The organism is Streptomyces sp. NPDC002935, from assembly GCF_040611295.1.
Classification (GTDB): Bacteria; Actinomycetota; Actinomycetes; order Streptomycetales; family Streptomycetaceae; genus Streptomyces.
Genome location: NZ_JBEXNW010000002.1, coordinates 400,701 through 443,773, shown reverse-complemented (window position 1 = coordinate 443,773; position 43,073 = coordinate 400,701). Strand labels below are relative to the sequence as shown.

The following is a 43,073-nucleotide window of genomic DNA, read 5'->3' as shown; positions in this document are numbered from 1 at the left end:
GGCGGGCGGTGTCGACCATCGTCCGTACCTGGAGACCGGTCTGGGCAGAGACGGGGACCCGGCGGGGGGCGTACGACTTCTCCAGTTCACGGCACCACTCGCGCACCAGGTCCGTGAGGCGGTCCGAGATCTCGGGACGGGTGTGCGCGAGGGCGCGGCGCATCATGGCGGCGGCGCGCAGCGGGATACGGCGCGCGGCGATACCGAGCGTCGCGAAGTGGCCCTGGTACGGGCTCTGTTCCTCCGTGGCCCAGGTGTCGGCGATCGACCGCGCCACCTCGATGAGTTCACGCGCGGCGTCGCGCAGCGGCGTCAGGTCCTCGGGGACGGCCGCGTCCCCGCCCACGCCGAGGGCGGCCGTCAGCTCCTCCGTGTGGCCCAGCAGCACCTCGCGCACCCGTGCCATCTCGCCCGCCGGGGCGGCCGCGGGCCGGGCGTCGCTCACCGCCGGCACGCACCAGGCGGGTGTCTCGATCAGCGCGGTGAGGGTGCCGTAGCGGCGGGGGTACAGCCAGGTGCTCTCGGCGACGAAGCCGCTCGGGTCGCGTTCGCCCGCGCCGTGGTCGCCGGGCAGCAGCAGGACGCCGGGCGGTACGAGTTGCCAGTCGGGGCCGTCGCAGGGGTGACGGTCCAGCGGGATGCGCGGCCGCGCGTGGTGCTCGTCGTCGGCACCACGCTGTGTCTCGCGTTCCTCGCGACCGTCACGCTGCCCGCCGACATCACCCTCTTCGCCCGTGCGCTGACCCGGCTGGCCCCGGCCACTCCGCCGCGCGGCGCCTGGACTCCGCGGCGGTCGTGATCGCCCTCGGCGGGGTCCACCTGCTGTGGGCGCGCACCTGGTGGCGGGGGCGCCGGCTCACCGGGGGACCATCCCGCCGGTGACGTCGACGAACGTGCCGGTGCTCATCGGACTGCCGTACGCGGAGGCGCTGTCGAGCGTCGCTCGCCGCCCCCGTCCCCGCCCCGGGTCCCGGCCCGTCGTTCACCGGTTCGCGGGGAGCCGTAGCGGCAGTCCGAACGCCGGGAACAGGTGCGGTTCGAAGGAGGTGATCTCCACGATGCGGTCGCCCTCGATGCGGAGTACGTCGAGAACCTGGGCGCGGTACACCGTCGTACCCGGGCGTCGCACATAGCCCCCCGCCGCGAGTCCGCCGTTGGCGCGGGCGGGAAGGTGGCGCCAGTGACCGAGGAACAGCGGGGACGCGGGGTCCAGGCTGATCCGCAGGAACTCGGTGATCGCGGCGTGGCCGACGAACCAGTACGGGTTCGGCGGCATGGTGAGCCTGATGTCCTCGCTGAGCAGGCCGGTGAACGCGCCGAGGTCGAGGCGTTCGGCGGCGGCCATGTAGCGCCCGAGGATCTCCCGCTCGCGGGCGTCCGCCTCGGCGGTCCAGTCGGTGCGGCGGGCGGGCAGACGGTCGCGGAGAGTGGGCCGGGCGCGCTGCAGGGCGCTGTTGACCGAGGCCACCGTCATCTCCAGCGCCTCGGCGGTCTCGGCGGCGGAGAACCCGAGGACGTCGCGCAGGACCAGGACGGCGCGCTGGCGGGCCGGCAGATGCTGGATGGCGGCCAGGAAGACCAGCTCCAGGGTCTCCCGGGAGACGGCGAGCGCGGCCGGCTGCTCCTCGGCCGAGGGCAGGTCCTCGTCGGGGTACGGCTGGAGCCAGGTGATACGGGCCAAAGGCTCGGCGGTGCCGTGGTTCATGCCGGGGATCGGCTCGTAGCGCTGAGGGCGGCGGGCCGTGCGCCGCTGGAAGTCCAGACAGGTGTTGGTGGCGATCCGGTACAGCCAGGTCCGCAGGCTCGCCCGCCCCGCGTAGCCCTCCCGCGCCCGCCAGGCCCGCAGGAACGTCTCCTGGACGAGGTCCTCCGCGTCGTCGTACGAGCCCGACATGCGGTAGCAGTGCACGCGCAGCTCACGCCGGTACGGCTCGACGAGCACGGCGAAGTCGCTCTCCCCGAGGAGGGCGTGCGCGTCGGACCGTCGCGACCCGGAGCCGCGCGTCATGGAGTCGTGGGTCACGGGGTCGTGGGTCACCGGGTCGTGCGTGACGGAATCCGGTGTGACGGAATCCGGCGCGGGGACGCCCGGTCCGGCGGTGGTCCGCGGGACGGGGGTGTGCGGCGCGACGGAGCCCCCGGCGGGCGTTTCTCCGGCGGACGTCTCTCCGGCGCGCGCGGCCGGTGCGCCCTGGGATTTCGTCACGGCGGACCGTGTGACGGAATCGTCCTTCGCGGTGTCCCGGGCGACCCGGGCGATACGGCGCAACCGTGCGACCGAGGAGGCCAGCTCGCTCACACCGGAGTAGAAGACGGACGGCGGCTGCGGCACCAGCGCCGCGACCTGCCGCCCGACCTCCTCGATCAGCCCGTGCACGGTGTCGACGTGTGTCGTTCGACGGTCCCGGTACGCCTTCTGCCGGCAGGCCGCGGAGCAGTACACCGAGCTCCGCCCTGTGCGCCCCGCCCGGTCGGGCAGAGCCTTTCCGCAACTGGGGCACACGGCATCGACGACCACGGGGACCTCCGGGCTTTCGTCATGCGGTACGACGTGACGGTATCCGTTGCGTCGCCCGAGGCGCTGCGGAAGCGCCGCACCCGTGGAATCCGGAAGGGGCGGGGCACCGGCCGGTGCCCCGCCCCTTCGGACGCGCGGTGGATCCGGGAGTCAGCCCTTGAGCTCGGCCGCCACCAGCTCCGCGATCTGGACCGCGTTCAGCGCGGCGCCCTTGCGGAGGTTGTCGCTGGAGACGAACAGCGCGAGGCCGTGCTCGGCGGTCTCGTCCGGCCGGATGCGCCCGACGTACGAGGCGTCCTTGCCGGCGGCCTGGAGCGGGGTCGGAATGTCCGAGAGGACGACACCCGGGGCGCCCGCGAGGAGCTCGGTGGCGCGCTCGGCGGAGAGCGGGCGGGCGAAGCGGGCGTTCACCTGGAGGGAGTGGCCGGAGAACACCGGGACCCGGACGCAGGTGCCGGAGACCTTGAGGGCCGGGATCTCCAGGATCTTGCGGGACTCGTTGCGCAGCTTCTGCTCCTCGTCGGTCTCGTTCAGACCGTCGTCGACGATCGAACCCGCGAGGGGGAGCACGTTGAAGGCGATGGGGCGCTTGTAGACCTGCGGCTCGGGGAAGTCGACCGCCTCGCCGTCGTGCGTCAGCCGGTCGGCCTCACCGACGACCTTCAGGGCCTGGCCGTGCAGCTCCGCCACGCCGGCCACGCCGGAGCCGGACACCGCCTGGTAGGTGGCGACGACCAGCGCCTCCAGGCCCGCCTCCTCGTGCAGCGGCTTCAGGACCGGCATCGCGGCCATCGTCGTGCAGTTCGGGTTGGCGATGATGCCCTTGGGGCGGTCGGCGATCGCGTGCGGGTTCACCTCGGAGACGACGAGGGGTACCTCGGGGTCCCTGCGCCAGGCGGAGGAGTTGTCGATCACGACGGCGCCCTGGGAGGCGACCTTCTCGGCCAGCGCCTTGGAGATGGCCCCGCCCGCGGAGAACAGCACGATGTCCAGGCCCGAGTAGTCCGCTGTGGAAGCGTCCTCCACCGTGACCCCGTCGAGGACCGTCCCGGCCGAACGGGCCGAGGCGAACAGACGCAGTTCCTCGACCGGGCCGATCGAGTTAAATGCAGCCCGCTCGACGAGGATCTTGCGCATGGCTGTGCCGACCATACCGGTGGCTCCGACGATTCCGACCCTCACGGCGACTCCCTTTGCGTGCGTTTCACGTGGTCCAGCGCTTCCATCATGCGTCTGACCCGGGTCCGCGTGTCCAATCCTTTCGTCGCGCCGCTCAAGACGTGGGACGCCGGGACACGCGCCGAGGTGCGCGATCCTGCGGCGGCCGGGCGTCCGGGTATGAGGAAATCGCCCGGCGACGCGGAGTGACCGCAAGCCGTACGGTGTGGGCGCCGTCATGGATTCGGGCCCGGTGTGACGTACGACTCGAACCGTGTCGAACGTTTTGGGCCGCACCGGCGTCGTAGGGGAAACGCGGGAGGGGAGGGGTGGCTGTGCTGCGCAGAAAGCCACGCCGCGCACCGGGGGCGGACGACCCCCTGGACGCGGCGCAGGAGCGCAGGGTGCGGGCGGTGCTCGCGCTCGGCGGCGTACCACAGGCGGACCTGCCGGACGGGGTGCAGCAGGTCCGGCTGCGACTGCTGGAGCGGGCCGCCAAGGGGGACGAGGCGCCGCGCGATGTGTCCGCCTGGGCGGCGGTCGTCGCCTCGAACCTCGCGATGGACTGGCACCGGGCCCGGCGCCGACAGGACCGGCTGGGCGAACGCCTCGCCTCGCTGCGGCAGTTGGAGCAGCCCTCCGACGAGGAGTCCAGCGTGCTGTCGCTGGCCGTCGCCCAGGGACTGGACGAACTGCCCGACGCCCAGCGCCAGGTCCTTGTCCTGCGGTTCTACGCGGACCTGCCCGTACGCGACATCGCCGACGAACTCGGCATACCCGAGGGCACGGTCAAGAGCAGGCTGCACACGGCGGTCCGCGCGCTGCGCGCCCGCCTGCACGAGGACGAGGTGGTGTGACGTGGCCGAGTACGAAGGTGTGGACGCGCTGCTGGCCGCGATCACGGACGCTCCCCTGCCCGAGGGCGCCGGCGACGATGTCGCGTTCATGGCCGAGCACCGGTCGGCACGCGAGGACGTGGACGTGCTCCGGGAGCAGCTGATCATCATCGGTGACGCGCTGGCGGACTCCGGGAGGGCGACCGATCCGGTCCGAGCGTCCCAGAAGGCCAAGGGGTCCAAGGGGTTCCGACGGGCGCGGAGGTCCGGGGACGGGCGTCCGGGGGGCACCCCGAAGAGGCGCTCCCGGCATCGTGGCGCCCTCGGCGTCGGCATCGGCGTCCTGGCGGCGGCCGCGGTCGCCTCGATGGTCGTCGGGATGGGCTGGCTGGTCGCGCACAGCGGGATGGGCGGAATGGACCAGGCCTCCTCCGGCGATGCCAAGGCGGACAGCGCCAACGCGTTCAGCGCGCCCGGCTACATCGCCTGCTCCCGGCTCATCGCGGAGGGCACGGTCGCGGAGGTGCTGCCGGTCCCCGGCACCGACCAGAGCCGGATCACCCTCGACGTGTACCACTACTACAAGCCGGCCAAGGGCGAGAAGGAGGTCACCTTCCTGATGGACCGGAACGTCGTTCCGCGGCTGCGCCAGGGGGACGAGGTGCTGGTCGGCATCCAGCAGCACGCCGCGACTCCCGACATCTGGACGACGGGGGAGAAGAAGATCGCCCGCGACCGGTCGTGGATCGTCAAGGCGCTGCCCGCGGCCCGGGGGATGAAGTGCGAGCGGTGAGGCGCGGCAAGGCCTGAGCGGCCCCCGCACGGCACGGCACACGAAAGGGCGGGCGCCCGTTTCCGGACGCCCGCCCCCCCATGTCCCGGACCGCTCACGCGGCCGGGGGTCACGCCGTTACGGCGTGACCTTCTCGATCTTCACGCTGCCGAGGCCCGCGACCGTGCCGCGCGCGTTCACCAGCTGGACCTGTCCGAAGAACTCGCGTCCCTCGGGCGCCGCCGCGGCGGCGATGACCGAACCGGACACCGTGGCCGAGGCGCCGGTCGCGAGCTTCACCGGGGTGGAGTCGTCGACCGAGACCGTGCCGAGCGCGGACGAGAAGAACACGTCCTGGTAGTCGTACGCGGTAGAGCCCGACGGGACCGAGTAGCCCGCGACCTCGATGGTGTACGTCCCGGCGGCGGGGGAGGCGATGGAGACGGCCTCCTCCGAGTCGCCGTCCGCGGACTGTCCGACGACGGTCCCGGCGGCGTTCTTCACCGTCAGGTCGAGGTCGGCGGCGTTGTCCGAGACGTTGCCGATGGCCACGTCGAGCGACGCGGCGCCCGCGGGCACCTCGACCGTGGTGGTCTGCGTGACGCCGTCGGCGATGGTCGGCCGCGCGTTCTTCGAGGAACCGAGCGGGCCGCCCTTCAGCTTGCCGTCGAGCGCGGCGAAGTTGTTTGTCACCTTCCAGGAGGCGGTGGCCGGCGTGCCGACCTTGGCCTCCGGGACGGTCACGACGGCCGGGTCGAAGGCCGCGCCGAGCACGGCGACATCGAGCTTGTACGGGTTGTCGAGCAGCGGCGACGTACGGCGCGCCTCGACCTCGATCTCCCAGACGCCGGGCTGCGGGTCCGCGTACGAACGCACGCCGGGGGCACAGCCGTTGCCGTCGAGGTAGTTGTTGTAGCAGTACGGGGTACCGGTGTTGTCGACCGGAACGCCGTACGGGTGGATCGCGATGAACCGGGTCTGGCTCTTGTCCTTCAGCCCGCCGATCGCCACCTCAAGGGACTTGGCGCCCTCGGGGACCGTGACGAAGTACGACGTGGTGCTGTTGCGCTGCACCGAACTCGACGCGGCATACGTGTACTTGACGGGAGACGAGACCACGACGGTCGACAGGATCTGCTTGTCGACGCCCTCGGTCCGCGGGTCGTCGACCTCGAGGATCGCGCTCTTGAGACCGGCCGACTTCGGCGCGGCCTGGACCTTGACGGTCACCGGCTGGTTGAGCGGGAGCTTGACCTCGTCCGAGCCGACGATCCGGAAGGTGCCGGCGGCGTTGTTCTCGAAGTACAGCTCGTGCCGGATCGCCCGGTCCTCGCCCGACGTACGCGTGATGGTGATGTCGTACGTCTTGCGCTGGCCCGCCTTGAGGCCGCCCTCGCGGTCGTACAGGCCGGTGCCGAAGCCCGGTGTCTTCAGCGCGAAGTCGATCGCGGTGTCGACCGGGGCCTTCACGCTGTATTCGTGGGCGGTGGCGCCGTCCTTGATGGAGGCCCAGGCGTCACCGATGTTGATGAGGCCCGCACCCTCCTCGTACGCCTGAACGCCCTTGATGTGGTCGGCGGTCGACGTCAGCGCGGTGCGCAGGGTGGCGGGGGTGAGGCTGATGCCCTTCTGCTTCGCCGCGCTCAGCAGCAGCGCCGAGGCACCCGCGGCCTGCGGGGATGCCATCGAGGTGCCCTGGAGCATCGAGTAGCCGGCCGGCAGGGTGTAGCCCGCCTCGGCGACCGGGGAGCCCGGCAGCCAGGTCTGGGTGGAGTTGATGGAGGCGCCGGGCGCGCTCAGCGTCGGCGTGAAGCCGCCGTCCTCACGCGGGCCGCGCGAGGAGAAGGGCAGCATCGCGTAGCTCTTCTCCACCTGCGAGCCGTAGTTGGACGCCCAGGTCTCCTTGGAGATGGTCGCGCCGACCGAGATGACCTTGTCGGCGAGACCCGGGTCACCGATGGTGTTCGCGCCGGGGCCGGAGTTGCCCGCGGAGATCACCAGCTGGACGCCGTAGGTGTCGATGAGACGCGTGTAGAGCTCGGAGCGCGCGTTGTTGCCGTCGTTGAGCGCCGGCAGACCGCCGATGGACATGTTGACGATGTCGACGCCGCGGTTGGCGACGAGGTCGATCATGCCCTCGGTGAGCGCGACGTTGGTGCAGCCGCCGGTCCAGGTGCAGGCACGGGAGGAGACGATCTTCGCGCCGGGGGCGGCGCCGTTCATCTTCCCGCCGAAGAGCCCGTTGGCCGAGGTGATGCCGGCGACGTGGGTGCCGTGCTCGGACTCGATGACGCCGATGTTGACGAAGTCGGCCTTCTTGCCGACCCAGGACCCGCCGAACGGGTCCATCGGCACGTCCTTGCGGATCTCCACGACGAACGGCTGCCGCTCGACGACGTCCGTCGCCGGGTTGTCGGTACCGAAGTAGCCGATCTGGAAGCCGTCCTTGTACGGCTTCATCGGCGCGTCGTCGGTGAAGTCGTTGTTGTTGTTCAGGTCGACGGTGGCCGTGCCCGCCGCCGGGTCGTAGAGCACGCCCCACGTGTCGGTGGTGTCACCGTCGCGGTTCGCGTCGCCCTTGGCGTCGCCGCCCGTCGTCGCCGACTCCCGGAACGTGCTGATCTCGTACGAACCCGCCGGGGCCGTCCACGTCTTGCCGCTGTACGTGAAGGTGGGCCCGGCCACGGGGGTGATCATCGGGCGCCAGGTCGCGTCGCTGTCGAGGATCGGGTCGGTCGAGGTGACCCAGTCGACGATCTTGCGCTCGCCGGTGCTGGTCTTCTGCAGCGCGGGGTGGCCCAGGTCGACACCGGAGTCCAGGATGCCGATGGTGACGCCCCGGCCGTCCGCCTTCGAGTGATCCTTGACGAAGTCGACGGCACCCGTCTCGAAGGACGGGTTGTACGGGTTCTCGGCGGGGGTGTTCTTGCCGGGGCCCGCGTAGGTGGCGGCCGTGGCGGTGTTGGCGCCGCGCTTGGCGGTGTCGGCGCTCGGGGTCGGGTCGTCCAGCGCGATCTCCTGGCGCAGGTCGATCCCGTGCACCGAGGACAGCTTCGCGGCGGCGGCGATGGCCGAGTCCGCCCGGCCCGTCGGGACGGTGGCCCGGACGTAGCCGAGCTTGTCGTAGGTGCGGCCCACCGAGCCGCCCTTGACCGCGTCCAGTTCCTTGGCGACCTGCTCGGTCTGGCCGGGAGCCGTGGCGATCATCATCGTGACGTTCTTGTCGCCGTTCGCCTTGGCCTCGGTGAGGAGGTCGGCGTCGGACGAACCGAGCTTGGCGGCTGCGGACTTGGTGCCCGGGTCGGCCGTGGGCGCACCCGGGTCCGCGGAGAAGGCCATGGGTATCGGCCCGGCCGCGGAGAGCGCGGCCACCAGGCCTGCGGCCACCGCAATGCGAGCCACGCGTCTCGCGCCCGATATCGGAGCGCGCTGAGGGTCGGAGGTCATCTGCATCCCTTGTAGGTAAAGGAACGAGCGTGGAACGGCCGGTTCCGGCGGTTAGTGCGGACCGGTCGCGTCAGTCCGGTATGTGAACCCGGATGACCGCTCAGCTTTACCCAAGGGACAGTTGTTTGGGGAGAGTTGACCGTGGCGGGATGAAGCCATGGCGCACTTCCGCCATGCGTCACGTCGGTGATAGCGCGCTATCGGCGGATATCCCGGACAGAGCGGATGTCTCGCTTTGTCGATTCAGCTCTCTTTTGTGCGCGCGTAGTGGCGGGACGCCTTCGCGCGGTTACCGCAGGCCGCCATCGAGCACCAGCGGCGGGTGCCGTTCCGTGAGGTGTCGAAGAAGTGCAGGACGCACGTCTCGTGGGCGCAGCGGCGGATGCGGTCCGGGGCGGCGTCCAGCAGCTCCAGGTAGTTGCGCGCGGCGAGCCAGGCCGGCCCCCAGGAGGGGTCGTCGAACTCGGGTGTCCCGCCCGGCCCCCGGGGGGTCAGGGTCAGCCGGACGCGCCCGTGCGCGAGGACGGCGTCGACGCGGGCGGCGGCCTGTGCCGGGAGCCGGAGGCCTGCGCCCGCCGGGCTCCCGTCGCTCTCGGTCCCGCCCTGCCCGTCGCCCGGCCCTCGGGGTGTGTCGATCGCCGCGCGCAGGGCGTCGCGGGCTTCGAGCGTGTGCCGCAGGACGGCGTCGTCGGCCGGGAAGTCGAGCCCGTTGCCCGCCAGCCACACCGCGAGGCCCTCGGTGTCGGTCAGCAGATCCCGTGCCCCGCCCTCGTGGTTCCAGCGGGTGTTGAGCAGGTCGAGCGAGACCGGTTCACCGGTGAGGGGGCGGGGGTCGGGACTGGTTGGCATGGCGGGTCTCCCTTCGCTGCTAACCGCTCAAGAGTAGGTCACCGGTTGACGCTCTCGATCCTAACCCTTAACCTCGATTACGAGGGTTAGCCTCTCCTGAGGTGGCCACCGGTAGAAGGGGACTGTCATGACTCCGCGCACCGGCCGCATCGGCCTGAACGTCACCGACCTCGACCGCTCGCTCGGCTTCTACCGCGACGTCCTGGGCTTCGGCGTGCGGTCATGACCTATCACCCGGGCTCGCGGGCGATGCAGGACCGCGTCGGCGTCCGCGAGCTCGCCGATCACGTGGGCCGGTCCATCGGGCAGGGCATCCGCCCGGTGGCCGCCGCCTTCCTCGAACAGCAACCGATGCTGGTCGTCGGCGCGGCGGAGCCGGAAAGCGGCGCGGAAACGGGAGGCGGCCGGGGATCCGGGACCGGCGCGGAGCCGGGAAGCGGCATCGGCACCGCGGGCGGTGCCACCCCGGGAGACGGTCGCGTGTGGGCCTCGCTGCTCACCGGGAGGCCCGGATTCGTGCGCGCCACCGGACCCCACCAGATCTCCGTCGTGGGCGGCCTCCACGCGGGCGATCCGCTCACGGCCGCGCTCGCCACCCCGGGTACGCCCGTCGGCACCATCGCCCTCGACCCGCGCACCCGCCGCCGGATGCGCCTGGGCGGCCGGGTCCGGCCGACCCCGCGCGGCTTCGCGGTCGAGGCGGACCAGGTCTTCGCCAACTGCCCCAAGTACCTCCAGAAGAGGGACGCGTACGAGACGGTCGGCCGCACGGCGGGCGTTCCCCGGCACGGCAGCGAACTCACAACTTCCCAGCGGGAGTTCGTCGAGGCCGCCGACACCTTCTTCCTCGCCACGGTCCACGCGCACGGCGCCGACGCGAGCCATCGCGGCGGCAACCCCGGCTTCGTGCGCGTCGATACGCCCGGCGCACTGAGCTGGCGCGACTACCCCGGAAACTCCATGTTCCTGACCCTCGGCAATCTGGTGGCCGACCCGCGCGCCGGTCTTCTGTTCCTGGACTGGACCACGGGAGCGGTGCTCCAACTGACCGGCACGGCCCGCACGGAGTTCACCGCCGACGGCGAACGGACCGTCCGGTTCACCCTCACCGAAGCCGTCGAGACGCCCGCCGCCAGCCCCCTGCGCTGGTCCGCCCCCGCGTACTCTCCGGCCAACCCCTGAACGGCGGCGACAGCCCCGGAATCACCTCCCCTACCCCGGAAGATGAACGCGGAGTGACCGCCCACGGGCCGTTCGGACAGGACTCCATGGACGCCCAGGGTGCGACAAGATCCACGTACGGTGATCGGCGCTGCCCGTTGCCGCCCAGTTAACGCGCAGGTCATCCCCAATGCCAACGATCCAGTATGAGCGGGGTGTTCACCAGTCGAGCGCCCCGCGGCCACTGCCGACGCGTTCGCACTCGGGGAGACCGCGCCATGCCGCGCATACGCTCTGTCGCCGACATACCCGCCCTCAACCGCCGTACCCTGCTGGCCGCCACCGGAGCGGTGTCCCTCTCCGCGGGGATCGGTCTCGCCCTGCGTCCGGAGTCCCCCGCGCACGCCGCGGTTCCGGCGCAGAGGACCGTCGCCGACTCCGTCGCCCACTCCAAGGCCCAGGCGGGCGCGGTCAGTCCGCAGGCACCGGCCCAGCTGGCCCCGTACACACGCGGCACCACGCTCAGCGGCGTCGCCGCCCCGCGCTCCGGCTCCTCCGGATACCACCGGCTCGGTGACGGCGCCGGCTGGAAGCGGGTCGTGCGCGACGAACTGGCCGCGGGCAAGACGGGCCGCGCCGACCGGCGCACCGCGCTCGCCGCGTTCGTACAGCTCACCGACATGCACCTGACCGACGCCCAGCACCCGCTGCGCCTGGAGTTCCTGCGCGCCCAGAACACGAGCGCCTGGCGTCCGCAGGAGACGCTGACCGTCGCGGGCGCGGTCTCGCTGGTGGAACGCGTCAACTCCCTGCGCGGAGCCCCCGTCACCGGCTCTCCGCTGCACTTCGTCATGACCACCGGGGACAACACGGACAACAACTCCAAGACGGAGCTGGAGTGGTTCCTCAAGGTCATGAGCGGTGGCCGCATCAGCCCGAACAGCGGCGACCCGCGGCACTACGAGGGCGTCCAGGCCAGCGGCCTCAAGACGTACTGGCAGCCCGACGCGGCCCTGCGTGATGCCGACAAGCAGCGCGGCTTCCCGCGTATCCAGGGCTTCCTGGAGGCGGCGATCCGCGAGCTGCGCAGCCCCGGCCTGAGCCTGCCCTGGTACTCCACCGTCGGCAACCACGACGCCCTCCCGATGGGCTGCTACGCCACGCGCGGCGACTCGTACCTCACCGAATTCGCCGTCGGCGGCAAGAAGCTGATGTCGGTCGGCACGGCGGAGAGCGCCGCGCTCGCCAAGAGCCTCAAGAAGGGCACCAGCCCGAAGGGCAAAGAGGTCCACGACCTGCTCAAGGCGCACACCCGGCAGATGCGCTCGGTCACGCCCGACGAGAAGCGTGCCCCGTTCACGCCCGCCGAGTACGTCAAGGCGCACCTCGACCCGGCGAACACCGGACCGGGCCCGATCGGCCACGGCTACTCCTCCGCGAACCTCGCGGCGCGCACGCAGTACTACACCTTCCGCATCGCCGAGGACGTCATCGGCGTCAGCCTCGACACCACCGACCCCGGCGGTCACTACGAGGGCTCCATCGGCACGGCGCAGTTGCGCTGGCTGGAGAAGACGCTGCGCGAGAACAAGGACGCGTACGTCGTCGTCTTCAGCCACCACACCAGCAAGACGATGCGCAACACCCAACCCGACCCGGCCCACCCGGCGGAGAGGCGGCACGGCGGGGACGAGGTCGTCGCCCTTCTCGCCAGCTTCAGCAACACCCTGGCCTGGGTGAACGGCCACTCCCACAAGAACCAGATCACCCCGCACGCCGCCCCCGGCAACCGCTCCTTCTGGGAGATCTCCACCGCTTCCCACATCGACTTCCCCCAGCTCGCCCGCGTCATCGAGCTGGTCGACAACAAGGACGGCACGCTCTCCCTGTTCACCACCCTCGTCGAGTCCGCGGCCCCGCACGCCACGGACTTCTCCGACCTCACCCAGACCGGCCTCGCGGCGCTCTACCGCGAGATCTCCTTCAACACGCCCGGCGCCCGCACCGACCTCTCGGGCACCTCCCGCGACCGCAACACCGAGCTGATCCTGAAGAAGGGCTGAAACCGGCCCAACCCGCTCCGGCCGGGCAACCCGTGAGCGCGCCCTCGTGTCCGTCCCGTCGACCAGGTTCGACGGTGAGATGGGGACGACATGAGGGTACGTACGGGACTGGTGGGGGCGACCGCCGTGGCGATCGCGGCGACGCTGGCGGGACCCGCGGCGGCGGCGCCCGCCAGAGGGGACCACGCACCGACCCGGCAGGCCATGGAGGCGGCCGTGCGCGACGGTGTCCCGGGTGTGACGGCGACGGCCGAGGACCGGCACGGCGTCTGGTCCGCCACGGCGGGCGTGGGCGACCTGCGGACCGGCGCACCGCGCTCCGCGGCCGACCGCTACCGCGTCGGCAGCATCACCAAGACGTTCGTCTCCACCGTCCTCCTCCAACTGGAGGCGGAGGGACGGCTGTCGCTGGACGACACGGTGGACCACTGGCTGCCGGGCCTGGTGCGGGGCAACGGCAACGACGGCACCAGGATCACCGTCCGCCGGCTTCTCAACCACACCAGCGGAATCTTCAACTACACGGCCGACGAGGACTTCGCCCGCACGCACTTCCTGAAGGACGGCTTCCTCCGGCACCGCTACGACACGATGACGCCGGAGCAGCTCGTCGCGATCGCCCTGTCCCACCGGCCGGACTTCGCGCCGGGCACCTCCTGGAACTACTCGAACACGAACTACGTCCTGGCCGGGATGGTGATCCAGAAGGTCACCGGACACTCCTACGCGTCCCAGATCCGTGACCGGATCATCAAACCCCTGGGCCTGCACGCCACTTCGGTGCCCGGCACCACGGTGACGGTTCCGCGGCCCAGCAGCAGGGCGTACTCCAAGCTGGCCGCGACGACGACGGGACCGACGTACGACGTCACCGCCCTGAACCCCTCCATGGCGTCCTCCGCCGGCGAGATGATCTCCGACAACGCCGACCTGAACCGCTTCTACACGGCCCTCCTGCGCGGCAGGCTGCTGCCGCGCAAGCAGCTCAGGGAGATGAGGACGACGGTCAGGATCGACGGCGCCCCCGACATCGCCTACGGCCTCGGCCTCCTCGACCGGAAACTGAGCTGCGGCGTCCACGTCTGGGGCCACGACGGCGGCATCCACGGCTCGGCCTCCTCGGCCCTCACCACGGCGGACGGCCGCCACTCCCTCTCCTTCAACTTCAACGGGGACTGGGCGGGGAACAGCGAAGCGGTGGTCGAGGCGGAGTTCTGCGGGAAGTAGTCGGCCCCGCCGAGCCGCTCCCGTCGCCCCGGCCCCGACCGTCCACCGGCGGCAGGCCCTAGTCCGCGGTGCCCCTCGCGAAGCTCACCTTCGCCGTCTCGACCGTGTTCCCGCGTCGGCCGGGCGCGCTCTGCCACTTCCAGTAGAGGTTGGTGTGGGCGACGACCTCGGCCGGGGTGGGGGCGCCGTACGCGGTGAGGTCCTCCGTGGTGTGGGCGTCGCCGACCAGGGTGACGTCGTACCCGCGGGCGAAGGCGCCGTGGAGGGTGGAGCGGACACAGGCGTCGGTCTGGGCGCCGGTGACGAGAACATGGCCGACGGCGCGCTCGGCGAGCAGCTCCTCCAGGTCGGTGGCCTCGAAGGAGTCACCGTAGTTCTTGTGGACGACGGGCTCCCCGTCGCGCCGGACCAGCTCCGGCACGTACTGCCAGGCCTCGCTGTCCCGCTTCATCTCGTCGTCCGAGTGCTGCACCCAGATCACCGGCACCTCCTCGGTGCGGGCCTTGGCGACGAGCGTGTTGATGTTCGCGATCACGCTGTCGAGGGCGTGGGCACCGTCCACCGCTCCGTGCTGCATGTCGACCACCAGCAGCGCGGTGTTCGGGCGATCGGGCAGGGTCGTCATCAGGCTCTCCTGTCTCACGGCTTACTCGTCACGGCAGTCGCGTCCGGTCATGGATCTCCTGCTCACAACACAGTAGATCGGGGCACTGACAACGCCACCGGAATACGGGAAGGGGTCCGCGAGAACGCCTCGCGGACCCCTCGCGGACCCCTTCCCTCCCCTCTGGCACCGCCCGGTCCGTCACGACCGGGGCAGCACCACGACATACGCCGCCGGATCTCGGTCGGTCGAGGCCATCAGCGCGGTGCGTACGACCGTGGCCTGGTGCTCCATCGACTCCCGGAGCTTCCTCGGGGTGATGTGGACGACGGTGACGCCCAGCCGCTCCAGGTGCTCGCGCTTGCGGGCGTACTCGGACCACACGGCGTCCTCGTCCTGGCGGGGGGCGCGGGTGTCCAGCTCGACCGCCACCGCCTGCTCGGGCCAGTACGCGTCCAGACCGCCGAGGTGCGGACCGCCGGGCAGCCGCAGGTCGACGTTCCAGACCGGGTCGGGCAGACCGTGCTCGTGGACCATCCGGTACAGGTGGGTCTCCGCGACCGCCCTGCACTCCGCCTTCAGCGCGTCCACGGCGTCCACCACGTGCGGGAGGCCGAGCAGCCGGGCCTCTTTCAACTCCCGTACGACGGAGGCCGGATCGCAGTGGCCGTCGCGCACCGCCTCCGTCAGCAGGCCGCGCACGGCGTCCGCGTCGGTCAGTTCCGCGACCGCGTCGGCCAGCGCGCGGGGCACGGCGGCGACCGGGACGCCGGCCACGAACGCGGGGGATGGCAGCGAGGGCGTCCGCACGATACGGACGCAGCCGGTCGAGCGCAGTCGGCGCAGGCGGGGGACCAGCACGTCGATCGTGTCGAGGGAGAGCGGCGGCGGGGCGGAGGAGAAGCCGTGCAGGGCCAGCGCCGCCAGGCCGGTGATCAGCGCGTCGCCGTAGGGCTGGGCGGCGTGCGGCTCCTCGGCACCCGGCTGGACGGGGATGCGGGCCGCCCGTACGGGGGCGGGGGAGCGGGCGGCGTACAACAGCGCCGCGTGCAGTCGTTCCTCGGGGGTGGACGGGCCGGAATGCAGGAGGAAGACACCCGGGAGGATCTGCTGCCAGGCTCCACCGGGCCGGCACTGCTCGTTGACGTCGGCGGTGGTCACGCCGCGGCTGCGCAGCTGGGCGGAGGTCTGGACCCGGCGCTGTACGGGGGACAGGTGGTGGAGGGGGCGGGGGGAGAGCGGGGGGATGCGGTTCATGACCCGGGGTTTCCCGCCGGGGAGCCGCCCTCTAACCGCTGTTACACGCCCGTCGACAAAGCCGGACAAGCCCGCCCTAAAGTACTGGCGTTCGACAGCCGAAAGGCCCTGGTCCGGAGGGCAATTAATAGGGGTTACGGCTCTGAATACCTGCATTTCGTAACCAGTGAACGCATCGGATCAGCTCATCGGCGAAGGCACCGGCCTGGATGAGGACCGCCGCACCCGAGAGGGCACCGGCGCGCGGGGCGCCGGTGCCCTCGAAGTGGTGTGCTGTGGACGGGTGTTCAGCCCGCCGCGGCGATGTCGCAGGCCTGCCCCCGCAGGGCCCGCGCCAAATCGTCCCGCGACTCCAGCACCAGTCGGCGCAGCGCGGGCGGCGCGTCCTCGTGCGCCGCGAGCCAGGCGTCCGTCGCCTCCAGGGTCTCCGGGGAGTCCTGGAGCGAGGGGAACAGTCCCCTGACCACGTCCATGCCGATCTGGATGGACCGCTCCTCCCAGACACGGCCGATCGCGGCGAAGTACCTGGCGGTGTACGGCGCGAGCAACTCCCGCCGGGACGGCTGCGCGAAGCCGGAGATGGTCGCCTCGACCAGGGCGTTGGAGAGCGCGTCGGACTCCACGACGGCCGCCCAGGCCTGGGCCTTGACCGCCGCCGAGGGGCGCGCGGCGAGACAGCGGACCTGGTGCCGCTTGCCGGACGCCGTGTCGTCGCGGGCGAGTTCGGCGGCCAGGACGGACTCGTCGGCGGCCCCCTCGGCGGCCAGCGGCTCCAGGAACGCCCAGCGCAGCTCCTGGTCGACCTCCAGCCCGTCGATCTTGGCCGTCCCCTCCAACAGGCCCTGGAGCAGCTGGAGATCTGCCTCGCTCGACGCGACGTGGGCGAAGAAGCGGGCCCAGGCGAGCTGGTGCTGACTGCCCGGTCCGGCGAGCCGCAGCTCCGTCAACGCGCCCTCGGCGAGCAGTTGTCCGCCCTCCGCACGCCAGTCGGGCGCCACGTAGTGGACGAGCGCGGAGTTCGCCCAGGCGTGCAGCATCTGGAGCACGCCGATGTCGGACTCACGGCCCGCGAAACGCAGCACCAGACCGATGAAGTCCCGGGCGGGCAGGATCGCGTCGCGCGTGAGATTCCACAGCGCCGACCAGCACAGCGCCCGGGCGAGCGGGTCGGTCATCTCACCGAGTGCGTCCCGCAGCGTGGCCAGCGAGCCCTCGTCGAAGCGGATCTTGCAGTACGTGAGGTCGTCGTCGTTGACGAGCACGAGCTCGGGGGCCTCCGCGCCGACCAGGTCGGCGACGACCGTGCGCGGCCCGTCCACGTCCACCTCGGCGCGCGCGTAGCGGACGAGCGAGCCGTCCCCGCCCTCACGCAGCGACTGCCGCCGGTAGAGGCCCACGGCCACGCGGTGCGGGCGCAGTTCGGGATGGGACTCGGCGGCCTCCTGGAGGATCGCCAGCTCGGTGACACGTCCTTCGGAGCTGAGGATCACCTGCGGGGTGAGGGAGTTGACGCCCGCGGTCTGGAGCCAGGACCGGGACCAGGCGGCCATGTCCCGTCCGCTCGTCTCCTCCAGGGCCGACAACAGATCGCCGAGGCGGGTGTTGCCGTACGCGTTGCGCTTGAAGTAGCGGCGGGCGCCCTCCAGGAAGGCGTCCTGTCCGACGTACGCCACCAACTGCTTCAGGACCGAGGCGCCCTTGGCGTAGGTGATGCCGTCGAAGTTGAGCTTGGCGTCCTGCAGATCGCGGATGTCGGCCGTGATCGGGTGGGTGGACGGCAGCTGGTCCGCGCGGTACGCCCAGGCCTTGCGGCGGTTGGCGAAGGTGATCCAGGCGTCGGTGAAGCGGGTCGCGCCGACGTTCGCGAACGTGCCCATGAAGTCGGCGAAGGACTCCTTCAGCCACAGGTCGTCCCACCACACCATGGTGACCAGGTCGCCGAACCACATGTGCGCCATCTCGTGGAGGATGACGTTCGCCCGGGCCTCGTACGACGTCTGCGTCACGTTGCCGCGGAAGATGTACTCCTCGCGGAAGGTCACCAGACCCGGGTTCTCCATGGCACCGAGGTTGTACTCGGGCACGAACGCCTGGTCGTACTTCCCGAAGGGGTACGGGTAGTCGAAGTGGTCGTGGAAGAAGTCCAGCCCCTGCTTCGTCACCAGGAACACGTCGTCGCTGTCGAAGTAGGGGGCCAGACCCTTGCGGCACATCGCGCCGAGGGGGATCTCCAGCGTCGTACCGTCGTCGAAGGCGCGGGAGTAGGAGTCCGTCACGTAGTGGTACGGGCCCGCCACGACCGCCGTGATGTACGTCGAGATCGGCTTCGTCTCGGCGAAGTTCCACACGCCGTCGATGAGTTCGCCGACGCCGTTGCTCCAGACGGTCCAGCCCTGCGGGGCCCGCACCTCGAAGCGGAACGGCGCCTTGAGGTCGGGCTGCTCGAAGTTCGCGAAGACGCGCCGCGCGTCGGCGGGCTCGTACTGCGTGTACAGATACACCTCGCCGTCCTCGGGGTCGACGAAGCGGTGCATGCCCTCGCCGGTGCGGGAGTAGGCGCACTGGGCGTCCACGACGAGTTCGTTCTCGGCGGCGAGGTCCTCCAGCCGGATCCGGGAGCCGTCGAAGACCTCACCCGGGTCGAGGTCCCTGCCGTTGAGCGAGACGGCCGTCACACGCGGCGCGATCAGGTCCGCGAAGCTCGCCGCGCCCGGCTCGGCACAGCGGAAGCGGAGCGTCGTGACCGAGCGGAAGGTGCGGGGCTCACCGGCCGCCTCGCCCGGCTCCGTCTCCCCGACGGCCGAGCGCAGGTCGAGGGAGACGTCGTAGCTGTCGACGGACAGCAGCGCCGCCCGCTCCTGGGCCTCGTCGCGGGACAGGTTCTCACCGGGCACGGCTGCACTCCCTCATGGCGTCATAGACATGTGCGAACAGGCCCGATCCTGCCATGTGCCCCTGACGCCGGGCCCTGCGGCGGCGGAGACACCCGGGATTCGCACGGACGCGCGGGAATGGTGCGGACGCGTGCCGGTGTTGGCCAGGAAAAGGACCGCGTTCCGAGGAGAGCCATGCCCGAGCAGACCGTTCAGACCAGTTCCGGCAAGACCCCCGTCGACTTCTGGTTCGACCCGCTGTGCCCCTGGGCCTGGATGACCTCGCGGTGGGTGCTGGAAGTGGAGAAGGTCCGCGACATCGAGGTCCGCTGGCACGTCATGAGCCTCGCCGTACTGAACGAGCCCAAGCTGGACGAGCTTCCCGACCACTACCGCGAGATGCTCGCGACCACGGCCTGGGAGTCGGTCCGGGTGGTCACCGCCGCCTGGCAGAAGCACGGCGACGACGTCCTCGGCCCGCTGTACACCGCGCTCGGCACCCGCTTCCACAACGACGGCATGGGTCCGACCAGGGAGGCGATAGCCGGTGCCCTCGAAGAGGTCGGACTTCCCGCCGACCTGATCGACTACGCAGACCAGGACGACTTCGTGTTCGACGCCGAGCTGCGCGCCTCCCACAAGGAGGGCATCGACAAGGTCGGCCAGGACGTCGGCACCCCGGTCATCGCCGTCCCCGGCGCCGACGGAGAGCAGCTCGCCTTCTTCGGCCCGGTCGTCACCCCGGCCCCCAAGGGTGAGGACGCCGCCAAGCTCTGGGACGGCACGCTCATGGTCGCCTCGGTGCCGGGCTTCTACGAGATCAAGCGCACGCGTACGGCCGGGCCGGACTTCAGCAACCTGTAGGCACCTCTGCCCGGGGCCGGCGAGGGGTGCCGGTCCCGCGGCCGGCCCCGGCGAGCCCGCCACCGGCCGACGGCTACGAGGGCTTGGGCTCGGGGAAGCTGTCGCCGTCGCGCCAGTTGCTCCAGCGCTGGAAGCGGCGGCAGCCCGGACGGGTGCAGCGGTGGTAGGCGGCCGGGTCCTCCACCTGTTTGATCCTGCGCACCTCTTCCTCCTCGTCCTTGGTGAGCTTGCGGAACTTCTGCAGCGGTCCTCCGCAGTTCGGGCAGCGCACGTCCACGGCGACACCTCCGTGTGAGAACGGGCCGTGCGAGAACGGTCCGTTTGAGAACGGGCGGGAAAGAACGAGAAGCATCCGGGTGCCGAACGCCGGCCCTGCGAGCGTATGCGCTCGCGGGGGTCGGCGGCGGGACCGGAATCGGTCCGGCCCGCCCTGGGGCCGCCGGTAGGGCCGACACGGGCGAGAATCTCGGCGCGCGGTGAGATTTCACCGTCCGGTGCGCGTGATAAGAGGTGCGGACGGCGTACAGGGCGATGGTGTGGGAGGTCCGGATGGCGTACGAGGACGACAGCGCGGAAGGTCCGGACCTCTGCGCGCCCCGACCTGGATACTGCGGCGGCATGAGTGCAACGAGCCGCAGCACGACCCTCCTCCTGGCCCGGCACGGGCAGACCGTCTGGCACGCGGAGAACCGCTACGCCGGAACGAGTGACGTCCCCCTCACCGACGAGGGCCGCGCCCAGGCGGAGGCCCTCGGCCGCTGGGCCGCCGCGCATCCGGTCGACGCGATCTGGACCTCGACCGTGCCCCGTGCCGTCGCAACCGCGGAGCCCGCGTGCCGTGCCCTCGGGCTCGTTCCGCGGCGCGAACCCGCCCTGCGTGAATGCGACTTCGGCGTGGTGGAGGGCCGTACGCTCGCCGAGTTCGAGCTCGAGAACCCGGTCCGGGCCAAGGCGTTCCAGGCCGATCCGGTGTCCTACCCCTTCCCGGAGGCAGAGGATCCGCGCACCGCGGCGGCCCGGGGAACACGCGCCCTGCGCCGCATCGCCGAGGCCCACCCCGGCGAACGCGTGCTGGTCGTCGCCCACAACACGCTGCTGCGTCTGGTGCTGTGCTCCGCCCTGTCCATCCCGCTGGGCGAGTACCGCCGCGTCCTGCCGAGCCTCGGCAACGCGGCGATCACCGAACTCCGGATGGGGGACGGGTCGGCCGCCCTGCTCTCGCTCAACGTGCCGAGCGCACCGTGACAGGAGGGCCCCCGCGCGACATCGTCCTTCGCGCGAGGGCCCTTCGGTGAGGTGGTACGTCGCCGGTCAGGCGCGGGTCATGCCACCGACGTGTAGTGCGAGGCGTCGCCCGCGATCGAGTAGCTCTCCTTGCCCTCGATGCCGACCGGCACGTCACCGGCGACCGTCACACGGTGCAGCCGCCGCGGCAGACCGTCGTAGTTGTCGATGGCGTAGTGCTGGGTGATCCGGTTGTCGAACAGGACCAGCTGGTTCGGGGACCAGCGCCAGCGCAGGATGTTCTCGGGCCGGGTGACGTACGACTGGAGCAGGTCGAGGATCTTGCGGGACTCGCCCACCGACAGCCCGGCGATCCGCTGCGCGAACCCGCCGATGAACAGCCCGCGTTCACCGGTCAGCGGGTGGACCCGGACGACCGGGTGGGCGGTGCGGAACTTGATCGACGTGAACTGGGCGCGCTGCGCGGCCTGTTCCTCGTCGATGTTCTCGTCCGGCACCGCGTAGTCGTAGTCGTTGGTGTGCTCGGCCCACAGTGTGTCGGCGAGCGCGCGGAGCGGTTCGGGCAGATCGCGGTAGGCGGCCGCGGAGTTGGCGATGAGCGTCTCGCCGCCGTACGGCGGGACGGTGATGCTGCGCAGGGTGCTGGCCTGCGGCGGGTTGAGCACGAAGGTCACGTCGGTGTGCCAGTGGTTGGCGCGGCCTCGTTCGCTGTCGACGGGCAGTACGTTCGGGGCGCCGTCCACGGCGGGCACGGTGGGGTGCGCGGTGGTGAGGTCGCCGAAGTGGCGGGCGAAGGCCTGCTGGCCCTCGTCGTCCAGGTCGACGTCGTCGAAGACCAGCGCCTTGTGCTGGTTGAGGGCGGTGCGCAGGGCGGCGGCGCTGACGTCGTCGAGGGGCTTGGAGATGTCGACGCCGGTGACACGGGCACCGATGTGCGCGGTGACCTTCTGGATCTCGATGTCTGCCATGAGGTGCGGGTCCTTTCGGATCGGGCAAGGGCGTTGATGGCCGGGCGGGTTCAGACGAGGGCGGTCGCGGGTGCGGCCGCGGGGGAGGGGCTCGGGGACGGGGGCGCGTACTGGTTGGCCGGGCGCGGAAGGCCGTAGCGCTCCCGCAGGGTCTGCCGGGGCCCGTACTCCCGGCGCAGCAGGCCGCGGTCGCGCAGGATCGGCACCACGTGGTCCACGAAGAGGTCGAGGCCGGACGGGAGCACGGCGGGCATGATGTTGAAGCCGTCGGCGGCGCCGCCCCGGAACCACTCCTCGATCGCGTCGGCGACCTGCTCGGGCGTGCCCGCGAAGGTCAGATGGCCCCGCCCGCCGCCGAGCCGGCCGATCAGCTCGCGGACGGTGAGCCGCTCGCGCCGGGCCAGCTCCACGACGAGGGTGTAGCGGCTCTTGGCCCCCTCGATCGCGTCCTCCGGCGGCAGGTCGGCGGGCAGGTGCGCGTCGAGGCCGAGGGTGCCCGGCTCCAGGTGGAGCAGATGCTCCAGACGGTTCAGCCCGTGCTCGTACACGATGTGGTCCTCGAGGACGCGTTCGTGGGCGCGCGCCTCCGCCTCGGTCGAGCCGATGACCGGGACGATTCCGGGCAGGATCTTGATGTGGTCCGGGTCCCGGCCGGCCCGCGCGGTACGGGACTTGAGGTCGGTGTAGAAGTCCTGGGCGTCGGCGAGGGTCTGCTGGGCGGTGAACACCGCTTCCGCGTACCGGGCCGCGAACCGTTTGCCGTCCTCCGAGGAGCCCGCCTGTACGAGGAGCGGGTAACCCTGCGGTGTGCGGGGCACGTTGAGGGCGCCCTCCACGCTGAAGTACGTCCCCTGGTGGCGCGCGGGATGGATCTTGCCCGGGTCGCCCCAGACGCCCGCCGCCTTGTCTGCGACGACCAGGTCGTCCTCCCAGCTGTCCCAGAGCTTGAGCGCCACGTCCAGGAACTCGGCGGCGCGCTGGTAGCGGGTGGCGTGCGCGGGCTCGTCGTCGAGACCGAAGTTGCGGGCGGCCTCCGCTCCCGCGGTGGTGACGATGTTCCAGCCGGCGCGGCCGCCGCTGATGTGGTCCAGGGAGGCGAATCTGCGGGCCAGGTTGTAGGGGGAGTTGTAGGAGGTCGAGGCGGTGGCGATCAGGCCGATGTGCTCGGTCGCCGTGGCCAGCGCGGTGAGCAGGGTGATGGGTTCGAGGGCGCCGGCCGGGCGCTGGCCGACACTGTTGAAGAGGACCGGGCCGTCGGCGAGGAAGAGGGAGTCGAAGGTGCCGCGTTCGGCGATCCGGGCGAGGCGCACATAGTGGGCCACCTCCACGTGGGCGTGCGGGTCGCTCTCCGGGAGCCGCCAGGATGCCTCGTGGTGCCCGGTGTTCATCAGGAACGCGTTGAGATGGAGTCGGCGCGGGCTGGTCACGGGTGCTTTTCCTCCTGGTGCGCGGACACGTCGTGCCCGGCGTCGTCGTCCGCCGTCGCGTCCGGCCCCGCGACGGGATGTTCCGTCGCTCCGGGTCCTGTCGCGCCGTGGTTCGTTCCTTCCGGCCGTCCTGTCACGTCCTCGGTCACCCCGAGGGCGTTCAGCAGGAGTTCGCGGTACTCGCCGAGCAGCGGATCGCGGTACGAGCGGGGATGCGGGCGGTCGATGGTCAGGTCGAGGCCGACGCGGCCCCGGTCGAGCACGAGCACCCGGTCGGCCAGCACGATCGCCTCGTCCACGTCGTGCGTGACGAGCAGCACGGTCGGCCGGTGGCGCTCCCACAGCTCGCGCAGCAGCACATGCATCCGGATCCGGGTGAGCGCGTCCAGTGCCCCGAACGGCTCGTCGGCGAGGAGCAGTTCGGGCTTCCGTACGAGCGAACGGGCCAGGGCGGCGCGCTGGGCCTCCCCGCCGGACAGCTCGTTGGGCCAGGCCCGTTCGCGTCCCGCCAGACCCACCTCGGCGAGGGCGGAGCGGCCCCTCTGCGCCGAGTCCCCGCCGTCCGTGCCGAGCAGGACGTTGTCGAGGACGCGGCGCCAGGGCAGCAGCCGGGAGTCCTGGAAGACGACGGACACCCTTTCCGGGGCTGTGAGCCGCCCGCTTCCGGCCACGTTGTGATCGAGGCCGGCGATGGCGCGCAGCAGCGTGCTCTTGCCGGAGCCGCTGTGTCCGAGCAGCGCCGTGAACTGGCCCGCGGGGAGGTCGAGGTCGATGCCGTCGAGGACCGTACGACCCTCGAACGACCGGGTGAGACTCCGTAGTTGGACGGTGTGATGACGGGTCAGTTGCTGAGCGTGCGTCGCCATGACAGCACCTTCCGTTCGATGAGACGAACCGCGCTGTCGGAGACGAGTCCGAAGATGCCGTAGATCAGCAGGCCGACGAGGATGATGTCGGTCCGGCCGTAGTTCTGGGCCTGGAACATCATGTAACCGAGTCCGCTGGTGGCGTTGATCTGCTCCAGGACGACCAGGGAGAGCCAGGAGCCGGTCACCCCGAGCCGCAGCCCGACGAAGAAGCCGGGCAGCGCGCCGGGGATCACGATCTCCCGGACGAAGCGGAGCCTCGACAGCCCCTGCACCTCGGCGAGTTCGACGAACCGGTGATCGATGCCGGACAGGGCGGAGTGCAGGTTCAGGTAGATCGGGATGTAGACGACGATGGCGATGATCGCGATCTTGAAGGTTTCGCCGATGCCGAGCCAGAGGATGAACAGCGGGATCAGACCGAGGGTCGGGATCGCCCGGTTGAGCTGCACGGTCCCGTCGATCAGCGCCTCCCCGACACGGCTGAGCCCGGACGCGAGGGCGAGGACGACGCCGGCGCTCAGGCCGAGCGCGAACCCGTATCCCGCGCGCTCCAGCGACGTCAGTACATCGGTGGGCAGTGTGCCGTCGGTCCACAGATGACCGGTGGTCTTCAGCACCGTCCAGGGCGCGGGTATCGCGCCGGGATCCAGTTGCCCGGCGGCGGACGCGACGGCCCACAGGGCGAGGAACAGCGCCGGACCGATCAGGCGGGAGGCGGGCAGCCGCTTGCCGGGCGCGAGACTGCGGCGCCGGGAACGACGAGGCCGGCGGAAGCGACGGCTGTCCGCGACGGCCCCGGCGTCGGCGGGGGAGGTGGAGAGAGGGAGGGGGACGGAGGCGCCGCCGTCCGCGATCGCGGACGAAGGCGTGGCCGAGCGCGTGGTCCCGATCGCGCTCGTGGCCGTGGCCGAGGTCGCGGTCGTGGCCGAGGTCGTGGCCGTGGTCGTAGTCGTGGTCGTCACGGCCGTCACCTCCGGTATTCCGCGGGGACGGCCTTGGCCGCGATGGCCTCGAAGCGCCGGTCGAAGAGCGAGTCGACCTTGAACCCCTTCACGAATCCGCCCTCCGCCAGCAGGTCGGCGGTCTCCTGCTCCCACTTGACGGCCTCGTCCCAACTCGGCGGGAACAGCGGCTTGTTGGCGAGCTCGGTGATCGACCGCGCCTGGGCGAGCGTGAGGTTCTGCGTCTTGACGTAGAAGTCCTCGTTCCAGGCGTCCGGGTGCTCGTACGCCCACACCTGGCCCTTCGCCCAGGCCGGGATGTACGCGGCGACCGCGGCCGCCTTCGCGCGGTCGGCCAGCACCGAGGTCGGCGCCCAGAGCAGGTTGAGCAGGTCCACCACCTCGGTGTCGATGGTGTGGGCGCCCTTGGACCCGTACTGCTTGAGGTAGGCGGGCGCCTGGCTGTTGGCGAGCGGGGCGATGTCCACCTGGCCCGCCTGGAGCGCGGTGAGGAACTGGTTGCTGGTCAGCGGCACCAGGTTCACGTCGTCGTAGGCGATGCCGGCCTGCTTCAGGGCGCGCAGCAGGACGACACCCTGTGCCTGGCCCTGCGAGAAGGCCAGCTTCTTGCCCTTGAAGTCCTGGACGTCCTTGATGTCGCTGCCGGGCTTGGTGGCGAAGAGGTAGTTGGGTTTACGGGTGATGTTGATCGCGACGATCTTCGCGTCGAAGCCCTGGTAGTGCGCCTGGATCGGCGGGATGCCCGCGTTGTTGCCGACGTCCAGGGACTTGGCGCGGAAGGCGTTGATGACATCGGGACCGGCGCCGATGTTCACCCACTCGGAGACGGTGAACGGCAGCCCGGCCAGCCCCGCCAGCTTCAACTGGAGATCCTGAGAGCCCTGGTACGAGGCGATCTTGAGCTTGGTGCCCCGCGGCACCTTGTCGGCCAGGGGTGCGGATATGTCCGCCCGGGAACCGGTGTCGGCGGCACTGGCGCCCGCGCAACCGCTCAGTCCGGCCGCGGCGGCGACACCGAGCAGGGAGGACAGGAACACACGCCGGTCGACACCGGACCTTGAGGGGGAAGGGGCGGACGCGGCCACGGTGGAGGAGAAGGAGGGCAAGGAGGACAGTGGTGGCATGGAAGGACTCCGGGGATTCCAAGTGGCGGGAGGGCGCGCGGAGTTCCGGGCAGGGCGAAGCCGGAGGAGTGGAACGCGCGCCGAGAGGGACACACGCCGATGGCGTGCCGATGGGGACGAGCCGACGAGCCGACCAGGAGCGACGGCAGCCGAACGGTCCGCGGCACTACGACGACGGACGGGCCCACGGGGCGACGACGGCCGACGGGTCCACAGCGCTACGACGGCCGGACGGCCTTCGGGACGACGACGGGCGGACGACCCCGGGACGAGGACGGCTGACCTTCGGAACGACGAGGACGGCCGAGCGATCCTCGGCGTGACGGCGGCCGAGAGGCCCTCAGGTCGACGGCTGCCGAGTGACCCCCGGCGCTTCAGCGCGTCAGCGAGGTGTCAGCGACAAGGGGTCAGCAACAACGTGTGCGTGCGACCCGCATCAGGTCGACCACACGGCACTTGGTGAGCGGAACCTGCACCCGCGCGCTGCTCATACCCACGATGCTCCTGTCCGGGCTCGACCCCTGTCAACATTCCGAGTTTCTGAATTAATTCGCTCCCGGTGGGGAGTCCGGGGAAGTTTGGAGCGGCCCGGGCAGCCGGAGCGGCCCGGGCAGCCGGAGCGGCCCGGGCAGCCGGAGCGGCCCGGGCGGCCGGGAGGCCCTCAACGGGCGGCGGAACCCGCGGAACCCAGCGGATCGCGGTACAGGACGTCGAGCACGACCGATCCGCCCGCCACGGCCAGCACCGAATCCGGGAAGCTGGTCGGGACGACCGCCGCCGCCCGTTCCGGGCCCACCGCCTCCCTCAGCGCGCCGAGGCAGTCCTCCCGGTGCACGGCACCGATCTCGGTGACGACGACGGTCTCCGGGTTGAGCACGTCGAGCAGCAGCCCCGCCGCCCGCCCGACCATCCGGGACCGCTCCATCAGCAGCCGTACGGCCAGCGGGTCGCCGGCGGCCGCCGCGGACACCACGTGCATCGGATTCGAGCCGTCGATGACACCCGCCTCCCGCGCCCGCCGGCACAGGGTTCGTTCGCTCAGCTCGGCCTGGAGGCACCCCGTCCGCCCGCAGTCGCACCGCTCCGACCCGCCGGTCAGGGGCAGATGGGCGATCGCACCGGCCTGCGAGCGAGGCCCGTAGTGCACCTGGTCATGGGTGGCGAAGGCGGCATCCACCACATTGCCGACAAAGAGATGCAGCACGCTCCTGCTGCCCCGGGCCCGTCCGAACAGCCGCTCCCCGTTGACCAACGCCCGCGCGTGCCCGTCCACATGCGCCGGCAGCCCGGTGCGCGCCTCGACGATCTCCCGGACGGCCACGTCGCGCCAGCCCAGCAACGGATGCTCCACGATCGAGCCGGAGTCCGGGTCGACCCAGCCGCCGCTCGCCACGCCGATGCCCAGGGGGGTACGGCCGGGGGCGCCCGCGAGGAGGGCGGCGAGCCCGTGCGCGGCGTTCGCGAGAACGAGGCCCGGCTCGGTGTGGTCGTGCCGCAGACGCTTCTCGGCGACGACGCGTCCGCGCAGGTCCAGCAGCGCGACCGTCGTGTACGGCACGGCCACGTGCACCCCGCCGACCACGAACCGGGAGCGGTCCAGGTCGACCGGGAGATGCGGCCGCCCGACCCCGTTGGACCGGTGGGGCGCGGCGGCCTCCCGGATCAGGCCCCGTTCGGTGAACCGCGCGCAGTAGTCGGTCACGGACGCCGGGGAGAGCCCGGTCAGCCGGGAGATGGTGCTGCGCGCGACCGGCCCGTGCTCCAGCACGGACCGCAGGATCACGCTGGCGCTGGTCCGGCGCCGGTCGAGTACGGGGGAGGGAGGGGACGTCGAAGGGGGTGCCACGGTACTGGCCATGGAGTTCTTCCTCGGGAGCTGGTCCGGCACTGCGCCGTCACGTACGCCACGTCACATCGGGTGCGACGTGCGTCTGGTGTGGTGTGCTCTGGTCGCGTCTCGGCGAGCCGGATCCGCTCCGCCCCGCCTCAGGACGGGCGGCGACAGGTGGCAGTGCCCTGGCGTCGCAGGTCGACATAGCGACGCGACGAGAAGTTCAGGGCCTGGGGAACCATGGGGTGAAGGGTAGGGGTTAGCCCCGGAGACCTGCCAGGTGTGCCCAAGGGCCGGACAGGCCGGGCACGTTCCGGCTCCGGCGCCGCGAGAGCGTCGACCGGTCCGGCGCCGTGGAAGCCCCAGCGGAGGCAGGCGCCGTGAAGGCCCCGGCGGACCCGGAGGAGTGACCACCTCTTTGGTGAGTCTCCACAGTCCCGTCCCGAACGGATCCGTAGCGAAAACGACGTCACCTCAGTGACCAGCATCACCTTCACGCAGGTGTACGGGCCACTCTTTGTGAGGAGCCCACCAAGCTGCGGATCCGCCCTTTGTCGAGCACTGACGGTGATCGCCCGTATGCCCCTGGGATAGCGTCACCGTGTCCCGATCTGCCTTCCCCCGAGCTCCCCCGGAGCAAGGGGGCATCCCCCTTCGCCGGAGTCCCCATGAGCACCGCTGCCGCCACGCCCCTCCGACCCGGCCAGGTCATCGCCGACCTTCTCCCGGCCTCCCGCGTCCGCGACGCCGCCCTTGTGCTCGGTGGTGCCGCGCTCACCGGCCTCGCCGCCCAGATCTCGCTGCCCGTCCCGGGTTCCCCGGTGCCGGTGACCGGTCAGACCTTCGCCGCGCTGCTCGTCGGCACGGCGCTCGGAGCGGGCCGCGGTTTCCTGTCGCTCGCGGTGTACGCGCTGGTCGGCATGGCCGGCGTCCCGTGGTTCGCGGGCGGTGGCTCCGGCGCCGCGGCACCGTCCTTCGGCTACATCCTCGGCATGCTGCTCGCGTCCACCGTCGTGGGTGCCCTGGCCCGCCGCGGCGCCGACCGCTCCGTGCTGCGTATGGCGGGCACGATGCTGCTCGGCGAGGCGATCATCTACGCGATCGGCGTTCCCTACCTGGGCATGGCCACCGGCATGTCGGCGAGCGCGGCCCTCGCGGCGGGCCTCACTCCGTTCCTGATCGGCGATGCCCTCAAGGCCGCCCTGGCGATGGGCGTCCTGCCCACGGCATGGAAGCTCGTCGACAAGAAGTGACGCCCGCGCCGGTGACGTGAAGACGTCGCCGGTCATGTGATGCCACGTCGGTGACGTGATGCCGTCACGCGTGACGCGTCACCCGTCACGCGACGCCCACGTCGGTGACATGGTCTTTCCACGCAAGAGGCTCGCCGGGTCGGACTCCGACTCGACCCGGCGGGCCTCTGCGCGTTTCGGGGCCCTGCCCTGCCCCGCCCTGTCCTGTCAGGGACGAAGGCGCCCGGCGGTCAGTGCTCCTGCCGAGGCCTGCGGGCGGCCCACCACAGCCCCGCCGCTCCGGCCGAGATCAGCGCCGCGCCCGCCGCGCCGAGCGGCACGACCTCGCTTCCGCCCCCGGTCTTCGGCAGCCGGTCGCCGCCAGGTGCCACCGGCTTGTTGTCGGTGCCCAGCAGCAGCGGGGTCGCCGGGGCGTTCGGGGACGGGTTCGTCGTACCGAACGGAACCGGGCCCTGCTGCCAGTACGTCTTCTTTCCGTCGCTCGTCTGGACCGGAAGGCAGATCTTTCCGGTCTTGCTCAGATCGAACGTCGCGTCGACGTCGTACGATTTCTGCGCGCCGACCGCGAGATTTCCGGTGGAACAGATAAACCCGCTGTTCGACCCCTCGGGTAGATCCTTTTTGGCCATGGCGGTGCAGCCTTCGACGTTCTTGACCGTCAGGCCGTCGAAACCGACCACCAGTAGCCTGATGTCGCCGCTTTCCTTGGTCCCTTCGTTCTTTACCGTGGCGGTAATCGCCGTTTTCTGAGTACTGTTGTCGACCGAGATCTTCTCCGGCAGCAGCGTGGTCACCTTGACGCCCGCCGGAGGCTTGTCCATCGGCTTTCCGCCCTTGCCGCTCCCCGGTCCCTGGTCGTCCGCGACGGCGGTGTAGGAAAGGATCATCACGGCCGAGAAGCATGCCGTGAGCAGCGATCCCGCAATGGTCGTCGTGTGACGAGAACTCATGTTCGCCCCCCTTGGCTGCGCCTGAATTCGCAGTACTTGAAGAGGTACCACAAGATTTCTCCGCACTATGCTGGTACAGCCCGAAGTGTGACCATTGTGTTTCTCGTGTGACGGGCGATTGTGGCTGATGTTGAGGGGGTGCAGAGATTGTCGGCGAACGTACAGGGTGGTGTTCCGGGATTATTGGTGACCGGACGTTATCGGCTGGTCGAGAGTATTGGTCAGGGGGGAATGGGGCGGGTGTGGCGAGCCGCCGACGAAATGCTCGACCGGCAGGTCGCGGTCAAGGAAATGCGCATAGACGGACTGGATCCCGAGGACACCCGCACGCGCCGGGAACGCACATTGCGCGAAGCGAGGGCGACGGCCCGGATCGACCATCCCCATGTCGTCCGCATCTACGACGTCGTGGACGCGGGCGAGCGGCTGTGGATCGTCATGGAGCTCGTCGCCGGCCGCTCGCTCGAACAGATCGTGGTCGAGGACGGCCCGCTGGACTCGCGCGAGGCGGCCCGCGTCGGCCTCGAACTGGTCGGGGCGCTGCGCCAGGTGCACGCCCAGGGCGTGCTGCACCGTGACATCAAGCCGGGCAACGTACTGGTCGAGCGCGCCGGACGGCACCGTGTCGTCCTCACCGACTTCGGTATCGCCGCGCTCCAGGACGCCGAGGCGCTCACCATGGTCGGCATGCTGGTCGGCTCTCCCGACTACATGGCACCCGAGCGGATCTCCGGCCGTCCGCAGGGCCCGCCCTCCGACGTGTGGTCCCTCGGCGCCACGCTCTGCGCGGCCCTCGGCGGACGCTCCCCGTTCTCCCGCTCCACCACGCTCGCGACCCTGCACGCGGTTCTCTACGAAGAGCCCGAACTCCCCTCCGGAGCGGGCGAGCTGCGGGAGATCCTGGCCGCCCTCCTGGAGAAGGACCCGTCCACACGGCCCGGTCTGGAGGAACTGGAGGCCGGACTCGGGGAGATCGTCCGCCCTCCGAGGCCGAGCACCGCTCCCGCCCGACCACCGGCAGAGGGGCCCGAGTACGACTACGCCTCCGCATCCGAGTACGGGACCGCCAACGAGCCCCCGTACCGTCCCGCACCGGAACACCCTCCCGAGCGCCCGACAGAACCCGCCCCCGGGCTGCGCCCCGCACGCCAACCCGCCCCCGCATCCGAGCACTTGTCGGCACTCACCCCGTATCCGGACCGGGAGTCGGGCCCCGTGGGTGCGCCCGATCCGGTGTCTGCGAGCGCGCCCGAGCGTGAGGGGGCGCCTGATCCGGCACCCGATCCGGGACCCGATCCGGGACCCGATCCGGGACCCGATCCGGGACCCGTTCCGGCACCCGATTCGACCCCGGAGCCTGATCCCAGGCCCGCTCAGGAGCCGCACCCGGCGCCTGTGTCGACCTCGGCGTCTGTGCCGACCCCGGCTCCTGAGTGGGCCTCGGGACCTGAGCGGGCCTCGGGACCTGAGTCGACTCCGGCTCCTGAGCAGGCCCCGGGCTCTGAGCGGGACCGGCCGGCCTCCGGGCGCAACCCGGTCGAGTCGCCCACGCCCGTCCTGCTCGACGCCGAGTTGGTGAGCGCGGCGCGCCGGCCCCCTGCGGACCTTCCCGAAGCCACCCCGCCTCCCGACGAACAGCCCATCGCCGAGCCCGTCGCCGAGCCCATAGCCGAGCCCGTCGACCAGCACATCGGCACCAGCGATCTGCCCAGGCCTCCGACCCCAGCCGACCCCCGACGCGAGTCGGAGCACCACTCCGTGCACGACGCCGTTCCGATCCCGCGCACTCCGACCCGGAAGACCCCGCCCGACTTCCGGAAGCGTCCCCAGACACCCGCCCCGGAGCATTCCGCCGCCCCCGGATCTGAAACTGTCACCCGGGGGCCCGGCCCGTCGGCGACGGTCGCGACGGCCAACGCCTCGACCGAGATCCCCTCCGAACCACGTACGGAACCCAGTTCGCACACCCCGTCCGAACCACGCGAGACGCCCGGCACGCGTCCACCCTCCCAACTGCCCACGGCTCCCGTGCCCGTAGTGATGCCACCGGGTGAACTCCCGGGCCCCGCCGTACCGTCCGGGTCCGACGAGAGCCATGGCCCGGGCCCGGGCGACGGCGGCAGCGATGAGGGTGACGAGGGCTCCGGTGTCCGGACGGACGCCCTTCGAGGCAGGCGCCGTACGGGTCTCGCCGCCGCAGGGGTGGTCGCGGCGGGAGCCGTCGTCTGGGTGGTCGTCGCGATGACGGGCGGATCGCCCGACGGCAGGACCGGGGCCTCCACGGGCTCGTCCGCACCGACGGCCTCCGCCGCCACCGGCGCAGCCTCGTCCCTGTCGCCCACCGTGGAGGGCACCTCACGCCCGCCCAGCCTGCCCCCGGGAGCGCACCGGGAGGCCGGCGGATACGCGTGGGTGACGCCCAAGGGCTGGCGGCGCGATCTGAAGACCGGCTCCGAAGTGCACTACACCGCGCCCGACGGCGCTCAGGAACTGGCGGCCAAGTCCTCCCTCGCCAAGGGGAATCTGATGGACACCTGGCAGACCTCCGAGCAGGACGCCCGCCAGGGGCGGGACTACCGGAAGATCCGGCTGGAGGAGACGACGTTCCGGGGCCGGACCGCGATCGTCTGGGAGTACACCTTCACCCTCAAGGGGGTGAGCTGGCACGCGCGGCTGCTCGGCTTCGACGTCGACGGGAAGTCGTACCAGATCAACACCTGGTACCACCGGGACATCGAGGAGCAGGCCCTCAAGGTCTACAACCAGGTCAAGAACAGCTTCACCGTGCTGTGAACCGGCGGCCGCCGCGGGGGCTCGGCGGAAGGACAGGAAAGGGAACGGGAAAAACGGGAAAGGGGAGGGGCCCGCGGCGATGTGCCGCGGGCCCCTCCTCGCTCAGGCTTCGGTGGCGGGTCAGGCGCCGACCTCGGCCCGGGTCTCATCGCGAGCATCGTTCGCGGGCTGCTGCGCGGACGACGGGGCCCCCGCGCCGAGCTTCTGCCGGACCAAGGCGATGACCAGCACGACCGCCGCGACGAGCAGCGACAGCAGCACGGTCTCCCGGCCGTCGTGTTCGGTGTCGGTCAGCATGTAGCCGAGCACGAAGACGATCACCGCGGCGGTCGCCCAGGTCAGGTACGGGTAGAGCCACATCCGCACGACGAGCTTCTCCGGCGCCTCGCGCTGGATGATCTTCCGCATCCGGAGCTGCGAGAAGCAGATGACGAGCCACACGAACAGGGCGACCGCGCCGGAGGAGTTGACCAGGAAGAGGAAGACCGAGTCCGGGAACTTGTAGTTGAAGAAGACGGCGACGAAGCCGAACACGACCGAGACGACGATGGCGGTCAGCGGCACACCGCGCCGCGTGGTCCTGGCGAACGCCTTCGGCGCGTCCCCGCGCTCTCCGAGCGAGAAGGCCATGCGGGAGGCGGTGTAGAGGCCGGAGTTGAGGCAGGACAGCACGGACGTCAGCACGATGAAGTTCATGATCTGACCGGCGTGCGCGATGCCGAGGGAGTCGAGGGCGGCGACGTACGAGCCCTTGTCCTTGATCGACGGGTCGTTCCACGGAAGCAGGGCGATGACGACGAGGATCGAGCCCAGGTAGAAGACGGCGATACGCCAGATGATGCTGTTCGTCGACTTGGTGACCGCGCGCTGCGGGTCCTCGGACTCGCCGGCGGCGAGGGTCGCGATCTCGCTGCCCATGAAGGAGAAGACGACCAGCAGGACACCGGTGAGGATCGCGCCGGGTCCGTGCGGCAGGAAGCCGCCGTGCTCGGTCAGATTGCCCAGCCCGGCCTTCTCGGCCTCGACACCCGGCAGCACACCGAGGATCGCGAGCGCGCCGACGACGATGAACCCGCCGATCGCCACGACCTTGATCCCGGCGAACCAGAACTCGAACTCGCCGTACGAGCCGACGGAGACCAGGTTGGTGGCCGTCAGCACCACCATCACGATGAGCGCCCAGCCCCACTGCGGTACGCCGGGCATCCATCCTTCGAGGATCTTGGCACCGGCGGTGGCCTCCACGGCCAGCACCACGACCCAGAAGAACCAGTACAGCCAGCCGATGGAGAAGCCGGCCCAGCGGCCGAGCGCGCGGTCGGCGTGCGCGGAGAAGGAGCCCGAGGTCGGGTTGGCGGCGGACATCTCGCCGAGCATCCGCATCACCAGCACCACGAGCGTGCCGACGAGGGCGTACGAGAGAAGGATGCCGGGGCCCGCGGTGGCGATGCCGGAGCTGGAGCCGACGAAGAGTCCGGCTCCGATGACACCACCGATGGCGATCATCGTCAGATGACGGTTCTTGAGTCCGGCCTGGAGGCCACCACCGGGTTCTCCGGGGCCTCCGTGGGCCTGTGCGGCCTTCGTGGGGGTCGGCTGCGAGGTCATGAGGGGGATTCCTTTGCGCCGGATGAGCAGATTCCCGTACGAAGTGCCTGTCCCGTACGAGCGGTGTACGGGGCACGCACTCACCCAAGGTGTGGGGTGGTGTACGAGTCGGTCCAGTGAAACGGAGGCAAAGGAATTCGTGAACCTTTGAATCCAGATTGTTACTTGAGGTTTCCTTGAGGTTCTGTAGGATGGCTCACGTTTTTGAGCAGCGGCCCCCGGCGAGGCCGATCCGAAACGGTCGTGTCACACTCGGACCATGCGCGTGTACCTCGGCTCCGATCATGCCGGTCTCGAACTGAAGACCCACCTCGTCGAGTGGCTCCAGGCCGCCGGCCACGAGCCCGTCGACTGCGGGCCCCTCATCTACGACGCCCTGGACGACTACCCGCCGTTCTGCCTCCGCGCCGCTGAGCGCACGGTGGCGGACCCGGGTGCCCTCGGCATCGTGATCGGCGGCTCCGGCAACGGCGAGCAGATCGCCGCGAACAAGGTCGCCGGCGTACGGGCCGTACTCGCCTGGAGCGAGGAGACCGCGGCGCTGGGCCGTGAGCACAACAACGCCAACGTCATGTCCGTCGGCGCCCGTATGCACACCCAGGAAGAGGCGACGAAGTTCGTCGAGACCTTCCTCGGCACCCCCTTCACCGGCGAGGAGCGCCACGTCCGCCGCATCGAGATGCTCGCGGACTACGAGACCACCCGGGAACTCCCGCCGATTCCGGCCCACCACCCGCAGCAGCCGCAGGCGTAGCACCGACGGGCCGACGGGCCGTAGGACGAGAGACAGCAGGAGGACCGGTGCCCGAGGGGCACACCATTCACCGGCTCGCCGAGGACTACCTCGCCGCGTTCGGTGGCCGCGGCGTACGTGTCACCAGCCCCCAGGGCAAGTTCAGTGACGCCGCGGCCCTCCTCGACGGCTCGGTCCTGGCGGCGGTGGAGGCCCACGGCAAGCACCTCTTCCTGGGCTTCCGCGCGGCGGAGTGGGTCCACATCCACCTGGGTCTGTTCGGCAAGGTCGGCTTCGGCGGCACCCCCGCCCCGCCGCCGACGGAGACCGTCCGCCTCCGCCTCACGAACGACACCGCGTACGTCGACCTCCGCGGCCCCACCACCTGCGCCCTGATCACGGACGACGAGAAGCGCGCGATACACGACCGCCTCGGCCCGGACCCGCTGCGCCCGGACGCGGACCCGTCGGCCGCGTACCGCCGGGTCTCCCGCAGCCGTACGACGATCGCCGCCCTGCTCATGGACCAGAAGATCATCGCGGGCGTGGGCAACGTCTACCGCGCGGAGGTCCTCTTCCGGCACGGCATCGATCCGTACCGCACGGGGAAGGAACTCGGCGCGACGGAGTGGGACGCGATCTGGGCCGACCTCGTCGACCTCATGCGGGAGGGCGTCCGCAACAACCGCATCGACACGGTCCGCCCGGAACACACCCCCGAGGCGATGGGGCGCCCGCCGCGCGTGGACGATCACGGCGGCGAGGTCTACGTGTACCGCAGGGCCAACCTGCCCTGCCACATCTGTGGCGGCGAGATCCGCACCGCCGGTCTCGCCGCCCGTAATCTCTTCTGGTGCCCGACCTGCCAAAAGCCCTGACTCCGGGCCGAGTCGGGACCCACCGTCAGGCGTGTCGGCCAGAACCCGCGCGCCGGCAGCCAGGCGGGGTTACCGGGTCCTGGAACCCGCGCGACGACAGCCGGGTGCGGTCACCGGGTCACCAGAACCCACTAGAACCCGTGCGGCAGCCAGGGCGCGACCAGCGAGGTGAACGCCATCGACGCCTCCGCCAGCGCTCCGTGGCGCAGCTCCCGTACCCGGCCGCTCGCCGCGAGCGAGGCCAGCGACACCCCGCCGAGGTAGACGGTGCTCAACTCCCGTACGGACAGGGCGAGATCGGGGGCGTCCTCGGTCCGCACGCACGAGGCGCCCTTCGTGTCGCCGGTGAGCCGCCAACGCCCCTCGTTCCAGGGGCAGAAGGAGTCCTCGACCTCGAACACCACGTCCACCGGGGCCTGATAGGTCCGCGCCTCCAACGCGGCCCCGACCTCGACGAGCCGCACATGCAGCGCGTCCTTCATCCGCAGCTGGCAACGGCGGATGTCCGAGACCATGTGCTGCCAGGCCTCGTCCACGGGGCGGCCCCGGGTGCGCAGCGTGGTCGTCAGGTCGATCCCGAAGAGGAACCGCCACAGCGCGGCCCGCACCGCTGGGTCCAGTCCCTCCAGGTCGTCCATCATCACCGTCCCGTTGTGCCCCGACGGGCCCCACTCGGGCTTGACCCGGAAGCGCGTGTAGCCCACGACCTCGCCGTCCCGCTCGGCGACCACGCACTGGAGCGGCGAGGCGCCGTTCCGCTCGCCCTCCGGGTCGAGCACTCCGAGCCGCTGCCAGCCGGGCTGCCGGGCCAGCATCCCCGGACGCTCCGGCACGAGCCGTGCGTACACCGCCTCGCACGCGTCCAGCACCTCCCGGGGCACCGCGTAACGCAGCCGTACGTCGTCGGTCCCGGGCGGCACGGACAGTTCCACGCGGCTCGTGTCGATCTCCCCGCTGATCTGCAGGGTCCCGATGCCGTAGCCGAACCGCCCGTAGATCGCCGGCTCCGACGCGGTCAGGACGGCGAGCGGCTCGTCTCCGGCACGGATGTCGTCCAGCTGGCGGCGCATCATCGCGGTGAGCACCCCGCGCCGCGTGTGCGTCGCGGCGACGCTCACCATCGTGATCCCGGCCGCCGGTACCGAGGCACCGCCCGGGACCGTGACACGGAAGGAGAAGGCCCCCGCCGTACCCACGCAACTGTCCCCGTCCCACACGCCCAGCGAACGGTCGTACTCTGTGAGCGCGTTCCACAGTTCGCGCTCCTCGGACGACTCCGCCACACCTCCGAACGCGCGGATCAGGTTCTCGTACCACTTGTCCCAGTCGGCCTGCCGCAGCACCCGAACGTCAGTCGTCATAGCCCATGCCTACCAGGGCAATGCGGTACGAGCGAGGGAATTTCGCCCGCCCGTCGAGCCCTTCAACCGGAATGTACCTGTGCAGTTCTCTGTGAAGTTGAGCGCTCGGAGGGGGGACAAGTGGGACCTCCCGTGCCAAGCACCTGGTCCGATGGATAGGGTCCCGAACTAATGGCAGCAGGACGAGAGCGGCGCGCGGAAGCCGATACGTTCACGGCCCGGTTGAAGAAGCAATGGCACCGGGCCCGCACAGGGCTGCGCAGATCCGCTGTCGACTACTTCCGCGGGGACGGTTCGGACTGGATCGCGCTGGCCGGTCTGCTGATCACGATCCCGGTGATCGCCTCCACGACCCTCGTCAACTCGGTGTGGTGCTCACCCTCCGCCCTGGTCCTGCCGATCGTGGCCGGCGGACTGCTGCTCCGCCCCGCCAGCCTGCTCGGGCTGTACGCGGCCGCCGCCACCGCGCTGATAGTCGAGTCCGTGAAGCTCGGCCCCTACACGGAGGGACCCTCCCGGGTCACGCCGGGCGTGGTCCTCGTGGTCGCGGCCTGCGGCTTCTTCGGACTGCTGATCGCGCAGTTCCGCAGCCGGGTGGGCGTGCCCTGGCGGCGCGGCGGCACCATGCTCTTCGACCTGCGCGAACGCATCCGGGTGCAGAGCAAGCTGCCGAAGCTGCCGCTGGGCTGGCACCGCGAGATGGCGCTGCGCCCGGCGGGCGGACAGTCCTTCTCCGGGGACTTCGTCGTGGCCGCCCGCACGAACGGCGGCCGGACCCTCGAAGTCGTCCTCACGGATGTGTCCGGCAAGGGGATGGACGCGGGTTCACGCGCCCTGCTGCTGTCCGGAGCCTTCGGCGGCCTCCTCGGCTCACTGCCGCCGCACGCCTTCCTGCCCGCCGCGAACGGTTATCTGCTGCGCCAGGACTGGGACGAGGGCTTCGCCACCTCGATCCATCTGGTGCTCGATCTCGACTCGGGCGACTACGAACTCTTCTCGGCCGGACACCCGCCGGGCCTCCAGCTCAGCGCGGGCAGCGGCCGCTGGGAGGAGAAGGCGGCGGAAGGCCCCCTGCTCGGTGTGTACGACGGCGCCCAGTTCGACCCGGTGAAGGGCTCACTGCGGCCCGGAGACGTGCTGATGCTGTTCACGGACGGTCTGGTCGAAACGGCCGAACGGGACATCGTCGAGGGCATCGACCGGCTCACCGGTGAGGCCGACCGTTACGTCGCCGGCGGCTTCCACGGAGCGGCCTGGCACCTCATCGAGGCGGTGGCCAGGGACGTCAACGACGACCGGGCCCTGCTCCTCATCTGCCGCGAGGGTCTGACACCGGTACGCTGACCGCGCCCCACGGTTTTCGGCAACGCGGCGGCAGCGGCCCGTACCGAGGAGACACTGATCGCGTGACGCAACCTCTCCTGACCCTGGCCGAAGTCGAAGCGCTCGCCCGCACGGCGCACGCCGCCCAGACCGACAAGGCCGGCCGCCCGTACGCCGAGCATCTCCAGGCGGTGGCGGACGGCGTCCGTGAGCGCGGTGGCGACGACGACCAGATAGCGGCGGCCTGGCTGCACGACGCCGTCGAGGACGACGCCCTCTCCGAGGACTGGCTGAGCGAGGCCGCGCTGACCCCTCGTACGAAGGACATCGTGCTGGCGCTCACCAAACAGGACGGCGAGTCCCCGGAGTCGTACGCGCGACGCATCCGCACCACCCGGGGCGCGCTCCTGGTCAAGGCCTCCGACCTGGCGCACAACGCCGACCCGGGCCGCCTCGCGGTCCTCGACGAGCACACCCGGGCCCGCCTGACGAAGAAGTACGCGACGATGCGCGCCCTGCTGGGGCTGCCGCCGAGCTGAAGAAAAAGGCGGGCCCGGAGAACCCGGACCCGCCCCTTCTTCTGCTCCTTCTGCTTCTTTCTGCTTCTCTCTGCCCTCGGCCGGTTACGCGGTGGCCTTCGCCCGTTCCCGAGCGAGTTCCCCCGCGTCACGCTCGAAGGCCCACTCCATCCTCGGCTCCATCGCGAAGCGGAACATCCGCTGGACGGGCCGCGTGCACAGCACGGTGACGAGCGCGGTCGCGGCGACCGTCACGAGCACCTCGCCGAGCGGCTTGTGCACCCACCCGTGCTCGAACCAGCCCCAGTAGTCGGACGCCTTGACCACGAAACCGTGCAGCAGATAGCCGTAGAGCGTGCCCGCGCCGAGCGCCGTGAACCACATCTTGCGCCGCGGCACCCAGGCGAAGAAGCACGCGGTGAGCACGAGCGAGCAGCCGTAGAGCGCGAGCGTCATGACGACACCCGCCCACCAGGGGGCGCCCAGCTCCTGTGCGCTGTCGCGGTGGTAGAACCAGGTGGCGTTCATCCGGGGCGCCGCCCAGTAGCCCATGGCCAGCGCGGCGGCCAGGACCGGCACCGACAGGACGCGCACCTCGCGGCGGCGCACCAGCTGGAAGTGCTCGGGCTTCATGAACAGGCCGAGGACGAAGAACGGCAGGAACTGCAGCACCCGCTGGAGGTCCAGGTCGTCACCGATCTCCGGCGAGACGGACGCGATCAGGGCGAGACACAGGGCCAGCGGAAGCGGCCACCGGACCAGCTTCCACAGGGGGGTCGTCAGCCGCCAGACGAGGAGCGCGGCCAGGAACCAGGTGAGGTACCAGGGGTCGAGCAGGCTGATCGCCTGGTCCGATTCGCCCCCGGCCCAGCGGTTGAAGAGCGAGTACGCGGCCTCGAAGAGGACATACGGTACGACGACGCCGGTGACCAGCCGCTTCAGGCGGTCGGGGCGCATGTCGAAGCTGCGCGAGAAGTAGCCGGAGATGACGATGAAGGCCGGCATGTGGAACGTGTACACGACCGTGTACAGGGTTTCCACGATGCGGCTCTCGCCCTTCATCCGCTCCCACGAGTGACCCACGGCCACGAGCACGATCGCCAGGTACTTGGCGTTGTCGAAGAAGGCGTCGCGCTGTTTGGCGGGCTTGCCGCCCGGTGCGGCGCCGCCGGCGGTGGCCGCCGAGCGGGGCTGGGGCGAGCGCGGACTCGGTACTCCGCCCATCGGCTGCTGTGCCGGCGGGAGCGGTGATCTGTGGTGGCCATGGGGCCGGAGCGAGTTGGTCACAAGCCCTCCCACCAAAGATTCCGGGAGGCGATCCTGGACCTCGCTGCGCGTACGGGGGACGTGGCGGCGTGGAACATCTGAGGCACCCTAGCGTTGTCTGTGCGGTCTCGTAAAACGCTTGATCTCATTCCTGCTTATCGCCTGCGCCTACCCCGGATTTGGAGATGTGTGCCTGCCGGACCGCAAGTAGTTCCGTATATCGATTCGCTTACTGGAAGCGGGCGTTCTGTCCCACTTCATGCCGACTAATTAGTGCATAACGCCCGCGGGCGACTCTGGGGGTATGTCCTGTTAAGAGGGCTTTGGTTGGCCGTCATCGGCGGTCGTGGTGTGCCTGTGGCAACAATTCGAATTACCTGCGAACAGGATGTGTGGACATGGCAACGGTCGCCATGAATTCACCCTGCGGGAACCCTCGAATTGCGGTGCGGGGCGGTGTGGTTGAGGCGTTCGGCGGCGCTCGGGCAGGCCCGCGCAGCGCCGCGCGGGCGAGGCCCTCGGGCCCGCTCGCGGTACCGCCCTCGGTCCTGCCCTTGGCCAACGATGCGTCACCTGCCGCATACGAGTGGCCGGTTGGTGGCACGATGGTTCTGGCGGGGGTGTGCGGGGCTGCACCTCCGGGCCGGGAGAGCGGACCGACCGTAGGGTGTGATCAGTTGTGGCCATTTCGCTGTCAGTGGTGCTGCTGTTGGCGATCATCCTCGTGGTGCTGATCCGAGGAGGATCGATCAAGGCGGGACCTGCCATCGTCGCGGTGCTCTTCGGCTTCTTCCTCGCGTCGACCGGCATGGCTCCGTCCATCAACCGGTTCCTCGATTCGATAGCGGAGACCATCAACTCGATCAGCTTCTGAACGGGACGCGACGAAAGGTGTCCCCCGCCGGACCGCGGACATGAGCGGGGCGCGCGGAGCCGCCTGTGCCTGACACACCTCGCCGGCTCCACCGGCGCCGGTCACGGACATCTCCGCCCCCGAAGAGGCGGTGGTCATGACGAAGGTCCGCCACAACGTCCGCGCGGTCCTGCGCGCCGACGGCCATCTGGTGTTCCTGCGCCGGGAATGGCCCGGCGGCTCCCCCTACTGCACGACCGTCGGCGGCGGCGTCGAGCCCTACGACGCCGATCCGGAGGCGGCCCTGCGCCGCGAGGTCATGGAGGAGATCGGCGCCACGATCGGTCCCGCCGTCGAGTTCCTGACCCTGACCGAACCGGGCGAGCGGAGGACGGTCGTACGGCACTACTTCCGCGCCGATGTGCTGGACATGGATCCGACCCGCCGGGGTGGCCCCGAACTCGACGACCCCGACACGGGCGACTTCTCGGTGATCCGGGTCGCGCCGGAGGCGTCAGCCCTCAGGCCGCTCGAACTCCAGCCGCCCGAACTCGCCACCTACCTGTATGAGCATGTCAACGAATGGCCCACCTGACGGCCGACACGGAACGAAGCTCCGGCCCACGAAGAAGAGGCCGGAAGGGACCGGAAGCCCAAGAAGCACGCGGGGACACGGGTGACTGGGCGAAGCCCCGAACACGACGAAGGCCAGGCAGAGAATCCATCCTCTGGCCTGGCCCTACGTCATATGGAGCGGGCGACGGGAATCGAACCCGCGTAGCTAGTTTGGAAGACTAGTGCTCTACCATTGAGCTACGCCCGCACAGGGTGCGCCGCAGGTCAGCGACCGCGGCACAGAATGCATCGTAGCGGGTCGGACGCCCACATCGCACACCCCGTTCCCACCCGCATCCGCGCTCGCGAAATGCGGCAGCCGCACTGCCTGCGGGCATGTACCCTACGTGTCGCACCGACGGGGTGTGGCGCAGCTTGGTAGCGCGTCCGCTTTGGGAGCGGAAGGCCGTGGGTTCAAATCCCGCCACCCCGACCACCGGCAGGAACCCGCCAGGGCTCCGCCCGGACAAGATCACCTTTTGGGGCGTGTACCGCCTGCGGTTACTATGCAAGCTGCGTGCCCGTATGTCTGCAGTGTTACGTCTCTCAAGGGCCACGAATCCGCCCAAGGCTCTGCCTGACCGGCAGCCGCACGCAGCAGAACCCCCCAAGAAGTCAGCCACAAGGAGACCGAACCGTGAAGAGCGCCGTGGAGACCCTGAACCCGACTCGGGTTCGGCTCACTGTCGAGGTGCCCTTCGAGGAGCTCAAGGACAGCCTCGACGCGGCGTACAAGAAGATCAACCAGCAGGTCACGGTGAAGGGGTTCCGGAAGGGCAAGATCCCGGCGCGCATCATCGACCAGCGGTTCGGTCGCGGCGCCGTGCTCGAAGAGGCCGTCAACGACGCGCTCCCGAAGTTCTACAC

The 43,073-nt window shown here is 70.7% G+C and carries 35 protein-coding genes, 2 tRNA genes and 2 pseudogenes (1 of these 39 only partly in view); 19 read left to right on the top strand and 20 right to left on the bottom strand.

Annotation, left to right across the window (positions count from 1 at the left end; translation table 11 throughout):
* A pseudogene (locus ABZX90_RS04090) lies at nt 1-445 on the bottom strand (3-hydroxyacyl-CoA dehydrogenase); the annotation flags it as partial.
* Nucleotides 446-559: 114 nt separating this feature from the next.
* Here ABZX90_RS04090 and ABZX90_RS04085 point away from each other — a divergent pair.
* A complete protein-coding gene (locus ABZX90_RS04085; protein ID WP_355201286.1) occupies nt 560-799 on the top strand; it encodes a hypothetical protein in 240 nt (79 codons plus the stop codon).
* A gap of 183 nt (nt 800-982) precedes the next feature.
* On the opposite strand, the gene ABZX90_RS04080 is transcribed toward ABZX90_RS04085, so the two are convergent.
* Nucleotides 983-2,443, bottom strand: coding sequence for a sigma-70 family RNA polymerase sigma factor (locus ABZX90_RS04080; protein ID WP_355201284.1), 1,461 nt, complete (start codon nt 2,441-2,443; stop codon nt 983-985).
* Nucleotides 2,444-2,668: 225 nt separating this feature from the next.
* A complete protein-coding gene (locus ABZX90_RS04075; RefSeq protein WP_351119760.1) occupies nt 2,669-3,700 on the bottom strand; it encodes an aspartate-semialdehyde dehydrogenase in 1,032 nt (343 codons plus the stop codon).
* Between the two features lie 305 nt (nt 3,701-4,005).
* On the opposite strand from ABZX90_RS04075, the gene ABZX90_RS04070 reads away from it, so the two are divergent.
* Nucleotides 4,006-4,533: a sigma-70 family RNA polymerase sigma factor gene (locus ABZX90_RS04070; protein ID WP_355201282.1), complete on the top strand. Its 528-nt coding sequence runs from the start codon at nt 4,006-4,008 to the stop codon at nt 4,531-4,533.
* 1 nt (nt 4,534) lies between these two features.
* Nucleotides 4,535-5,305: a hypothetical protein gene (locus ABZX90_RS04065; protein WP_355201280.1), complete on the top strand. Its 771-nt coding sequence runs from the start codon at nt 4,535-4,537 to the stop codon at nt 5,303-5,305.
* A 117-nt stretch (nt 5,306-5,422) separates the two neighbouring features.
* Here the strand turns inward: ABZX90_RS04065 and ABZX90_RS04060 are convergent, their stop codons facing one another.
* Together ABZX90_RS04060 and ABZX90_RS04055 are read right to left on the bottom strand one after the other, a co-directional pair.
* Nucleotides 5,423-8,731, bottom strand: coding sequence for a S8 family serine peptidase (locus ABZX90_RS04060; RefSeq protein ID WP_351119751.1), 3,309 nt, complete (start codon nt 8,729-8,731; stop codon nt 5,423-5,425).
* Nucleotides 8,732-8,974: 243 nt separating this feature from the next.
* Complete coding sequence (locus ABZX90_RS04055) at nt 8,975-9,580, bottom strand: CGNR zinc finger domain-containing protein (RefSeq protein WP_351119748.1); 606 nt, start codon at nt 9,578-9,580, stop codon at nt 8,975-8,977.
* A gap of 127 nt (nt 9,581-9,707) precedes the next feature.
* On the opposite strand from ABZX90_RS04055, the pseudogene ABZX90_RS04050 reads away from it, so the two are divergent.
* The 4 genes and pseudogenes from ABZX90_RS04050 to ABZX90_RS04035 form a co-directional block, all read left to right on the top strand.
* Nucleotides 9,708-9,791, top strand: a pseudogene (locus ABZX90_RS04050) (VOC family protein); the annotation flags it as partial.
* An 11-nt stretch (nt 9,792-9,802) separates the two neighbouring features.
* A complete protein-coding gene (locus tag ABZX90_RS04045; RefSeq protein ID WP_351119745.1) occupies nt 9,803-10,762 on the top strand; it encodes a pyridoxamine 5'-phosphate oxidase family protein in 960 nt (319 codons plus the stop codon).
* Nucleotides 10,763-11,019: 257 nt separating this feature from the next.
* Nucleotides 11,020-12,804 carry a TIGR03767 family metallophosphoesterase gene (locus ABZX90_RS04040; RefSeq protein WP_351119742.1) on the top strand — a complete coding sequence of 595 codons (1,785 nt, stop codon included), beginning with the start codon at nt 11,020-11,022 and terminating at the stop codon, nt 12,802-12,804.
* 90 nt (nt 12,805-12,894) lie between these two features.
* Nucleotides 12,895-14,031: a serine hydrolase domain-containing protein gene (locus ABZX90_RS04035; protein ID WP_355201277.1), complete on the top strand. Its 1,137-nt coding sequence runs from the start codon at nt 12,895-12,897 to the stop codon at nt 14,029-14,031.
* Between the two features lie 58 nt (nt 14,032-14,089).
* Here the strand turns inward: ABZX90_RS04035 and ABZX90_RS04030 are convergent, their stop codons facing one another.
* The 3 genes from ABZX90_RS04030 to pepN form a co-directional block, all read right to left on the bottom strand.
* Nucleotides 14,090-14,656: an isochorismatase family protein gene (locus tag ABZX90_RS04030; RefSeq protein WP_355201275.1), complete on the bottom strand. Its 567-nt coding sequence runs from the start codon at nt 14,654-14,656 to the stop codon at nt 14,090-14,092.
* 180 nt (nt 14,657-14,836) lie between these two features.
* Nucleotides 14,837-15,892: a hypothetical protein gene (locus tag ABZX90_RS04025; protein ID WP_355201273.1), complete on the bottom strand. Its 1,056-nt coding sequence runs from the start codon at nt 15,890-15,892 to the stop codon at nt 14,837-14,839.
* A gap of 287 nt (nt 15,893-16,179) precedes the next feature.
* Nucleotides 16,180-18,786, bottom strand: a complete 2,607-nt coding sequence (pepN, locus tag ABZX90_RS04020; protein ID WP_351119730.1) for an aminopeptidase N — start codon at nt 18,784-18,786, stop codon at nt 16,180-16,182.
* 174 nt (nt 18,787-18,960) lie between these two features.
* Between pepN and ABZX90_RS04015 the strand changes: the two genes are divergently transcribed.
* Nucleotides 18,961-19,629 (top strand): DsbA family protein, encoded by a 669-nt coding sequence (locus tag ABZX90_RS04015; protein WP_351119727.1) that lies wholly within the window; start codon nt 18,961-18,963, stop codon nt 19,627-19,629.
* Nucleotides 19,630-19,702: 73 nt separating this feature from the next.
* On the opposite strand, the gene ABZX90_RS04010 is transcribed toward ABZX90_RS04015, so the two are convergent.
* Complete coding sequence (locus ABZX90_RS04010) at nt 19,703-19,906, bottom strand: hypothetical protein (RefSeq protein WP_351119724.1); 204 nt, start codon at nt 19,904-19,906, stop codon at nt 19,703-19,705.
* A 341-nt stretch (nt 19,907-20,247) separates the two neighbouring features.
* Between ABZX90_RS04010 and ABZX90_RS04005 the strand changes: the two genes are divergently transcribed.
* Nucleotides 20,248-20,874 carry a histidine phosphatase family protein gene (locus ABZX90_RS04005; RefSeq protein ID WP_351119721.1) on the top strand — a complete coding sequence of 209 codons (627 nt, stop codon included), beginning with the start codon at nt 20,248-20,250 and terminating at the stop codon, nt 20,872-20,874.
* A gap of 77 nt (nt 20,875-20,951) precedes the next feature.
* Here ABZX90_RS04005 and ABZX90_RS04000 read toward each other — a convergent pair whose 3' ends face one another.
* The 6 genes from ABZX90_RS04000 to ABZX90_RS03975 all read right to left on the bottom strand — a co-directional run bounded on the left by ABZX90_RS04000 (nt 20,952) and on the right by ABZX90_RS03975 (nt 28,082).
* Nucleotides 20,952-21,842 carry a TauD/TfdA family dioxygenase gene (locus ABZX90_RS04000; protein WP_355201270.1) on the bottom strand — a complete coding sequence of 297 codons (891 nt, stop codon included), beginning with the start codon at nt 21,840-21,842 and terminating at the stop codon, nt 20,952-20,954.
* A 50-nt stretch (nt 21,843-21,892) separates the two neighbouring features.
* Nucleotides 21,893-23,269, bottom strand: a complete 1,377-nt coding sequence (locus tag ABZX90_RS03995) for an LLM class flavin-dependent oxidoreductase (protein ID WP_351119715.1) — start codon at nt 23,267-23,269, stop codon at nt 21,893-21,895.
* Complete coding sequence (locus ABZX90_RS03990) at nt 23,266-24,135, bottom strand: ABC transporter ATP-binding protein (protein ID WP_355201268.1); 870 nt, start codon at nt 24,133-24,135, stop codon at nt 23,266-23,268. The genes ABZX90_RS03995 and ABZX90_RS03990 overlap by 4 nt, the downstream gene beginning before the upstream one ends.
* The gene (locus ABZX90_RS03985) at nt 24,111-25,109 is read right to left on the bottom strand and encodes an ABC transporter permease (protein WP_355201266.1); all 999 of its coding nucleotides are present in this window, start codon (nt 25,107-25,109) and stop codon (nt 24,111-24,113) included. Before ABZX90_RS03985 ends, ABZX90_RS03990 begins: the two co-directional genes overlap by 25 nt.
* Nucleotides 25,106-26,224 carry an ABC transporter substrate-binding protein gene (locus ABZX90_RS03980; RefSeq protein WP_351119709.1) on the bottom strand — a complete coding sequence of 373 codons (1,119 nt, stop codon included), beginning with the start codon at nt 26,222-26,224 and terminating at the stop codon, nt 25,106-25,108. The genes ABZX90_RS03985 and ABZX90_RS03980 overlap by 4 nt, the downstream gene beginning before the upstream one ends.
* A 661-nt stretch (nt 26,225-26,885) precedes the next feature.
* Entirely contained in the window at nt 26,886-28,082 is a 1,197-nt protein-coding gene (locus tag ABZX90_RS03975; RefSeq protein WP_355201264.1) for an ROK family transcriptional regulator, read from the bottom strand.
* A 641-nt stretch (nt 28,083-28,723) separates the two neighbouring features.
* On the opposite strand from ABZX90_RS03975, the gene ABZX90_RS03970 reads away from it, so the two are divergent.
* Nucleotides 28,724-29,308 carry a biotin transporter BioY gene (locus ABZX90_RS03970; protein ID WP_351119704.1) on the top strand — a complete coding sequence of 195 codons (585 nt, stop codon included), beginning with the start codon at nt 28,724-28,726 and terminating at the stop codon, nt 29,306-29,308.
* 230 nt (nt 29,309-29,538) lie between these two features.
* Here the strand turns inward: ABZX90_RS03970 and ABZX90_RS03965 are convergent, their stop codons facing one another.
* Entirely contained in the window at nt 29,539-30,258 is a 720-nt protein-coding gene (locus ABZX90_RS03965; protein ID WP_351119815.1) for an LPXTG cell wall anchor domain-containing protein, read from the bottom strand.
* Between the two features lie 186 nt (nt 30,259-30,444).
* On the opposite strand from ABZX90_RS03965, the gene ABZX90_RS03960 reads away from it, so the two are divergent.
* A complete protein-coding gene (locus ABZX90_RS03960; RefSeq protein ID WP_355201261.1) occupies nt 30,445-33,051 on the top strand; it encodes a protein kinase in 2,607 nt (868 codons plus the stop codon).
* Between the two features lie 120 nt (nt 33,052-33,171).
* On the opposite strand, the gene ABZX90_RS03955 is transcribed toward ABZX90_RS03960, so the two are convergent.
* The gene (locus ABZX90_RS03955) at nt 33,172-34,659 is read right to left on the bottom strand and encodes an amino acid permease (RefSeq protein ID WP_351119695.1); all 1,488 of its coding nucleotides are present in this window, start codon (nt 34,657-34,659) and stop codon (nt 33,172-33,174) included.
* Nucleotides 34,660-34,918: 259 nt separating this feature from the next.
* On the opposite strand from ABZX90_RS03955, the gene ABZX90_RS03950 reads away from it, so the two are divergent.
* Nucleotides 34,919-35,413, top strand: a complete 495-nt coding sequence (locus ABZX90_RS03950) for a ribose-5-phosphate isomerase (protein WP_351119692.1) — start codon at nt 34,919-34,921, stop codon at nt 35,411-35,413.
* A gap of 47 nt (nt 35,414-35,460) precedes the next feature.
* Nucleotides 35,461-36,270, top strand: a complete 810-nt coding sequence (locus ABZX90_RS03945; protein WP_351119689.1) for a DNA-formamidopyrimidine glycosylase family protein — start codon at nt 35,461-35,463, stop codon at nt 36,268-36,270.
* Between the two features lie 131 nt (nt 36,271-36,401).
* Here the strand turns inward: ABZX90_RS03945 and ABZX90_RS03940 are convergent, their stop codons facing one another.
* Entirely contained in the window at nt 36,402-37,631 is a 1,230-nt protein-coding gene (locus ABZX90_RS03940; protein WP_351119686.1) for a GNAT family N-acetyltransferase, read from the bottom strand.
* Between the two features lie 171 nt (nt 37,632-37,802).
* On the opposite strand from ABZX90_RS03940, the gene ABZX90_RS03935 reads away from it, so the two are divergent.
* On the top strand, nt 37,803-38,975 hold the full coding sequence (locus ABZX90_RS03935; protein ID WP_351119683.1) for a PP2C family protein-serine/threonine phosphatase: 1,173 nt from the start codon (nt 37,803-37,805) through the stop codon (nt 38,973-38,975).
* 62 nt (nt 38,976-39,037) lie between these two features.
* Nucleotides 39,038-39,493, top strand: a complete 456-nt coding sequence (locus tag ABZX90_RS03930) for an HD domain-containing protein (RefSeq protein ID WP_351119680.1) — start codon at nt 39,038-39,040, stop codon at nt 39,491-39,493.
* Between the two features lie 84 nt (nt 39,494-39,577).
* Here the strand turns inward: ABZX90_RS03930 and ABZX90_RS03925 are convergent, their stop codons facing one another.
* Complete coding sequence (locus tag ABZX90_RS03925; protein ID WP_351119677.1) at nt 39,578-40,759, bottom strand: acyltransferase family protein; 1,182 nt, start codon at nt 40,757-40,759, stop codon at nt 39,578-39,580.
* Between the two features lie 658 nt (nt 40,760-41,417).
* Between ABZX90_RS03925 and ABZX90_RS03920 the strand changes: the two genes are divergently transcribed.
* Both ABZX90_RS03920 and ABZX90_RS03915 read left to right on the top strand, forming a co-directional pair.
* Nucleotides 41,418-41,612, top strand: coding sequence for a hypothetical protein (locus ABZX90_RS03920; protein ID WP_010986847.1), 195 nt, complete (start codon nt 41,418-41,420; stop codon nt 41,610-41,612).
* A 136-nt stretch (nt 41,613-41,748) separates the two neighbouring features.
* Nucleotides 41,749-42,186 carry an NUDIX hydrolase gene (locus ABZX90_RS03915; protein WP_355201256.1) on the top strand — a complete coding sequence of 146 codons (438 nt, stop codon included), beginning with the start codon at nt 41,749-41,751 and terminating at the stop codon, nt 42,184-42,186.
* Nucleotides 42,187-42,340: 154 nt separating this feature from the next.
* Here the strand turns inward: ABZX90_RS03915 and ABZX90_RS03910 are convergent.
* Nucleotides 42,341-42,414, bottom strand: a tRNA-Gly gene (locus ABZX90_RS03910).
* Nucleotides 42,415-42,565: 151 nt separating this feature from the next.
* Between ABZX90_RS03910 and ABZX90_RS03905 the strand changes: the two genes are divergently transcribed.
* Together ABZX90_RS03905 and tig are read left to right on the top strand one after the other, a co-directional pair.
* Nucleotides 42,566-42,642: transfer RNA gene (locus ABZX90_RS03905), tRNA-Pro, on the top strand.
* 201 nt (nt 42,643-42,843) lie between these two features.
* A protein-coding gene (gene tig, locus ABZX90_RS03900; protein ID WP_355201254.1) for a trigger factor crosses the window boundary here: on the top strand, nt 42,844-43,073 show its 5' end (the start). Its footprint extends 1,177 nt past the window's final position; 230 of the gene's 1,407 nt are visible here — the first part of the coding sequence; its start codon is at nt 42,844-42,846; the stop codon falls past the right edge of the window.

Bases quoted from the DNA above. Each gene is read 5' to 3' on its own strand.
- ABZX90_RS04060 (WP_351119751.1), bottom strand. From the start codon at position 8,731: ATGACCTCCGACCCTCAGCGCGCTCCGATATCGGGCGCGAGACGCGTG.
- ABZX90_RS04055 (WP_351119748.1), bottom strand. From the start codon at position 9,580: ATGCCAACCAGTCCCGACCCCCGCCCCCTCACCGGTGAACCGGTCTCG.
- ABZX90_RS04045 (WP_351119745.1), top strand. From the start codon at position 9,803: ATGACCTATCACCCGGGCTCGCGGGCGATGCAGGACCGCGTCGGCGTC.
- ABZX90_RS04040 (WP_351119742.1), top strand. From the start codon at position 11,020: ATGCCGCGCATACGCTCTGTCGCCGACATACCCGCCCTCAACCGCCGT.
- ABZX90_RS04035 (WP_355201277.1), top strand. From the start codon at position 12,895: ATGAGGGTACGTACGGGACTGGTGGGGGCGACCGCCGTGGCGATCGCG.
- ABZX90_RS04030 (WP_355201275.1), bottom strand. From the start codon at position 14,656: ATGACGACCCTGCCCGATCGCCCGAACACCGCGCTGCTGGTGGTCGAC.
- ABZX90_RS04025 (WP_355201273.1), bottom strand. From the start codon at position 15,892: ATGAACCGCATCCCCCCGCTCTCCCCCCGCCCCCTCCACCACCTGTCC.
- ABZX90_RS04015 (WP_351119727.1), top strand. From the start codon at position 18,961: ATGCCCGAGCAGACCGTTCAGACCAGTTCCGGCAAGACCCCCGTCGAC.
- ABZX90_RS04005 (WP_351119721.1), top strand. From the start codon at position 20,248: ATGAGTGCAACGAGCCGCAGCACGACCCTCCTCCTGGCCCGGCACGGG.
- ABZX90_RS04000 (WP_355201270.1), bottom strand. From the start codon at position 21,842: ATGGCAGACATCGAGATCCAGAAGGTCACCGCGCACATCGGTGCCCGT.
- ABZX90_RS03990 (WP_355201268.1), bottom strand. From the start codon at position 24,135: ATGGCGACGCACGCTCAGCAACTGACCCGTCATCACACCGTCCAACTA.
- ABZX90_RS03980 (WP_351119709.1), bottom strand. From the start codon at position 26,224: ATGCCACCACTGTCCTCCTTGCCCTCCTTCTCCTCCACCGTGGCCGCG.
- ABZX90_RS03975 (WP_355201264.1), bottom strand. From the start codon at position 28,082: ATGGCCAGTACCGTGGCACCCCCTTCGACGTCCCCTCCCTCCCCCGTA.
- ABZX90_RS03970 (WP_351119704.1), top strand. From the start codon at position 28,724: ATGAGCACCGCTGCCGCCACGCCCCTCCGACCCGGCCAGGTCATCGCC.
- ABZX90_RS03965 (WP_351119815.1), bottom strand. From the start codon at position 30,258: ATGAGTTCTCGTCACACGACGACCATTGCGGGATCGCTGCTCACGGCA.
- ABZX90_RS03955 (WP_351119695.1), bottom strand. From the start codon at position 34,659: ATGACCTCGCAGCCGACCCCCACGAAGGCCGCACAGGCCCACGGAGGC.
- ABZX90_RS03950 (WP_351119692.1), top strand. From the start codon at position 34,919: ATGCGCGTGTACCTCGGCTCCGATCATGCCGGTCTCGAACTGAAGACC.
- ABZX90_RS03940 (WP_351119686.1), bottom strand. From the start codon at position 37,631: ATGACGACTGACGTTCGGGTGCTGCGGCAGGCCGACTGGGACAAGTGG.
- ABZX90_RS03935 (WP_351119683.1), top strand. From the start codon at position 37,803: ATGGCAGCAGGACGAGAGCGGCGCGCGGAAGCCGATACGTTCACGGCC.
- ABZX90_RS03915 (WP_355201256.1), top strand. From the start codon at position 41,749: ATGACGAAGGTCCGCCACAACGTCCGCGCGGTCCTGCGCGCCGACGGC.